This is a genomic window from Kitasatospora sp. NPDC005751 (assembly GCF_040630835.1).
Lineage (GTDB): Bacteria > Actinomycetota > Actinomycetes > Streptomycetales > Streptomycetaceae > Kitasatospora.
This window is the reverse complement of the sequence record NZ_JBEXYC010000011.1, coordinates 1-54,818: the sequence shown is the minus strand read 5'-3', so window position 1 is coordinate 54,818 and position 54,818 is coordinate 1. Positions and strand designations below refer to the sequence as shown.

Here is a 54,818-nt window from a genome sequence, read left to right as displayed (position 1 = left end):
GCACGGGGGTGCTGGAGGGCACCCGGGTGTTCGAGACGGCGGACGGTCCGGCGGTGTTCCGGCTGCCCGAGCACCTGCGCCGGCTGGACCGCAGTGCGCGGATGCTGCGGATGGAACTCCCCTACAGTGTGGAGGATTTGACCAAGGCGACGGTGGAGCTGGTCCGGGCGAACGGCCACCGGTCCTGCTATCTGCGGCACTTCGCGTTCCTGGGGTACGGCTCGATGGGCCTGGACATGCGCTTCTCGCCCACCACCACGGCGATCGCCAGTTGGCAGTGGCAGTCCCAACTGCCGGACGGCGGTGGTGGGATCAGGGTGAAGACGAGCAGTTGGCGGCGGAACGACCCGAACGCGGTGCCGCCTGCGGCGAAGGCGACCGGGCCGTACCTGAACTCGGTGCTGGCCCGCCGGGAGGCGAGCGACGCGGGGTACGACGAGGCGCTGCTGCTGGGGTCGGACGGTTCGGTGAGCGAGTGCACCGGCGAGAACGTGTTCCTGGTGCGTGACGGGGTGCTGCGGACGCCGCCGTCGAGCGCGGGCGCGTTGGAGGGGATCACCCAGGACACGGTGCTGGAGCTGGCCGCCGGTCTGGGGGTGCCGGTGCGGGTGGAGGGTCTGCTGCGCTCGGACCTGTACGCGGCGGACGAGGTGTTCCTGTGCGGGACGGCGGCCGGGGTGGTGCCGGTGCGGTCACTGGACGACCGCGAGCTGCCGTCCTCCCCCGGCCCGGTCACGGAGCGGCTGCGCGAGGCGTACGAGGCGGCGGTCTCCGGCGAGGACCCGCGCTACCGGCGCTGGCTGACGCCGGTGGGGTGAGCGTTCAGAGGTCGTAGACGGCGCCGGCTCTCGCGATGTCGACCGGTCCGGCGAAGGCGGCGGCGGCGTCCCGGCGGTTGTGTTCGGCGTCGGTCCACGGCGGGATGTGGGTGAGGACGAGCCGGCGGGCGCGGGCGGCGGTGGCGTGTTCGCCGGCCTCGCGGCCGTTGAGGTGGACGGCCCGGTAGGTGTCGCGGCCGTCGATGTAGGCGGCTTCGCAGAGGAAGAGGTCGCTGTCGCGGGCGAGTTCGACGAGGGCGGCGCTCTCGCCGGTGTCGCCGGAGTAGACGAGGGTGCGGCCGGCGTGTTCGAGCCGGAAGGCGAACGCGTCGACGGGGTGGTTGACCTGGGCGACCTCGATCCGGAACGGGCCGAGGTCGAAGGCGCCGGGGGTGAGGGTCCGGAAGTCGAAGACCCCCTTCATGCCGGGGTTCTCGGGCATGTCGTAGGCGCGGGCCATCCGCTCGGCGGTGCCGGCCGGGCCGTAGACGGGCAGCGGGTCGGGGCAGCCCTCGGCCCGGTAGTTGCGGGCGACCCAGTAGGCGCAGAGGTCGACGCAGTGGTCGGCGTGCAGGTGGCTGAGCAGGACGGCGTCGACCTCGTAGAGGCTGACGTACTTCTGCAGGGCGCCGAGCGCGCCGTTGCCGAGGTCGAGCACGACGCGGTAGCCGTCGGCCTCCACGAGGTAGCTGGAGCACGGCGAGTCGGCGGACGGGAAGCTCCCCGAGCACCCCACCACGGTCAGTTTCATCCGAGCCCCTCCGCCCCGACACGTTTCGGCTGCTGCTGGTCATTGGCAGTACCGGCCGGTGAACCGGCGGGTAGCACTGCGTTCGCGTGTCGAGAGTAAGGGCGGAGGGGCACTTTGCCCCCGTCTCCGTGCCGGGCTGTGGCTGGAATCACCAGAACGCCGGGGGCCGCTCGGTGCGGTGGTTCAGCGGTGGCCGGGGCGCCGGCGGGCCCAGGCCTTGATCGTGTCGGGGTGCCAGCGGGGGTGTCCGTTGCCGTCGACGGCATCGGGGTCGGGGAGCAGGCCGTGCCGGCGGTAGTTGCGGACGGTCTCCGGCTGGACGTTGATGTGGCGGGCGATCTCGGCGTACGACCACAGGTCGGTGCTGCGGCTCACGGGTCACCTCGGGGTGCAGGGCGGACGTGCGTGATCAGCTTTCCGGGCTCCGGGAGCGGCATCCCGCGCACAACGGACTCCGTGGTCATTCCGTGACGAACCGGGAGCAGGGAACGGATAAATGCCCGACTGTCACAGCCGTCGTGGTGGTGGGGCCGGCCGGGTGCCGGGTACGGTCTGGCGCATGACTGGCTTCTGGGTGCTGCTGGCCGTGGCGGGTGCCGCGCTGCTGGCCGTTGTCGTGTCGGTGCTGGTCCGGCGGGCCCGCGGCGGGCCCGCGCCGACCCGGCCGGCGCCGCGGCCGCGCCCGGCGAAGGGGCGCCCGGGCCCGGCGCCGCAGGAGATCTGGTGGGCGGAGGTGCCGTTCGAGGACGGCCCGGGGGCGAAGGACCGCCCCTGCCTGGTGCTGCGGGTCGGCGGCCGGACCGCGACCGTCGCGAAGATCACCAGCAAGCACCACGCGGAGCGGCCGGGCGTGCTGGCGCTGCCGCCCGGCTCGGTGGGCGACCGCCAGGGGCGGACCAGCTGGCTGGAGACCGACGAGCTGCGCGAGGTGCCGCTCTCGGCCTTCCGCCGCCGGGCCGGTGTGGTCGACGGGCGGATCTGGGCCCGGGCCCGGCAGGCGGTCTCGGGCTAGGGGCGTCCGGCCGGGCCGGGCCGCGGGGACGGGCCCGGAGGCTCCGTCAGGCCCAGAGCTGGCCCTGCAGGGCCTCGACCGCGGCCTCGGTCGACTCGGCGGTGTAGATGCCGGTGGAGAGGTACTTCCAGCCGCCGTCCGCGACGACGAAGACGATGTCGGCGCGCTCCGCGGCGGTGGCGGCCTTGCGGCCGACGCCGATCGCGGCGTGCAGGATGGCGCCGGTGGAGACGCCCGCGAAGATGCCCTCCTGCTGGAGGAGTTCACGGGTGCGGCGGACGGCGTCGGCGGAGCCGACCGAGAAGCGGGTGGTGAGCACCTCGGCGTCGTACAGCTCGGGGACGAAGCCCTCGTCGAGGTTGCGCAGGCCGTAGACCAGGTCGTCGTAGCGGGGCTCGGCGGCGACGATCCGCACCCCGGGCACCTTCTCGCGCAGGAACCGGCCGACGCCCATCAGGGTGCCGGTGGTGCCCAGGCCGGCCACGAAGTGGGTGACGGAGGGCAGGTCGGCGAGGATCTCGGGGCCGGTGGTGGCGTAGTGGGCGCCGGCGTTGTCGGGGTTGCCGTACTGGTAGAGCATTACCCAGTCGGGGTGCTCGGCGGCGATCTCCTTGGCGATCCGCACCGCGGTGTTGGAGCCGCCGGCGGCCGGTGAGGGGATGATCTCCGCGCCCCACATGCGCAGCAGCTCGCGGCGCTCCTCGCTGGTGTTCTCCGGCATCACGCAGACCATCCGGTAGCCCTTGAGCTTGGCGGCCATGGCGAGCGAGATGCCGGTGTTGCCGCTGGTGGGCTCCAGGATGGTGCACCCGGGGGTGAGCAGCCCGGCGGCCTCGGCGCGCTCGATCATGTGCAGCGCGGGGCGGTCCTTGATGGAGCCGGTGGGGTTGCGGTCCTCCAGCTTGGCCCAGAGCGTCACCAGGCCGTCGGTGTTGCCGGGGACGGCGGCGGAGAGTCGGGGCAGGCGGACCAGCGGGGTGTTGCCGACGGCTTCGAGCGGGCTGTCGTAACGCAAGGGGTGCCTCCGGCAACGGCGGTGAGGATCGGGTGCGGCGGTCCTCCCGCCCGCGCGGCCGGCGGGCGGGAGGACCGGAGGTCAGCGGGCGCCGCCGGCCACGGCGGGCAGGATGGTGACGCTGTCGCCGTCGGCGAGGGCGGTGGAGATGCCCTCCAGGAAGCGGACGTCCTCGTCGTTGAGGTAGACGTTGACGAAGCGGCGCAGCTCGCCGCCGTCCAGCAGGCGGGCGGCGATGCCCGGGTGGCGGGCGTCGAGGTCCTGGAAGAGTTCCCCGAGGTTGCTGCCGGTGCCCTCGACGGCCTTGGCGCCGTCGGTGTAGGTGCGGAGGATGGTCGGGATGCGGACCTCGATGGCCATGGGTGCGCTCCTGTGCGAGTCGTGAGGTGGGTGGGCCGCAGCGGGCGCGGCAGGTCGGGTCCGGCCCGGTGCGCAGGGCGTGCGGCGGGCCTGGGCGGGCGGCTCAGCGCGAGCGCGCCGGCGTGCCGGGACAGATCGCGCTGGCGAGCCGGCACAGGTCGACGTGCAGGCGCGCCACGAGGCGGGTGCCCGGGGCCTGAGTGCTCACATCGACGGAACGCATGGGCTCATCGTATAGATTCCCGGGCTCGCTCCGACATGCCCGTCTCGGAATCCGGATGTTTCCGTTTCTTTGGCTGAGACGGCAGGGCCCGCCGCCGTCGCTCGGACGGTCGGCGGGCCGCGCCCAGGGGGGTGCCGGTCAGGGCTGGTAGGCCTCGACGACCTGGACGTCTTCCTCCGTGATCGCGCCGTCCACGATGCGGAACGACCGGAACTGGTACGGGTCGTCCGGGCCGTTGCCGTCGGCGGTGGAGACCAGGACGTAGTGGGCGAACGGCTCGGAGGCGTAGCTCACGTCGGTGCGCGAGGGGTAGGCCTCGGTGGCGGTGTGCGAGTGGTAGACGATCACGGGCTCCTCGTCCCGGTCGTCCATCTCGCGGTAGAGCTTCAGCAGGTCGCCCGAGTCGAACTCGTAGAAGGTGGGCGACCGGGCGGCGTTGAGCATCGGGACGAACCGCTCGGGCCGTCCGCTGCCGGCCGGTCCGGCGACCACGCCACAGGCCTCGTCCGGGTGGTCGGCGCGGGCGTGGGCGACGATGGCGTCGCGCAGTTCTCGGGTGATGGTCAGCATGCGGTCAGGATAGCCACGCCCCGGCGGGTGTCCGCCGGAGCGTCCGGGGCGTGGTCGGCGCCGGTCCGGGAGGCGGACGGCGGGCGGCTCAGTGGCCGCCGCCGTTGCCGTTGCGGGCGTGCAGGTGGTCGTGGGCGACGGCGTGGACGGCCTGCGGGCGGCGGCGCTTGAGCACCTGGTAGCCGACCACGAGCAGGACGGCCCAGCCGGGGAAGACGTACAGCGAGATGCGGTTGTCCTTGTCGAGGGCGATCAGGACGATCACCAGGGCGAGGAAGCCGAGGGCGGCCCAGCTGCTCCAGAGGCCGCCGGGCGCCTTGAAGCCGGGGGGCGGCAGGTGGCCGCCCTTCCAGGCCTTCCGGTAGCGGATCTGGGAGACCAGGATGACCGCCCAGGTCCAGAGGCCGCAGACGGTGGCCACCGAGGTGATGTACTCGAACGCCTTGGCCGGGACGAGGTAGTTGAGCACCACGCCGGCGCCCATCAGCAGCGAGGAGAGGGTGATCGCGACGGCGGGGCTGCGGTGGGAGTTGAGCTTGGTGAGCCGGCCGGGGGCCTGGCCGCGCAGGGCGAGGTCGCGCAGCATCCGGCCGGTGGAGTACATGCCGGAGTTGCAGGAGGAGAGCGCCGCGGTGAGCACCACGAAGTTGATGATGCCGGCCGCGGCGGGGATGCCGATCTTGCCGAAGGCGGCGACGAACGGGCTGACGCCGGGCTGGAATTCGGTCCACGGCACCAGCGACAGGATGATCACCAGGGCGCCGATGTAGAAGAGCGCGATCCGCCAGGGCAGCGTGTTGATGGCGCGCGGCAGGGTCTTCTGCGGGTTCTCGCTCTCGCCGGCGGTGACGCCGACCAGCTCGACGCCGAGGTAGGCGAACATGACGATCTGCAGGGTCATCACGGTGGCGCCGATCCCCTTGGGGAAGAAGCCGCCGTTGTCCCAGAGGTGGGTGACCGACGCGGTGTCACCGGCGTCGCTGAAGCCGAGGGTCAGCACGCCGATGCCGATCAGGATCATGCCGATGATGGCGGTGACCTTGACCATCGAGAACCAGAACTCGATCTCGCCGAACAGCTTCACCGAGATCAGGTTGGCCCCGTAGAGGATGACCAGGAAGGTGAGCGCGCTGAGCCACTGCGGGATGCCGGGCACCCAGAACTTCACGTAGACGGCGGCGGCGGTGGTCTCGGCCATGCCGGTGACCACCCAGAACAGCCAGTACGTCCAGCCGGTCACGAAGCCGGCGAAGGGGCCGAGGAACTCCCGGGCGTACTCGGCGAAGCTGCCGGCGACCGGGCGGTAGGTGAGCAGCTCGCCGAGGGCCCGCATGATCACGAAGATCACCACGCCGGCCACGGCGTAGGAGAGGATCAGGCTCGGTCCGGACTTGGAGATCGCGGTGCCGGCGCCGAGGAAGAGTCCGGTGCCGATGGCGCCGCCGATGGCGATCATCTGGATCTGGCGACTGCCCAGACCCCGCTCGTAGCCCTCCTCGTCCGGTTTGGAGTCGACGACCTCGTCGTAGATCTGTTCGGCCATGGTGCACCGTCCTGGGTGGGTCTCGTGGGGTGGAGCAGTCGTACCACGCAGGTTCCGGATAGCGGTGTTCATCTGAGCGATATTTGAGCATGTCGTCATATGATTCCGCCCGTTTTGAGCGGAAAAGCCGTGACCCCCCGTCCAGCATGCGGACGGGGGGTCACGGCGGCCCGGCGGCGGGGCGGGATCAGTCCGCGATCGCCTCCAGCAGCGACTCCTGCAGCGCCCCCAGCCACAGGTAGGCCATCACCAGCGGCTTGCGCTCGTCGCCGTCCGGCAGGTCGTACAGGCCCTGCTCGTCCTCCTCCTCGACCTCCAGCCGCACCCCCAGGGTGAGCCGCAGGTCGTTGAGCGCGCCCAGCCAGCGCAGGCAGTCGGCGGCGGCCAGCTTGAGCACGCCGCCCTCGCCGCCGAGACCGTCCAGCGCGCGGACCACCTGCAGCGCGTCCTCGCGCTTGCGGGCCCGCAGGTCCAGCTCGGTGTAGCGGCGGAACTCCCGGGCGGCTTCCCTGGCCTCGGCGTCGTCCGGCTTCTCGGGGTCGCCGTAGGCGTCGGGGAAGAGCCGGGCCAGCGCCGGGTCGGCGGGGGCCTCGGTCGGCCCGTCGGCGAACAGCGCGGCGAGCGGGTCGTCCGAGTCCCCGCCCGGGCCCGGTCCGATCAGCTCCAGCATCTGCACCTCCAGCGAGCGCAGGATGGAGGCCTCCAGCTCGTCCAGCGCGATCGCCGCGCTCCCGCCGCCGGCACTCTCGAACAACCCAGCCATCTGTATCGGTCAGCCCGTCTTCGTCGTCTTCGGTGGGGTGCGGGGACGCGGTCCGCGGGTCAGTCGTGCTGCAGCGTGGCCCACAGCCCGTAGCCGTGCATCGCCTGCACGTCGCGCTCCATCTCCTCGCGGGATCCGCTGGAGACCACCGCCCGGCCCTTGCTGTGCACCTCCATCATCAGCTTCCGGGCCTTGTCCTTCGGGTAGCCGAAGTAGGCCTGGAACACGTACTGGACGTAGCTCATCAGGTTGACCGGGTCGTTGTGCACGATGGTCACCCAGGGCGTGTCCGGCTCCGCCACCGGCAGGCCTTCGACCTCCGGGCGCTCGATCTCCACGGGCGCGACACTCACCGCTGGGTCCTCCTCGCCGTTCTTCCCGCACATACCCCTTCAGCCCCCATGCTGCCATCCGGGGAACCTCCGGGCGATTCCGGCCCGGGGTCCGCGAACACCCCCGACGAGAAATCGTCAATCTGACGCTAAGTGGTAGTAGCATCATCCCCATGGACGCCACTTCAGTGCGCGCGGCCGGTTCGACCGCGCTCCTCACCGACCGCTACGAGCTCACCATGTTGCAGGCCGCCCTGCGCAGCGGAGCCGCGCACCGCCGCTCCGTCTTCGAGGTGTTCACCCGCCGCCTGCCGGCCGGCCGCCGCTACGGCGTGATGGCCGGCACCGGGCGGGTGCTCGACGCCGTCGAGAACTTCCGCTTCACCAGCGCGCAGCTCGACTGGCTGGCCGGCCAGGGCGTGGTCGAGGAGGACACCCTGCGCTTCCTGGCCGACTACCGGTTCACCGGCGACATCCACGGCTACCCGGAGGGCGAGGTCTACTTCCCCGGATCGCCGCTGCTCACCGTCGAGGGCAGCTTCGCCGAGGCGGTGATCCTGGAGACGGTGATCCTCTCGATCCTCAACCACGACTCGGCGATCGCGGCCGCCGCCGCCCGGATGACCGCCGCCGCCGGCGGCCGCCCGTGCATCGAGATGGGCGCCCGGCGCGCCCACGAGCAGGCCGCCGTGGCCGCCGCCCGCGCCGCGTACGTGGCCGGCTTCGCGGCCACCTCCGACCTGGAGGCCGGCTTCACCTACGACATCCCGACCACCGGCACCGCCGCGCACGCCTTCACCCTGGTGCACGACGACGAGCGGGGCGCGTTCCGGGCGCAGATCGCCTCGATGGGCCGGGGCACCACCCTGCTGGTCGACACCTTCGACCTGCTCGAGGCCGTGCGCACCGCCGTCGAGGTGGCCGGCCCCGAGCTCGGCGCGGTGCGGATCGACTCCGGCGACCTCACCCTGCTGGCCCACCGGGTCCGCCGTCAGCTGGACGAGCTCGGCGCCGAGAAGACCCGGATCATCGTCACCTCCGACCTGGACGAGTACGCGATCGCCGCGCTGGCCGCCGCCCCGGTCGACGGCTACGGCGTCGGCACCAGCCTGGTCACCGGCAGCGGCCACCCGACCTGCGCGATGGTCTACAAGCTGGTCGCCCGCGCCCAGGTGCCGGACGGACCGCTGCTGCCGGTCGCCAAGCGCTCGGCGGGCGCCAAGAGCAGTGTCGGCGGCCGCAAGTGGGCGGCCCGCCGGCCCGACCAGGACGGCGTCGCCGAGGCCGAGGTGGTCGGCACCGGGCCGATCCCGGCCGAGCTGGAGCCGCACCTCCTTCAGGTACCGCTGGTGCGGGCCGGCGAGGTGGTCGGCCGGGAGCCGCTCGGCGCGGCGCGCGAGCGGCTCGGCCGGGCCCTGGCCGGGCTGCCGCTGTCGGCGACCCAGTTGTCCAAGGGCGACCCGGTGCTGCCGACCGAACTGATCGTCTGACCGCCGGTCGGCGCGGGCCGCACGGCCGGCGGCGGAGGGCCCGGGCGCTCCCCGGGCCTTCCGCCACCGGGTGCCACTGCCTACAGTCGACCGTAGAGTTCAACCGGAAGCGCGGAGAACCAGCGCACCGCCCCCACCACACCACCGAGGATGCAAGCCATGCACCGGGCACTGATCGTCGTCGACGTGCAGAACGACTTCTGCGAGGGCGGCAGCCTGGCCGTCGCCGGCGGGGCCGAGGTGGCCGCCGCGATCACCGACCTGATCGCCGAGTCCCCCGCCGGCTACCAGCACGTCCTCGCGACCCGCGACAACCACATCGATCCGGGCGACCACTTCTCCGACACCCCGGACTACGTCAACAGCTGGCCGGTGCACTGCGTGGCGGGCACCGAGGGCGTCGGCTTCCACCCCAACTTCGCGCCCTCCGTCACCTCCGGCGCGATCGAGGCGGTCTTCGACAAGGGCGCCTACGCGGCGGCGTACAGCGGATTCGAGGGCGTCGACGAGAACAACCGCGGCCCGATCGAGTGGCTGCGCGAGCGTCAGGTCAGCGAGGTCGACGTGGTCGGGCTCGCCACCGACCACTGCGTCAAGGCCACCGCGCTGGACGCCGTCCGGGCGGGCTTCGCGACCCGGATCCTGCTCGACCTCACGGCCGGCGTGTCGCCGCGGACCACCGCCGCCGCGCTGGAGGAGCTGCGGGCGGCCGGCGTCGAACTGGTCGGGACGCCGACGGTTCGGGGCTGAGCCCCGGAGCGGCGCCGGCTCACCGCTCGGTGACCAGCAGCTCCACCACGTCGGTGCCGCCCTGCCGGAAGGCCTCGCGCAGCTCGGCGCCGACGGCCTCCGGCTCGTCGGCCAGCCGCGCACCGGAGAGGTAGACCACCCGGACCCCGAGGTACTCCATCCGGTGCTGGCCGGCGCGCACCCAGGCGGCCTCCCCCTCGCTGACGCAGCGCAGCTCGGAGTCGACCTCCACCGCCACCCCCGACCGCGGCCAGTAGAGGTCCGGGACGGCGATGTAGGTGCCGCCGCGCATCCGCAGCTCGGGACCGGTCAGCGGGGCGGGCAGCAGCCACTCGTCCAGCAGGGCGCCGACCCGCTCCAGCACCGCCTCCCGCTCGGCGGCCAGCAGTTCGTCCAGCGCGGCCCGCACCCGCAGGTCGGCGGCCAGCCCGGACTCGGTCAGCTCCGCGACCAACTCCCGGACGGTGCACCGGATGCCGGGGCGCGCCACGGCCTCCCGCAGCACCGCGCGGACCGGCAGCGCGACGCCCTCGCCGAACTCCGGCGCGGCGCCGTCCGCCGTCCACTCGCGCAGCGCGTCGGCGACCGCCCGGGCGACCGGCGCGCAGGCCAGACCGTGCACCGAGCTGGCGACCAACTCCCGCTCGGTGCGCCGGATCCGCACCCCGCCGGCGTCCTTCAGGCGGCGCTGGCGGGGCACCAGGACGTCCACCCCGGTGACGGCGGGCAGCCGGGGCACGGCGGCGAAGCCGTAGAGCGCCAGCGCGGCCGTCCCGGTGATCACGGCGCCCTCCCGGCGGCCCTCCTCGCGCCCGTTCTGCGCGGCGTAGAGCAGGGCCGCCCACATCCGCTGCTCCGGGGTCGGCTCGGCGGACTGCAGGAGGTAGACCCTGGGCAGCAGCCGCTGCCAGGGGCCGCCGCGGCGGCAGTGCTCGGTGACCACCCGGGCCGGCACGCCCCGGGCGCGCAGCTGGCTGGCGGTGATGACGTTCTGCTGACGCTTCGCCAGTTCCTCCAGGGAGGGCGGCGGCGAGGGGATCCGGTAGCTCATGCCGACACCATCCCCAACCGCCCGCACCGACCATCGGCCACCTGACGCACTGTTACCCAACCGTCGCGAAACCGGGACCAGCCCGCACTAAAGTCCTCATACCCTCACTCATTCGGCGTAATAGGCGTTCATATACTTGTCATCATTGATCGATGCCGATCGACCACCAGGGTGTCTGACCGTGCGTGACCAAGGGCATACGATGAAGCGCGTCCGGACGTCACCCCCACTCCCCGGATTGCCTACTCTTGGTGCATGTCACGTGACGAGACCGCCGGCCTCCGCGCGGCCCAGCTCCGCCTTGGCCGCCTGCCCGGATACGTCCGCCGGCCGGACCCGGCCCGCCGCAGCGGCGAACAGGGCCATACGTACAAAAAGGGCTGGGAGGTTCGCTTCACCGCCCGCAGCGAGGCGGAGATAGCCGAGATCCGCGACCTGGTGGTCGCCGCCGGATTCGCCCCGGCCAGGCCCTTCTTCAAGGGCCACCAGCTGATCCAGCCCGTCTACGGGATGGCCGCCGTCCAGGCCTACCTGGCCGCGAGACAGGCGGCCGAGGACCAGGCCGCCCGCACCGCGGTCGGCCGCGAACGACGGACCGACGACCCCACCGGGCCGGACCCGGCCGCCAGCGCGAGCACCGCCGGAGCCGCCGCGGCGGCGGCCGCGGCAGCGGCCGCAGCAGCAGCCGAACTGGCCCGGCGGCGGGCCGTCGAGGCGTTTCCCGCCCAGCTCGGACGGGCCGCCGCGGCGAACGGCCGGATCACCACTTCGGAGGCCGGGCGCACCGGCTGACGTTCGCTCGGACGAGCGACCCGCGTCACGCGCCCGCGCACCGGGCGCCGGAGCGCCACCGACACGGACAGGGCGGCCGGAGGGGGCCGGACCGCCCGCCCCGCCGCCTCGACCGCACCGACCCGGCGGCACCGCCCGACGGACCGCTCGGAGGGCCGCTCCGGACGCCGCAGCACCGACCGCACCGCTTCGACCCGCTCCCGGCCCCGGTCCACCCGTCCCCACCGTCTCCGCACAGCGCCACCCAGCACCGCACGGCCCCACCCCAGCACGCACGGCCCCACAGGGCTGCACCGGGGACTCCGTCAGGCCCCATCCGGCCCCACGCGACCCCTCCCCGGCCGGCCGGCTCCCACCCGGCACCGCCCCCCGGCGGCGCGAGCGCACCACCCCTTCGCCGACCCGCCCCGGGGACCGTCCGAACACCTGCCCAGGCCCGCCACGCGCGCGACCGGTTGCGCGCGTGCGGCTTCACGCCGATGGCGTGGACGTGAGCCGCCGAACCGCCTACGGTGGCTCATCAACCGCCCCGCGACTCCGTCGCCCCACCCCCCTGACCGGCCACGACGCACTCAGATCCGCGCCTGCCGCACCACTGCGCCCCACTCCACCACCGGCCCCGCGCCACCTTGCCGTCCGCTCGCCCGCATCCGGCCACCGCCGGAACCGGCCGAGCGGCGGTGCGTTCCGGGCATTCAATCCGATTGGTCACCCAGCGCACCGAGCGCCTACCGTAGAGTGAGCACAGATGATCGACCGTCAGAAGCCCATCTCACTTGCCGAGAAGCCGAGATGACCAACCGTCATGACAGCACCGCCGAGCCTCCCCCGGGGCTCGACGAACCGCCTGCCGTACCGCTGGAGTTCGCGGCCTTCTGCGAGCTGCACCGACCGCGGTACCTCAGCTACGCCCGGGTATGGCTGCCGGACCAGACCGAGGCGGCCGGCGCGGTCCAACAGGCCTTCGCTGAAATCGCCGTCCACTGGCGGGAATTGCTGGGCAGCTCCAACCCCACGGCGCACGCCTGGCAGATCCTGCGCGGTACGGTCGGCGACCACACCCGCCGGCCCGGCCCCGACCACCCGGCCGCCGACGACGACCTGGCGATCCTGCACTACGTGGTCGGCCTCGCCGCACCCGAGATCGCCGATGTCATCGGCACCGACACCGCCAGCGTGGCCGGCCGACTCCGCCGCACCATGCTGCGTGAGGCCTCCGGCTGGTGACCCCGGCCGAGCCCTCGCGCCGGGCCGCCGCGCCGCGTACCGGCGCCCGGACCCGCGACCGGTGGATCAGACCCGCTCGCCCGTCACGTCGTAGAGGTGGTGGACCGGGTCGTGGACCAGGTAGCGGGCGAACGACTCCACCGTGAAGCGCGCGCCGTCGCTGCGGTTGCCGGTGCGCCGCCACTGCTCGTCCGTGACCCGCTCGAAGGCGTCCGCCAGGATCCGCGCCGCCGCGGCCAGATCCGCCGCGACGGCGTCCGGCCGCTGCTCCCCGTAGCGTTCGGCGACGGCCGTCTCGTCCTGGTCCCAGTTCGGGAAGTCCGGGCCCTCCCGGTCGAGCATGAGGTTCAGCCGGACGTGGAACAGCCGGAAGACGTCGCGCACGTGGCAGGCGTACTCCAGGTCCGACCAGGTCTCCGGGCGGGGCCGCCGGCGCAGCGCCTCCCCGTCGCCGGCCAGGACCGCCACCCAGGCGTCCGCGTTGGCCCGGATCAGCCCGGGGACGGCCTCGCGGGCCACGGCCCCGGAGTCCAGGCCGCAGTCCGGGCAGGCCCGCTCCAGCACCCAGGTCCAGTCCTTGGTGTCCGGGACGACGGCGTCGGGAGTGTCGACGGTTCCGGGGGCGGCGGCCGGAGCCTGTGGGGCGGGGGCGTTCTCAGGGCTGGTCATGCGTCCAGGATGGCCGCGGGGAACGGCCCGCCACCAGCGGCCCGACCGCCAGCGACCGCCGACATCCTGCCAGCGCCGCACGGCCGCGCCGCACCGCTCAGCCGTCCCGCCCGGCCCCGTCCCGCTCGTACGCCTCCCGCGCCTCCAGCAGGCCGGCCAGGTTCCGGCGGCTCCAGTCGCAGAGCGCGTCCATCGGCTCCAGCAGCGTGCGGCCGAGCGGCGTCAGCGCGTACTCCACCCGGGGCGGGTTCTCGTCGTACTCGGTGCGGCTCACGGCGCCGTCCTGCTCCATCGCGCGCAAGGACTCGGCCAGCACCTTCGAGGTGATGCCGACCAGCGGCACCCGCAGCTCGGAGAAGCGGCGCGGGCCGCCCTCCAGACAGCGCATGATCCTCCAGGACCACTTCCTGCCGCCCAGCACCGGGATCGTCGGCACCGGGCAGTCCGGGTCGAAGAAGTCCGGGGGCAGCGGTTCGAGTACGGGCCGGGTCATGCCCCGAAGGTAGCCGACGCGGCGTCCGGCCGGCCCCGCGCCGGTACCGTTGAAGTAACCGGCACCCCCCGGTCTACCGTCCCGGCAACGGCGGGCGACAGCGCCCCCGGCGAGCGGACGGAGACCGCCATGAGCAGCACCGGCAAGCAGGTCGGAACAGACGTCATCGTGTTCGGCGCGGGCGGGCAGGTCGGGCGCGCCGTGGTCGCCGAGGCCCGGCGGCGCGGGCTGACCGTCACCGCCGCCGTGCGCGACCCCGAGCGCCACCGCGACCTCGCGGACACCGGCGCCGCCCTGGTCCGCTGCGACGTCACCGACGAGGCCGCCGTCGCCGCCGCGGCCCTCGGGCACACCGCCGCCGTCAGCACCGTGTACACCCCCGACGTGCCCTCCGTCCGGTTCTACCGGGCCGCCACCGACGCCCTGGTGGCCGGCCTCGCCACGGCCGGGGTCCACCGCCTGGTCCACGTGGGCGTCGCCACCACACTGGAGACCGCGCCCGGCACCGCCGTCCACGACGACCCCGCGTTCCCCGAGGCCTACCGCGCCTTCTCGCTCGGCCACTCCGGCGCACTGGACCGGCTGCGCACGTCCGCCCCCGCGCTGGACTGGGTCGTCGTCACCCCGCCCCTCGACCTCGACCGCACCGCGCCCGGCACCGGCCGCTACCGGGTCGGCGGCCCGCGGGTCCTCGGCGAACGGATCGCCCAGGCCGACCTCGCGGTGGCCGTGGTCGACGAGGCCGCCGCACCGGCGCACCACCGTGAGCAGATCGCCGTCGCGGCGTAGCCGGGGCCGCACGACGGGGTGGCGGCGCGACCGGGCGCCGGGGCGTCGGGGCGGCCAGGCGTCGGGGGGCTGGGTGTCGGGGGACTGGGCGTCGGGGGACTGGGCGTCGGGGGGCCGGGCGTCGCGCGGCGAAACCCCCTGGTCGGGCGGGGGTGCCCCGGTCCATGCTGGGCACCATGCTCATCCGCGAAGCCACCCCCGCCGACTGGCCGGCCATCTGGGCCTTCCTCCGCGAGATCGTCGCCGCCGGCGAGACCTACAGCTGGGACCGCGACACCACCCAGGACCGGGCCCGCGCGCTCTGGTGCAAACCCGCCCCCGGCCGCACCTTCGTCGCCGTCGACGAGGACGGCACCGTCCTGGGCACCGCCGAGAGCCACCCCAACCAGGCTGGCGGCGGCGCCCACGTCGCCAACGCGGGCTTCATGGTCGACCCTTGCCACTCCGGCCGGGGCGTCGCCCGCGCCCTCGGCACCCACGTCCTCGACCAGGCCCGCGCCGACGGCTACCGCGCGATGCAGTTCAACGCCGTCGTGGAGACCAACACCCGTGCGGTGGCCCTCTGGGAGTCCCTGGGCTTCGAGATCCTCACCACCGTCCCCGAAGCCTTCCACCACCCCAGGAAGGGCTACGTCGGCCTGCACATCATGCACCGCCGGCTCTGAGGACGGCGCCCGCGCACACCCGGCTCACCACTGCGGCGGCTGCTGCGGCTGGTACGGGTAGGCGCTCGCCGCGACGGCCCGCCGCCGCTTCCGCGCCCGCGCCGCCACCCCCGCCGCCACCCCGGCGACCACCAGCACCAGCAGCCCACCGGCCCCGAGCAGCGTGTACGTGACCCCCGCGTTCCCGCCCGCCCCCGCCACCGGCGCCGCCATCGGCGGCCCGGAGGCACCGTCGCCGGGCACCGCCCCGGAATCCGGCGGAGCCCCCTGCGACTCCGCCCGCCCGAGCAACGGATTGGCCCTGGGCCCGCCGTCCACCGCGGGATTCGCCTCCAGCGCCTTGGCCGGATCGACGATCCCGTACCCGTAATGCGCGTTCGGCACCGCCGACCCGTCCCCCGGCGCCGTCGCACTCTTGATCATCCGATTGATGACCTGCCCCGCCGAGAGCCCGGGATACTTCGACCTGATCAGCGCGGCGGTGGCGGAGACGTAGGCGGTGGCGTCGGAGGTGCCGTTGCCGATGCCATAGCTCGACGCGGACTTGGCTGTGGCCTGATAGACCTCCACCCCCGGCGCGGCCAGGGTGACCTCGGGCCCCGAGGTGGACCTCTCCCAGACCCGTCCTCCGTCGTCGACGGCTCCGACCGCGACGACTCCGGGAAACGCGGCCGGGTACGAGACTGCCTTCAGATCCCCTCCGGTATTCCCGGCGGCGGCTACCAGCAGGACGTCCTTGGAAGCGGCATAGCCGATGGCCTCGCGCACCTCGGAGTCGAATCGGGACGCTCCGCCGATGGACATATTGACCACCTTCGCGCCGTGGTCCACCGCGAACCGAACGGCCGACGCAAGGCTGTTCTGTTGAAGCCCTGTCGCTTCGCCGTTCGCCGTCAGTCTGACGGGGAGGACTTTTGCCTTGGGCGCCAGCCCCATGATTCCGTCCTGGGCGCCGTGTCCGTGCCCCACGATCAGACTTGCCATCGACGTTCCATGGCCGTCGCTGTCGACACGCCCATCCGAGTTCGCCCCGGAGAAGTCGGCGCCGGGGAGGACCTGCCCTGCCAAGTCCTGGTGTTCCTGGCTGACTCCACTGTCCAACAGCCCGACAATCACGCCTTCGCCCTGGCTGACGGGCCAGACCTTCTTCTCGGCTTCGAAGGCCTTCAGAGCCCACTGCTTGTCGCGGATCTGATCTGCCGCTGCCGGCGTGGCGCAGGTGGCCCAGAGCAAGCCCCCAGCGGCGATAGCCGCTGCACTGCGCGCCAGTCGGTTGCTCGTCAAATCTGGTCACTCCACTCAGCGATGTGCCCCGCAGATCACCGATCTGCGGGGCACCGGATCAGATCAACCCGTCCTCCCCGAGGACAGGCTCATTCCACCACGTTCGGATTGGTCGGTTTGTCCGACGCCCAGGTCTCCTCGTCCTCCACCAGATAGTCCGGGCGCTTGGCGCTCTTCTCCTCGTTCTTCTTGCGCTGCCTGGCTTCGCCGACCGGCACTCCCGGTGCCACGCCGCTCGTACCTCCGACCCCCAGGTCGGCCTTCGCCCGGGCTCGGGCGCCCAGGCCCGAGCCTCCCTCGGTGAATGCGTACCTACCGCCCCCGCCGGTGCTGGAACGGCCGCCCTCACCGATGACACCGCCGGTACGCCCCGGTGTCCTGCTGCCACCCGTGGTCGCACCTGCGCCACGGCCACCGGCTCCGCTCCCGCTCCCGCTCCCGAACACCTCACCGGCGCCGACGGCTCGACCGCTGCGGTTCACAGACTTCTCAGCGACGCTCGGCCGGCCCATCGGGTCCTTACCCAAGGCGGCGCCCTTGCCCTGGACGCTTCCGGAGGCACTCTTCGCACCCGTGGTCGTCCCGCCCGGGTCGACGGACGGCCCGCCTCCGGGGACGGCCCCGGTGGGCCTCGGAAGCCCTCCGGGCGCGCTACCCGGATTGCCACCGGACGACTGTGTTCCGGCTGTCACGACGTTGTTGCTGGTGGCGTTGTTGGGAGCGTTCACCACCGCGGCATCGATACCCACTCCCGGGCCGTAGTTCGTCGTTCCGGGCGGCTTGGGAAGCGTCTGCGCGGTGCCGCCCTTGATCCCCGCATCGGTGGGCGCGGGAGGAGCGGCCGAGACGGGGCGCTTGACCAGGGGCGGCTCGGACGTCCTCCGAGGCTGCGCCTGCTGCTCCCCGACCTGGGTCGGAGTCATCGTGGGACCGCCGAGGCCGGTACCCGCCATCATCGCGCTGGCGACCGCTGCCGAGCCGCTTGAATCGTCCTGAGGACCGATGTCGCGATTGTCGCCCAGCTTTCCGAGCGGCTGGTAAGGCGGTGGTGGCTTCAGCATCGGGGTGGCGACGCGGTAGTGCATGGCGAGGGTCTGCATCACCGCGGCGGCTTCGAGTTTGCGCTGTTCGGCGATGGCCGTTCTGCTGTCCTCGTCGTCGTCGCCGAAGAGGGACGAGACGGTGTCGCCGATGCCGTCCTTGACCTGGTCCCAGCCGCTGGGTTCCTCGGGCATGTCGTGCTTGGCCTTGGCGATGGCCTCGGACATCGCCTTGAGGGTGTTGGCGGCGTCGTTGGCGTAGGAGGCCGCGTTGTTGATGGTGGCGGCGAGGTTGAGCATGCGGGTGTGGAAGGCGTCGCTGGTGGTGCCCTCCCAGCTGACGGCGGCCTCGGTGCTGGCCCGGGTGAGGGTGGCGCGGATGGCTTTGAGGGTGTCGGCGGCGCGGCGCCAGGGGTCGCCGGCGGCCATCACCTCTCCGGGGTTGAGGGCCTGGGCCATCTTCCGGAGTTCGGCGTGGCTGTAGTCGTTGAAGTTGGTGTACGTCATCGGCGGCCGCCTCCGTTCCCGCGGGGCTGTGCCCGGTCGGCGCTCATCGTTCGGACTTCCCGCCGTCGTGCCGGGGCGGCGCCACCGTGCGGGTGTAGGCGGCGGTGCTGGTGGCGGACGGTGCCGCCACCGACCAGCCGTCGTCGCCGAGTTTCAGCTTGCCGGCGGTGCGGTGCTCCTGCTCCTGGTAGTTGGTGGCGGTGAGTTCGGCCTTCTTCTGGGCCTCGTCGACGGCCTCCTGGAGCTGGTTGAGCACGTCGCGCAGGCCGTCGCGCATCGTCTGGTACCGGCCGTGCAGTTCGGTGGCCTCGGCGAAGGTGCCGAAGGAGGTCTTGCCGACGGCGCTCTGTCCGTGGGTTCGGGTGCCGTCGGCATGGCGTTCGAACTCGGCCAGCAGGAGCCGCACCTGGGCGGCGAAGGCCCGTAGTTGCTCGACTTCGACGCGGTAGCCGCCGCCGGCCCCGCCCGTCGATCCGGTCCCCGTTGACACGTCCGGCGCCTCCCCCGTGCGTCCGCCCCGCGCTGTCGTGCACAGCTCCGGGAGACACATGTCTAACACATGGGCGGGGCAAGCTGAACGGTGCTCGCGGCGAAGCGGCCGACGTCCTGGCGGACCGTCAGTTCACGGATGTTCCACGCTGTCGGCCCGTGAGGGCGCGGCGGCAGAGCGAGTCGGCGCGGCGGGTGGTCTCGGGCAGCCGGTAGTGCGGGGCGAGGGCCAGAGTGGTGGCGACCGCCTCGGACAGGCCGATCCGGTGGCCGACGGAGACGAACACCGGTTTGACGCCGGCCCTGGTCCGGACGGCGCGGCCGACCTCCTCCCCGGTGGCCGGGTCGGTGAGCGGGGTCCAGGCGCCGCGGGCGGCCCCGGGCTCGTGGTGGTCGAAGACGAACGGGGTCTTGGCGACGCCGAGTGTGCGCAGGCCGGTGAGCACGCCGAGGTGGCTGGCCAGGCCGAGGCGGCGCGGGTGGGCGAGGCCGTAGCCGTCGCAGACCACGGTGCCGGGGGTGCGGCGGAGGGCGGCCAGGGCGTCCAGCACGGCCGGGAGTTCACGGAAGGCGAGCAGGCCGGGCACGTAGGGGAAGGCGATCCGGCCGACGGCGGTCGACTCGTCGACGACGGCCAGGGTCTCGCGGTCCAGGACCACGGCGGCGGCGACCACGAGGTCCCGTTCGTCGTCGTAGGCGACGTCCACACCGGCGATCAGCGTGTCGTCGGCCTCGGTGCCGGCCCCCGGGCCGGGGCCGTACGGCTGGACGAGCGGTCGCAGCCGTTCCTGTTCGGCGAGCGCCTCGGCCTCGTTGGCGGGCCAGTCTGCGGGGATGGGCACGGAGGGTCTCCCCCTGGGGCGTCGGGTGTCAAGGAATGTGTCCCGGTCACCGTACCGAGTGGGGTGGACGACCCCGCAGTGAGCCTGTGCGCCCCCCGTGCCCCGGATCCGGCGGCTTAGGCTGCACTTACCGAACTGCCGTACTGGGTAGGAGTTGTGGAGAGGTTTCCAGCACCGGCACCGCTCCACCCCGCTTCCCGCCCGTTCCCCCGACGTGCGAAGGACCGATCGCCATGCCGCGCCCGACCACCGCTCAGTTCTGCCTCGGCACCTGCACCGTCGTCGCCGCCGCCGTGGCCCTGCTGGCCGTCTCCGGCGCCACGGGCGTCCTGGAGATCGCCGTGCTGGTGGGCTTCGCCCTCGCGCTCGGGACGCTGGTGACGCTGCTGTCGCTGTCCACCGCCGCGCAGCGCCGCACCACCGCCACGCCCGGCGCGGCACCCCTCCAAGCCGACGCCCCGGCCCCGGCCGGGCACGCGTACGCCCGGCAGCGCTGAGGCGGCACCACCGGGCGGTCCGGACACGCGGACGGGATCAGACCGTGGAGACCACCACGGTCTTCGCGGCCTTGTCGTGGAGGCACTGGCGGTACGGCTTGTCGAAGACGCCGAACAGCCCGTCGATCAGCCACCAGAGCGCCGCGCAGCAGATGACCGCAGGGAGGATGAAGACGGCGGCTCTGGTCCAGGCGGCGGCCGGTGGCGGCGTGCTGCCGTCGATCAGCATCGCGACCCTGATCTTCATGGCCTTCTTGCCGAGGGTCTGGCCGTCCCGGCTGAGCATCACGCCGTCGTAGATCAGGTAGAGACCGCAGGCCAGCCAGAACGCGCCGGCCTCGCCAGAGCGGTCGCTGAGCGTGGCGAAGGGCAGCACCAGGACGATCGCCACGATCTGCACCAGGACGTAGTCGATCACCTGCGCGAGGATCCGGTTCGGCCAGGTGCCGAGCGGCGGCATCCCGGGGACGGGCCCGGCGCCGGGCGTGCCGTGCCCCGCAGGCCCGTATCCGGACGGTGGCTGGTCGGACGGCGGCCCGCCGTACGGGTCCTGCCCGTACGGCGGTCGCCCGTACGGCGAACCGCCGGGAGTGCCCCCGTAGTCGCCCCCGTACGCGCCGGGCCGGTCGCCGTAGGGACTGCCGGGCGGCGGGGTCGAGGACGGTGGCGGGTTTCCGGACGGGTCCGACGGCGCACCTTCCGGCGTGCCGCCACCCGGGGACGGGGGCTGCTTGTCGAAGGAGGGCTGACCGCCCCCCTCCGGCTCGGAGCCTGAGGGGTTCTGGGTGCTCATTCACCGAGTAGAACATTGCAGATTGGCTAAGTTTCGGATATTTAGTCCGTTTCGCCCGGCAACCTCCGGCGGACCGCGGTCAGCCCCGGACCACCCGGGTGCCCGCCATCCGGTCGTGCCACCCGCGCCGGGCGGGGCGGTCGAACAGCGGCCAGACCAGGCCGAGCAGCAGCACCGCCGAGGCGTTCCGGGCCAGCCAGCGGGCCAGCGACCGGGCGAGGCTCAGCCGGCCCCGGGCGGCCGACGGGGCCGCGTCGACCACCCGGATCCGGACCAGGCGCTTGCCGAAGGTCTGCCCGGTGCGGGCGGTCGGCAGGACTTCGTAGAGCACCCCGACGAAGGCGAGGACGGCGAACAGGACGGCCACCTTGCCCAGCACCACCCCGTCCACCAGCCAGACGTCCACCTGGCGGCGGGTCAGCGCGCTGGCCATCCTGGCCTGGTCGAGCTTCTGCTGGACGTGGGACACCACGGAGTTGCCGAGCGGGATGGCGGTCGCGGTGGCGACCACGGCGAGGACGGCGGTGTCCACCAGCCGGGCGGCCAGCCGGCGTCCGAGCCCGGCGGGCAGCGGGGCGGGGGGACGACGGCGAGCCGGCCGGGGCGCGGCGGCCCCGGCCTTCGCCGGGTCGGCGAGCGCGCCCGGGGCGGGGGCTCCGACCAGCCTCGCGACCGGTGCGGGGGCCGCAACGGACGAGGCGGTGGGGGCGGACGAGGTGGTGAGGGTGCGGGGGACCGTGACGGCGGGCACCACCGCGACGGCCGAGGCGGCCGAAGCGTCCGGCTGCGACCCCGAAGCCTGCCCCGACACCGGCTGCGACTCCGGCTCCGGCTCCGGCTCCGAGGCAGGCGCAGGCACCGACGCGGGCACCGGCACCGCCTCGGGAGCACGCCCGGCCACCGGCGCGGCGACGGGCTCCGCCCGCTCGCCGGATGCCTCGCCGGACAGCCGCGCCGCACCCACCGCCCGATCCTCCGCCGGCCCGTCCGCGCCGGAGTCCGGCTCCGCCCCCGGCAGCACGCCCCAGGAGACCCAGCGCGGCGCACCGCCGGTCTCCATCAGGCCACGCTGCGCCCGCGGGTCGACCTGCCAGCCGACGGCCCCCGGCTCGCCCGCACGCTGCTCCTCGACCTCCTCCGCCTCCTCGACCGTGCCGCCGCGCTCCCGCCCGGCGGCCCCGTCGCGGATCTCTCCGACGCGCGCCGCCTCCCCACCGGCGGCCGGTTGCGCCACCGCCGGACGCAGCGCCGCACGGGCCGCCAGATGCGGCCCGACGCTGAACGACGCCCCACCCGCCGTCTGGTCCAGGTACACCGGCCCGGTCTCCCCGGACACCCCGGCGATCGCCGGCACCGCGGGCGAGGGCACCGCACGCGCAGGCGCGACGGACGAAGGCGCGACGGACGAAGGCGCGACGGACGAAGGCGCAGCGGACGACGGCGCAGCGGACGACGGCGGATGGGCCTCCGGCGACGCCGGCGGCGGCACGAAGCGCGCCCCCGCCCCGGGCCCGGCCCCCGCGCCGGCCCCCGCGCCACCCGCCACGCCGCCGCGGCGGGCCGCGAACCGGGGCGGCTGCAGCGCCTCGCCCGCGGCCGGGGCCGGGCGGCTGGTGCCCGGCACCCACGCGGTACCGCCCCAGTAGCGGACGAAGCCGGGCACCGAGGGGTCGGGGTAGTACCCCGGGGTGGGGCCGACGGCCGTCTCCGCGCCGCCGGCGAAGGGCCGGTCCGTCATGGGGTCTTCTTTCTGGCAGGGCCGTTGCGGCGCACCCGGCGGGCGGACCACGCGACGGCGACTCGGGCGGCGGAGGTCGCTTCGCCCGTCGGCGCGCGCGAGGACACCGCCTCATGGGCGGACAGTCGCGGGGCAGTCACAAAGGGTAGTACCTCGGCGGCGCGAAGGTGGCAAGTTGCGCGATCGCCGGACAGGCCGGGTCCGCCCGGGATAAGGAGTACGGCGCGCGTCAGCGGTCCCGCGCCCGGTCCCCCCACGGTCTCCACGGCCCGCCCACGCCCGCGGGAAGTCCGCCAAGAAATCTCGGAAACATGTGTAAGAGCGCCCGCGACCCGCGCTCTCCAAGGTCAGAGGGCCCGGAACCGGGCACGAACCGGAGTCAGAGAGGAACCCGATCATGGAGCGCGCGACGAGCGTGGTCGAGCACGAGCTGGAACTCAACCTGGTGCTCTCCCCCGAGCACAGCGTCCCCGTCCCGGCCCGGCTGTCCTACGGCAGCCACGACCCCTACGCGGTGCACATCACCTTCCACCTGGACACCGGCTCGCCGGTCACCTGGGTGTTCGCCCGCGAGCTGCTGGTGGAGGGCACCTTCCGGCCCTGCGGCCAGGGGGACGTGCGGATCTGGCCGACCCGCTCGGGCCGGCGCAGCGTGCTCTGCATGGCCCTGAGTTCGCCCGCCGGGGACGCCCTGCTGGAGGCCCCGCTGCCGGTGGTGGCCGCCTGGCTGGAGCGGGCGCACCGGCTGGTGCCGCCGGGCAGCGAACTGGCCGCGCTGGACATGGACGGGTCGCTCGCCGAGCTGCTCGCGTGAGCGACCGCGCCGCACGGCGCCGCCCGACCCCGGCCGCCCCGGCACCGGGCACCCCCGGGCGGGACAGCCCCGGACACGGAACCCCCGGAAGCGGGACCCCCGCCCACGGCGGCCCCGGGCGGAGCACCCCCGGGCCGGTGGGCCCGGGAGTCCCCGGCGACTCAGCGGGCCGCGGGGGCCTGCTGACGGTCGTGCGCGGTGCCCGGGCGGCCGCCGCCGCTGCGCTGCCCGGGCAGCGGGACGAGCGGGGCGCCGGCGGCCCGCCGCCGCGCCCTTATCCGTAGCGCCGCGGCCAGCAGGAAGCAGATCCCGACGAGCGGGTAGACCGAGGCCGGGATCTGGCTGACCGCCGACAGGTGCAGGTCGAGGTCGCCGTGGTGCGGCACGACCCACATCCCGAACGAGAAGAAGGCGATCAGCGTCGCCCCGAAGGCCGCGCGCCAGCGCAGTCGGCGGACGGCGGCCGGGCGGGCCTGCTCGACCGCGGCTTCGCAGGCGAGCAGCGCGAGCACGGGCACGCACCAGATCCAGTGGTGGGTCCAGCTGATCGGCGAGATCAGCACCGCGGTGACGGCGGCGCAGCAGACGCCCCACGCCTCGGCGCGCGGCAGCCAGCGGGAGCTGGAGGCCGCCCAGGCGGCGATGGCGAGGCCGAGCACCGCGATCACGGCGCCGGCCAGCGTCGCGACGGTCCCGGGCTCGGCGGTGTGCAGCAGCCGGGCCACGGCGCCGCGTACCGACTGGTTGTCGACGATCTCGGTCTTGCCGACCCGCGAGGAGTCGTACAGGTACTTGGTCCAGAAGCCCCAGGTGGCGTCGGGCAGGACGAGCGCGCCGAGCAGGAAGGTCCCGAGGAAGGTGAAGCCGGCCACGAAGGCGGCCCGGATCCGGCCGGTGAGCAGCAGGTAGACGGCGAAGAGGCCGGGGGTGAGCTTGATGCCCGCGGCGATGCCGATCGCGACGCCCTTGCTGCGGCGGCCGTCGGGGCGGGTGAGGTCCCAGAGGATCAGGCAGGCCAGCGCGAGGTTGATCTGGCCGTAGCGCAGCGTGGTGAAGACCGGTTCGAGCCAGACGCCGCCGCCGGTGACCAGGATCACGCCGAGCGGGCGCAGTTCGCGGCGCGGCCAGCCGACCAGCTTGAACGACAGGTGGGTGAGCAGCGCGAGCAGCCCGAGGTTGCCGAGCGTGATCGCCACCCGCAGGAACGGCACCGGGAACCAGGTCGTCGGCACGAACAGCATCGCGGCGAACGGCGGGTAGGTGGCGGGCAGGTTCCATTCGGTGACCCGCAGCGCGTAGAGGTCGGTCCCGTCGGCGACGGCGCCGCCCTCCGCCCGGTAGACGATCATGTCGACCATCGAGGTGTGGACGAAGTGCCGCACCACGGCGTAGACCACCAGGGAGAGCAGCGCCACGGCGGAGACGGCCAGCAGCGGGCGGCGGGGTGCCTCCCGCAGGGCCCGCACGGGCGCGCCGAGGGCGTCCTTGAGGCGGTCCGACAGGGGTCCGGGCGCCGGGTCCGGTGCCGTCGGCACCACGCTGCGCTCGTCTTGCACCGCTGTCACTGTTCGCTCCGTCCACCGTTCGGCCAACCAGCGACGATACCGGATGCCCGGCGACCGGGCCCGGTCGAGCCGACTACCGAGCGTGATCGCCCGGGTGGAAGTGCACCCCGGCCGGCCGTACTCCGTTGCGGGCGGAGCACGGACGGCCGGGGTCCCGGGGAGGGATCGCGGGGCTCAGCCGGCGTAGGCGCCGAGGGCCCGGGTGAAGTCCAGCGGCTGCTGGACGATGCTGCTGCAGCTGGCGTCGGCGTACGCCTTGGCACCGCCCGCGCACGCCTTGTCGCGGGTGCCGGACCACATCGCCAGCCAGGCCAGGTGCTTGGTCCCGGCGAACTCGGCGAGCTGCTTGGCGTCGGCGACCGTGAAGACCTCGCTGGCCACGTCGTTGACCCCGATCATCGGGGTGACCGCGACCTTGCGCCAGGCGGCCGCGTCGTCCAGCCCGAGCACGCTCTTGACCTGGGCCTGGGTGGCGGTGGCCGCGGCGATGGCGTACTTGCCCATCTGGCCCTGCGGGTTCGGGGCGACGCCGTCCCCGAAGTCCATCGCCATGATGTTGACCGCGCCGATCGCGACGCCGTTGCGCTTGGCGTCGGCCACCAGGTCGACGCCTTCCTGGGTCAGGCCGGAGGGCAGCGCGGGGAGGGTGAAGGAGACGTCCAGGGCCTTGCCCTTGGCGGCCGCGTTCTTCTGCAGCTGGGCGACGGCCTGGGCACGGCGGGTGTTGGCGGCGGTGTTGGCGATCGCGCCGCCCTCGACGTCGAAGTCGACCTTGGTCAGCCCGAAGGCGTCGACGGCCTGCTGGTACACGGCGGTCAGGTCGGCCGTGGTGGCGCAGGCGAGGGCCAGCTCGCTGCCGTTGGCGCCGCCGAAGGAGACCCGGACGTCGCCGCCGATCGCCCGCAGCGCGCCGATCTGGGCGGCCACCGCGTCGGCGGACAGCTCGCTGACGCCGCCCCACTTCGGGGTGCAGCCGCCGCCGGAGACCACGAAGGCGAGGGTGAAGTTCTTCACGCCGGTGGCCTTCGCGGTGGCGACCAGGTCGTACGGCGGGTACAGCGAGGTGTCCACGTACGGCGCGAAGCCGGCGCCGGTGGCCGGGGCGGGCGTGCCGGTCGCGGTGGCGGTGGGCGCGGGGGTGGCGCTGGTGGTCGGCGCCGGGGTGGTCGGCCTGGTCGTGGCGGTGGGGCTCGGGGACGCGGTGGTCGGCCGGGCGGTGGCGGTGGCCGTCGCGGTCGGCGTCACGACGGGCGTGCCGGTCGGGGTCGGCGAGGTGCCGGGGGTGCCCGTCGGGCGGCCCGAGGGGGTCGGCACGGTGTCGCCGGCCTTGCAGGAGGCGTTGTTGATCAGGCAGTTGCCGGGCTCCGCCTGCGCGGCGCCGGCGCCCTGGGCGACGAAGCCGACCACCAGGCTCCGGCCGGGCTCCAGCCGCTTGCTCCAGGCCTCGGGCTTGACGGTGACGTGCTGCCCGTCGGCGCTGAAGGTGGCGTTCCAGAGCGAGTCGATCTTCGCTCCGGCCGGCAGGTCGAAGGACAGCGTCCAGTCCTCGATCGCGCTGCCGGCCGGGTTGGTGACCAGGTACTGGCCGGTGTAGCCGGCGTCCCAGGCGCTGGTGCGGGTGTAGACGGCGCCGAGCGAGGCGGCGCTGGCCGAGGAGGCGAGGGTCACGACCGCGCCCGCGACCAGCGCGGCGGCGACGGCCGAGGAGGCGAGGACGACTCCCTTGCGGCTGCGTCGGCGGCGGCCCCGGCGGCGTTCGGGCTGGGTCGTCATGGGCGTACCTCCGTAGGGGGCGCCTCCCGCCCGGAGGGCGCGGGGGACGGCTGGGCCGGACGGGGTCGCGGCGGCCGGGCGCGGGTGGATGGACCCGTCGCGGGCGGCGTGACCCGGCTCGGTCGGGTGACCGGCGCGGATGACGCTAGTGGGGCGGGAGGGCCGGAACGGGCCTGCTGAGCGAGGGGTACAGCTCTCTTAGGGCCCGCTTAAGGAAGAGGGGCGACACCGGTGCGCGGCACCGGCGCGCGGGGCCGCCCGGCGCGGGGACCGCTCAGCGCTGGAACAGCGTGCCGCGGCTGCGCCGGCGGCTGGCGCGGGCGGGGGCGCCGTCGGGGCGGGCCTGCAGCCGCAGCCGGATCTCGGCGCCGCCGAGCCCGGCGGAGCGACCGAGCGCGAGGTCGCCGCCGGTGACCTCGGCGAGCTTGCGGGCGATGTCCAGGCCGAGGCCGGTGGAGCCCTCGCCGCCGTCGCCCTGCCCGCGCTCCAGGGCGGCCTCGGGGTCGGTGAAGCCCGGTCCGGCGTCGCCGACCAGCACGATCACCGAGCTGTCGGTGGCGAGCACGTCGACCGAGAACGCGGTGCCGACGGCGGTGTGGCGGAAGACGTTGCCGAGCAGGGCGTCGACGGCGGCGGCGAGGTCGCCGCGTTGGACGGACACGCCGGCGGGTTGGTCGGCGCCGGCCAGCTGCCAGCGGCGCCCCTCGTCCTCGGCGAGCGCGGACCAGAAGCCGACCCGCTCCCGGATCACCTCGGCGGCGTCGCAGCCGACGGTGACGGCGGGCGCGTCCTCGGGCGCGCGCCGGGCCGAACGGATGATCTGGTCGACCTCGCGCTCCAGTTGGGAGACGGCGTGCCGGGTGGCGTCGGCCGCGTCGCCCTCGCCCAGCGAGGCGGCGTTGAGCCGCAGCACGGTGAGCGGGGTGCGCAGCCGGTGCGACAGGTCGGCGGCCAACTCCCGTTCGGCGGCGAGCAACTGGACGACCCGGTCGGCCATCGTGTTGAACGCGTGGGCGGCTTCGCGCAGCTCCTCCGGGCTCCCGGCGGTCTGCCGGTCGTCGACGGGCACCCGGACGGCGAGGTTGCCGCCACCGAGCGAGCGGGCCGCGGCGGCCAGCCGGCGGGCCGAGCCGACGATCCGGGTGCCCATCCGGTCGGCCACCAGCACCGAGATGGCGACCAGGGCGAGCGCGACCGCGGACAGCACCAGCCAGGCGGTGGAGACCCCGCGGGTCAGGTCGCCGTCGGCCACGAACACCTCGACCACGGCCGTCCGGCCGGTGTCGACGGCCACCGGCTGCAGGAGGGCGAAGCCGCCGGGCACCTCGACGGTGAACGAGCGGCCCTGGCCGCCGGCGGTGCCCACGTCGGCGGCCAGCGCACGGGCCTCGCCGATGGTCGCCCCGCCGTCCGGCCCGATCATCGGCGCCCCGGCGGAGGACGGTTCGGAGGGCAGCGAGGAGGGCACCGAGGAGGGCGGCGATGACGGCAGCGGGTTCGGCGGCGCCGAGGGCGGCGAGGGCGAGTCCGCGGCCGGCACCGGGCCCGGGGCCGGCAGATGGACCGCCATCCGCCCCTGCGCACCGGCGTCGGTACTGGCCACCGCACGGGCGATGGCGCCCTGGTCGGTGGTGATGGCGAGGGCCGGGCCGAGCGCCGCCGCCTGCCGTTCGGCCGCGGTGAACGCCCGGTCCCGCGCGGTCTGTTGGACCATCAGCCCGAGCGGGATGAGGAAGGCCAGCGCGACCATGGTGGTCCCGGCCACCGCGGCCTTGATCAGGGCCCAGCGCAACGAGTGCCCGAACCGCCTCACGCCCGGCCCTCCGTGGGGGCGGGGCCGGGGCCCGCCGGGTGCCCGGTCGCCTCCAGCCGGACGCCGACGCCGCGCACGGTGTGCAGGTAGCGGGGGTTGGAGGCGGTCTCGCCGAGCTTGCGGCGCAGCCAGGAGAGGTGGACGTCGATGGTCTGGTCGCCGCCGTAGGTCTGGCGCCACACCTCGGCCAGGATCTCCTTGCGCGGCACGACCACGCCGGGGCGGGCGGCGAGGAAGGCCAGCAGGTCGAACTCGCGGCGGGTCAGGTCGAGCGCCCGGCCGTCCAGGGTGGCCTCGCGGCGCTGGAGGTCGATGGCGAGCCCGCCGACCCGGAGCACCTGGGTGACCGGGGCCGTCCCGCCGCCGAGGCGGCGCAGTACGGCGGCCATCCGGGCGCTGAGGTGTTCCCCGGAGAAAGGTTTCACCAGATAGTCGTCGGCACCGTCGTTGAGCAGCCGGACGATCTCGGCCTCGTCGTCCCGGGCGGTGGAGATGATCACCGGCACGTTGGTCAGGCCACGGATCATCTTGAGCGCCTCGCTGCCGTCCAGATCGGGCAGGCCGAGATCGAGGATCACCAGGTCGCAGCCGACCTGGGCCACCTCGCGCAACGCCTCAAGTGCCGTGCCCACACTGCGGACCGCGTGACCGGTGTCGGCCAGATGCCGGATGAGGGCGGAGCGTACGAAGGGGTCGTCCTCGACCACGAGCACTGTTGCCATGGGGCTGCACGGTACGCCATCGGCGTGCGGTGGTCTGTACCTCGGGGTGGGTCCGGGAGGGGCCGCCGGACGGCTCCGGACCGATTCGCTCCGTCCCCTGGTGTTTTGTGCAAGTTGCCTGCTGAATAGCAGGGCTGCCCACCTGCGGCGGCCCCGAATACGGCAGGATGTGCGCACGATGCGGAACGGACTGGTACAGCTCGGCGCCTGGGCGGCGGCCACCGGGGCGGCGGTGGCGCTGTCCTGGTTCGGCGTGCACGCGGTGCTGACCGGCGCCGCGTTCGAGCAGCCGACGGCGCTGCCGCTGCCGTCCCCGGCCGCCGGCGGAGCCCGCTCCCCGGTCGCGTCGGCGCCGGTTCCGACGCCGCCCCAGGAGCCGTCCGCGCCTCGGCCGGAGAGCTCCGGCCCGACGCCCGCGCCGGCCTCGGCGACCACCCAGCGCAGTGCGGCGGCGCCCGGCACCCCGCCCGCGTCACGCCGTCCCGCGCCCACCACCGCCACGACGACCGCGGCCGCCGCCCCGACCGCCACGTCCACCGTGCGCAGTTACCCCGTCCCCGGCGGCAAGGTGGCCCTGGACATCCGGCCGGACAACGCCTCGCTGGTCTCCGCCACCCCGGACCCGGGCTGGCAGATGCAGGTCTGGAACGGCCCGCAGTGGATGCGGGTGGACTTCACCAAGGGCGACCAGGCCAACTCGGTCTTCGTCGCCTGGAACGGCCACCCGCCGACGGTGGAGACGGTCGTCCGCTGACCGCCGTCCGCCCGGCGGTCCCCCCGGCCGGTCACCACCGGTCGAAGGGGACGTACCCGGGCAGGTACGGGCCCCGGTAGCGGGAGCGGTCGACCAGGGTGTGCCGGGTGCCGCCGGGCACCCCGATCGCGGCCAGCACCACCACCCCGTACCGGTCGTGCGCCTCGTAGGGCTCGGCGAGCGAGCTGGCGCCCCGGTCCACCGCGTAGTCGTAGGCGTAGTGGACGTCCGGTACGCCTACGGCGAGGTCGAGCACCCCGTCGCCGTGCCGGGCCAGGTGGCCGGCCAGCTCCCGGCCGCGCGGCCCGATCACCTGGACCAGCGAGGTCAGCACGAACCTGGTCCCGGGTGCGCGCAGCACGTAGGAGACGGTCTCCGGCTCACCGGTGTCGGGCCCGGCGTAGGCGGTACAGCGCAGGCCGAGCGCCGTGGCGTAGCGGCGTGCCGCACGCTCCGCGTCGGCGACGGCGAAGACCACCGCGTCGGCGTGCCCCATCGGGACGAGGTCGGGCTCCTCCAGGCCCGCGGTGAACAGCAGGGGTTCGGCGGCGGTGTCGGTCATGACGGCCCTCCCGGTGGGCGTGCGCAACCACGGTCTGCCCCGCGGGCCGGTGTGGGGACCGGCTCACGGGGTTGTGGCTGGAGGGTGGCGCCGGGCCGACCGGCGCGCAACTGTTCCGTTTCCTCCTGGTCAAGGTGTGCGCCGGGGCGGGAGAATCGGCCGCACCGCTGTACAGAATGCCCACCGGAGGACGGAGCCCCGCGATGCCCCCCGCCCACTCCCCGAGTTCCCCGAACTCCACCGGATCGCCCAACTCCACTCCTGGGCAAGCGTCTTCGGCCGCCGCGCCGGGTACCGCCAACGACGCGATCGACGTCCTGGACGGCCGGCTGATCCGGCTGCTGGCGGAGGAGCCGCGGATCGGCGTGCTGGAGTGCTCGCGCCGCCTCCAGGTGGCCCGGGGCACCGTTCAGGCGCGGCTGGACCGGCTCCAGGCCAAGGGAGTGATCGGCGGCTTCGGGCCCGAGGTGGACCCGGCCGCGCTCGGCTACCCGGTGACGGCCTTCGCCACGCTGGAGATCTCCCAGGGCCAGGGCGCCGACGTGCGGGCCCACCTGGCGGCGGTGCCGGAGGTCCTGGAGCTGCACACGATCACCGGGCACGGGGACATGATGGTGCGGATCGTGGCCCGGTCCAACGCCGATCTGCAGCGCGTGATCGACCGGGTGGTGGGGTTCGACGGGATCGTCCGCTCCTCGACGGCCATCGCGCTGGAGAACCCGGTGCCGTACCGGATCCTGCCGCTGGTGGACCAGGCCGCGGCCGAGTAGCCCGTCCGGTCCGGCTCCGGCGGTGCCCGCCGGGACCTCAGCAGGTGGGGACGGTCCCGCCGCCGCGCAGCGCGTCCAGCGCGGAGATCGACTCGCTCAGCGTGCCCACCGGCACCAACCGCAGACCGTCGGGCAGGTTGACCTTGGCGTCCGCGCACTCGTCCTTGGGCAGCAGGAACACCGTCGCGCCGTCCCGGGCCGCCGCCTGGGTCTTCAGCGGCACGCCGCCGACCGGGCCGATGACGCCCTGGTCGTCGATGGTGCCGGTCCCCGCGACCGTCAGCCCGCCGGTGAGGTCGCCGCCCTTGCCGTCGCCGGCCAGCTTGTCGACGATGCCCAGCGCCAGCATCTGGCCCGCGCTCGGGCCGCCGATGTCACCGAGGTCGACCTTCACCTTCACCTGGGCGGGCGAGAGGTGGAGGTAGGAGAGCGCGGCCGTGGTGGCGCTGTCCTGCGACTCGGTCATCTGCTGGGCCGTCACCTCCTGCGCCTCGGCCGGATCGCCCTGCGGGTAGACCGTCTCGGTCGGACGCACCGCCTCGTCCTGGTCGAACCAGGCCCGCAGCGACCGCCAGAAGGTGGTGCGGTCCCCCGGATTGGTCGCCGAGATGGTCACCATCCGCAGCTCCCCGTCGGTGGTGCGCACCGGCGCTCCGGTGACGGTCAGCACCGGCTTGTCCTGGTAGCTGCCGAGGGTGTCCGCGGTGACCCCCGGCCAGGTGAGCGTGTACGGCAGCGGGACGAAGGCCGCCACGCCGAACAGCGCGGCGACCAGCACCCCGCACAGCGCCAGCGCGCGGGTGCGGGGGGCGGTCAGGGCCTTGGGCAGCTTGGTGTCGGACACAGAGGCATCCAAACACACCCGGCGCTATCGCAGGGCGTCGGCGACCTCGGTCGCCGCCTCCACCACCCGGGGGCCGACCCGCTCGGGGACGAGCCCGTTCAGCATCACCACGCCGACGCTGCCCTCGATCCCGCTCAGCCCGACCAGTGCGGCGGCCGCGCCGCTCGCACCCGACTGCTCCTCCGCACGGGTGATGACGAAACCTGACTCCGGACGGCGCTGGCTGGGGAAGCCGCGCGCCTCCAGGATCGCCCGCCCGGCGGCGCTCTCCCCCAGCGGGTGGCGCAGCCCGGTCCGGTAGGCGACGTGGAAGTCCGTCCAGCTGGGCTCGACCACGGCGACGGCCAGCGCCTCGTTGCCGTCGACCAGGGTGAGGTGGGCGGTGGCGCCGAGGTCCTCGGCCAGGCTGCGCAGGGCCGGCAGCGCCGCCTCGCGCAGCAGCGGGTGCACCCGGTGGGCCAGCCGCAGCACGCCCAGGCCCACCCGGGCCCGGCCGCCGATGTCGCGGCGGACCAGCCCGTGCTGCTCCAGCGTGGCCAGCAGCCGGTAGACGACGGTCCGGTTGACCGCGAGGCGGGCGGCGAGCTCGGTGACGGTGAGCCCGCGTTCCGAGTCGGCGAGGAGTTTGAGGACCCGGACGCCCCGGTCCAGGGTCTGGGAGGTCTCTGCAGTCACGACGCGCATGTCCTTTCCGCGGCGGCCGCCGGAGCGGCGGCGCCGGTCCGGGACTCAGGTGTCGCGCGCAGGTGGGTGGCCGCGCTCGGGCCGCGGTGTGTCGTCCTTGACGTCCTGGCGGTCCTGCAGCGCCCGTCCCGACGGGGGTTACCCGACGGGGGAGCGTGTGGGAAAGGTAGTGAAGGAATTGTCGCGGCGGAAGTGGTTGTCCAAAATTCGGGCATGATCGATTTCGTCACGCATGACGAACCCGGACAAAGACCCAGATTTCACAGCTCTGGACTGGGCACAAGTTCGACCACAGTCCGAAGTTCGGACAGCCCCGCCGCGGCGGGGGCCGCTCGCCGGGCGCGGCTCGGAGCAGGTGGCGGCTCGGAGCAGATCGCGCCTCAGAGCAGGTTGCGCAGCACCGTCCAGGCCACCGCGGTGCCCAGCACCACGGCCGTGCCGCCCCGGCCGAGCGTCGGCCGCCAGCTCCGGCCGGCCAGGCCGTGCCGCAGCCAGGTGAGGTAGAGCAGCGCGACCAGCGGCAGCGAGAGCAACAGCGCCGCGTTGTCGTGCCAGGCCGCCGCGAGGTCGCCGTGCAGCAGGTCGTACGTCATCCGGGTGCCGCCGCAGCCGGGGCAGTCCAGTCCGGTGACCTTGTGCCAGGGGCAGAACGGCAGCAGCTGCCCGGGCAGGTGCGGGTCGCGCGACCACAGGTAGGCGCAGCCGGCCAGGCCGCCGCCGAGCACCGCCAGCGGCGGTCCCGCGGTGCGCAGCCGGGCCGGGAGGGGCAGCCGGGCGAGGAACGGCAGCCGGGGGGCGGGGCCGTCGGCCCCGGGCGCGGCGAAGCCGCCCCGGCCGGAGCCGGGGCGGCGCGCCGCGAATGGCCTGGGCAAGATCAGCTGCGCAGCAGACGGCCCTGGGCGTCCGTGCGGTCGTTGCTGGTGAGGAACAGGATGCCGTCGATCAGCGACCAGACACCGAGACCACCGCAGGTCAGCAGCTGGGCGATGCCCATGCCGATGTGGCCGGTGTAGAAGCGGCCGACGCCCAGGCTGCCGAGCAGGATCGTCAGGATGCCGGCGACGACCTTGGACTTGTCGGAGAGCTCGGGCTGGGCGTGGGGCGGGTACGACACGTTCGGTGTGCTCCTTGTGACGGCATGTTCGAGCTCGCGACGGGACGGTCGCTGCCTCGACTGGTGAGGTTGCCGGCCCGGCTCACCGGGGGCTGCGGCCACCGTCCGGACGGGGCGGGGCGCAACCACGACAGTCCCGGAGGCGGCGCGGCACGCGGAACACTAGCCGATCATCACACCGGCTGTCTCCACAGATTCTTCGCGTTCGCCTGACCGTCACATGACCTTCGGGTGTTGCCGGACAATTCGCCGACGTCCGTTACTTCGCCCACTCCCGGATCCGCTCGATCCGGGCCTTCAGCTGATTGACCGTCGCCTGGGCGGTGAGCGGACCGCCGCACTGGCGCCGCAGCTCGTTGTGGATGGTGCCGTGCGGCTGGCTCGTCCGGTGGTGCCAGGCCGCCACCAGCGCGTTCAACTCCTTGCGCAGCTCGCGCAGTTCCTGGTGGGTGACCACCGGCCGCTGCTCGGCCGGCAGCTCCAGCAGGTCGGCCTCCTCGGCGGGCTTGGCCTTGCTGCGCTGGATCTGGCGGTGCTGGCGCTTCTGCAGCAGCATCTGCACCTGGTCCGGCTCCAGCAGGCCCGGGATGCCGAGGTACTCCTCCTCCTCCTCGCTGCCCGGGTGCGCCTGCATGCCGAATTCCATGGCGTTGTACAGCACCCGGTCGAAGACCGCGTCGGAGCCGATCGCCTCGTAGGAGAACTCCTCGCCGCCCGCGCCGTCCGGCCCGTCGTTGGCCCGCTCGGCCTCGGCGAGCAGCCGGTCCTCCTCGTCGAAGAGGCCCTCGCCCTCCTTCTTCGGCCGGTCCAGCACGTGGTCGCGCTGGAGCTCCATCTCGTTGGCGAAGCCCAGCAGCGTCGGGATGGTCGGCAGGAAGACGGACGCGGTCTCGCCGCGCTTGCGGGCCCGCACGAAGCGGCCGACGGCCTGCGCGAAGAACAGCGGGGTGGAGATCGAGGTGGCGTACACCCCGACGGCCAGCCGCGGCACGTCGACGCCCTCGGACACCATCCGGACCGCGACCATCCAACGCGCGTCGCCCGCCGAGAAGTCGGAGATCCGCTGGGACGCCTCCGCCTCGTCGGAGAGCACCACGGTGGCCTTCTCGCCGCTGATCTCCCGGAGGATCTTGGCGTAGGCGCGGGCGGTGTTCTGGTCGGTGGCGATCACCAGGCCGCCGGCGTCCGGGATCGCCTTGCGGACCTCGCTCAGCCGCCGGTCGGCGGCCTGGAGCACGCTGGGGATCCACTCGCCCTGCGGCGCCAGCGCGGTGCGCCAGGCCTGGGCGATCAGGTCCTTGGTCATCGGCTCGCCGAGCCGCGCCTCCAGCTCGTCGCCGGACTTGGTGCGCCAGCGCATGTTGCCGCTGTAGCTCAGGAAGATCACCGGACGCACGACGTGGTCGGCGAGCGCGTGCCCGTAGCCGTAGGTGTAGTCGGCGACCGACTTGCGGATGCCGTCGCCGCCCGCCTCGTACTGGACGAACGGGATCGGGTTGGTGTCCGAACGGAACGGCGTACCGGTCAGCGCCAGCCGGCGGGAGGCCGGCTCGAAGGCCTCGAAGCAGGCCTCGCCCCACGACTTCGAGTCACCGGCGTGGTGGATCTCGTCCATGATGACCAGCGTCTTGCGGGCCTCGGTCCGGTTGCGGTGCAGCATCGGGTTGACCCCGACGCCCGCGTAGGTGACCACGATGCCGTGGTACTCGCGGGAGAGCGGGCCCGAGGAGTAGGCCGGATCGAGCTTGATGCCTATCCGGGCGGCGGCCTCGGCCCACTGCTTCTTCAGGTGCTCGGTCGGCGCGACGACGGTGATCTGCTGCACCAGGTGGTTGTGCAGCAGGTAGGAGGCCAGCGTCAGGGCGAAGGTGGTCTTACCGGCGCCCGGGGTCGCGACCGCGAGGAAGTCGCGCGGCTGGTTCTCGATGTACCTGTCCAGCGCACCCTGCTGCCAGGCCCGGAGCTTGCCGGCGGTGCCCCAGGGGGCCCGGCCGGGGAAGGCCGGCGACAGGTGGTGCGAAGCGGCCGACGCGCCTTGGCCTGCGGCCCGGGCGGGCGCGTGCGGCTCCTGCGCGTCGGAGAAGAGGGGCATCGAGGAGGCGGCGGCAGTACTCACGGTCTCCGAGGGGGATCATCGCAGGTCAGAGGCCGTTTAGCGGCCCCCGGCCGCGGTCGGGCGGCAATCGGACAACCGGTCCAGCGTACCGGTCCGGCGCCGTTCGAGCGGCCAGGCTCGACCTCCGGTACGTCCGGACGGCCGGAAACCGATGTGACCCGGATCACGGAAATCACCCACCGGAACCGCGTAAGCGCGACCGCCCCGCCCGACTCTCTCCAGTGAGGCCGCCCCACCCTCCACAGCCGCCACCCCGGCCTCATGCCACCGCGAAGACCTCACTCCCCCAGAAAGGGCGCGCCGTGCACGCCACCGTCGAAGAGACCGTCCAGGCCCGTCTGATCCTGTCCGCCCACCGGTCGGTCCGGCTGCGGGTCGCCCTCGGCTACCGCCGGGAGGACCCGCTTGCCGTCCGGATGGGCTTCCCCGCCGAGTTCTCGCTGGACGAACCGGGCGACGGCGCCGGGCCGGGCTCCGGCCGGGACGCCGGCCCGGACATCGAGTGGGTCTTCGCCCGGCAGCTGCTGTCGGCCGGCCTGGAGCTGGCCGCCGGCGACGGCGACGTCCACGTCCGGCCGGCCCCCGGCCGGCGCACCATGGTCGAGCTGCGCGCGGCCGAGGGCACCGCGCTGGTCCGGTTCGACACCGCCGACCTGCGGCGCTTCCTCTGGCACAGCCGGCTGGTCGTTCCCGAGGGCGAGGAGCACCGCCACCTGGACGCCGACCGCGCCCTCGCCGAGCTCCTGGGCTGACCGGCGCCGGCGGGGGCGGTGGCGCGCCCGCCGGCGCCCGCCCGGGGCCGAGGCCCGGGCGGGCGTCCCGGCGGGCCGGGAGCGGAGCGGTTCAGGAGGAGAGCCGGCGCATCAGCCGGACGCCCTGCGCCGCCGTCAGGTGCGGCAGGTAGGCCTTCCCTATCGCCCGGGTGATGCTGGGCAGCGCCGCCGGATCGGGGTACGCCATGTACAGCGGCCGGTACTCCGGCTGGAACTTCGCCTTGAAGGCCAGCAGGGAGCGGAACCCGTAGACCGGCTCCAGGACCCGGCCCATCCAGTCCAGCGTGCGCTGCAGCCCGGTGGGCGGCGCGTCCTGCCCGGAGCGGGCCAGGGGCGCGCCGGAGAGCGAGACGAAGCGCGCGCCCTCCTCCTTGAAGCCGAGCGCGGCCGAGGCGATCAGGAACTCCGTGACCCCCCGGAAGCCGTCCGAGCGGCGGCGCATGAAGTCCAGCGTCCAGCCGACCGGCACCCCGTCCTCGTAGACCGGCATCCAGCTGGTCAGCCCGTGCACGACGCGGTCGCCGTCGACGGCGACCAGCAGCCGGACCGCCGGGTCGTCCAGCTCCTCCAGGCCGCCGAGGGTGAAGCCCATCTCGGGCAGGCCCTTCTCGGAGACCCACTCCTCCGAGATCGAGCGGATCTGGTCGCGCAGGGCGAGCGGCGCGTCGTGGTAGGCCCACCACTCGGCGGTGATGCCCTGCTTGCCCGCCTTGTTGAGGGCGGTCCGGATGTCCTGCCACTTGCGGCCGGTGAAGGCCAGTCCGGGCAGGGCGACCACGGTGTCCTCCGCCACCTGGAGCGAGCGCCAGCCGAGCTGCCCGGCGGCGTCGCTGGTCTCCGGGGTGACGCTGTAGAAGCAGGGCGTCCAGCCGCGGGTGTCGCAGTACCGGGCGAAGCCGGCCACCGCCCGTCGTCGGGCCTCCGGCTCGCCGAACGGGTCGCCGGTGGTCAGCGCCACGGTGGAGAGCACCCGGTAGGCGACGGCGGCCCGGCCCTCCTCGTCGAACCAGTAGTGGTTGCCGTCCCAGGTGGTGATGAAGGACAGCGTGCCGCCGCCGTGCGCGGTGAGCAGCGCGCGGGCGCGGGCGGCGTCCTCGGCGTCGGCGTGCACCACCGGGCGGCGGAAGGCGACCAGCAGGGTGGTCAGCGCGACCACCCAGAACGCCAGGCCGCAGTACGTCTCCAGGAGGCGGGCCGGCGGGCCGACCGCTATCGGGTAGTCGGGCAGCAGGTCGTTGTAGGCGGGCGGCAGGAACTGCGCCGGCAGTCCGGCGACCAGGCCGCCCACCCCGGCGCGGGGGTCGAACTCGCCGGCCACCAGCCGGCCGAACCCCACGTACGCGGCCGCCGCGGCCAGCGCCGCCCCGCCGGTGACGAGGGCGAGCCGGCGCAGCACCGCGGCCGGCAGCCGCAGCCCGAACCGGTGCCGGGTGGCCAGCAGCAGGCCGGTGGTGAGCAGCGGCAGCAGCAGCGCCTCGACGAAGTACTGCACCACGTCGCCGGCGCCGGTGCCGGTGCCGGCGAACAGCCAGAGCAGCAGCGCCGCCCAGAGCAGTTCGGTGGCGACGGTGATCCGCCAGGCCAGCCGCAGGCCGCGGCGCAGGCCCTCGGCGAGGACCAGCAGCAGGGCCGGGAAGAGCGCGGCCATCAGCCGCGCCGGGGTGTCGAATATCCGCTCGACGGCGTGCGCGCGGGCGCAGTCGTGGGCGGACATCGCGCAGAAGTCGGCGACCTCGTCCGGGGAGAGCCGGTGCGAGAAGTACAGCTCGGAGAAGGTGTTGAAGGGCCCCGCCGCGTTGTCGTACAGCGAGGCGACCAGCGGCCCGAGGGCGGCGGCCACCAGGCAGAGCGCGACCAGCACCCGGGTCTCGGTGTGCGAGGAGCGGTGCGGGCGCAGCTGCCATCGGCGCCGGGCGAGCAGCGCGCCGATGCCGAGGCCGAGCAGCGCGCCGGCGCTGCGCTGCACGCTCTGCAGGTGGCCGACGTACAGCGTCATCACCAGCGGGACGAGCACCACCAGCAGGTGCAGCCGGCGGCGCCAGAGCACGGTGAGCCGGTAGCCGAGCACGCCGGCCAGCGCGAACAGGCCGACGACCGGGCCGGTCGCGGTCTGGTCGTCGACGGCGAGGGTCCACTGCTCGCCGGCCCGTGCGCCGAAGGCGACCAGTCCGGTGCCGAGCAGGGTGCCCAGCACCTGCCCGCCGACCAGCACCAGGAGGGTCCGGCGCCGGCCGAGCCGGCTCTCGGCGGCCGGGCCGACCAGGAGCAGCAGCAGGCTGGTGAAGACGTACGAGCCCGCGCTGGAGCACCAGAGCAGCGAGGTGAACGGCGTCCACCAGCGGCCCTCGCCGAGGGTGGGCAGGCCGACGCCGATCTGGGCCAGCAGGCCCCGGGAGGGGCCGCCGGCCAGGCTGCCGGTGGCGGCGCCGACCGTCCAGAGCAGGCCGAGCAGCGCCAGGGTCAGCGGCGCGGCGCGCAGCCGGTCGGCGATCCCGGTGACGGCCTGCCGCCCGGGCTGGGGGGCCGGCTCGGGGGCGGTCGCCACCGGTACCGGCCCGGGGCCGTGGTCGTGCGCGCGTTCACGCTCGCGCTCGCGTTCGCGGGCGGCGACGACCGCCGGAGCCGCGCTGAGCCGGATCACCGGATCAATCCCGTCTGTTGGGCCAGCCACGGCAGTTGGTCGACGATTCCGGGCCGGAACACCACCCAGCCGTGCCCACCCGGCATCAGATCGAACCTCGCCTTCATCCCGGCGTCGAGCGCCGCCTGGTAGACCTTCTCCTGCTGCGGGCGGAACTCGCCGTCGGTGCGGCCGACGACGATCGCCGCCGCCGTGTCCGGGAACCGCTTGCGCCGCATCACCTGCAGCGGGTCGATCGCGTCGAACTTGGCGTGGTCACCGCCGAAGGCGGCGGCGACGGTCTGCTCCCGGGTACCCAGGGTGGGTTCCTCCTGCCCGGACATGTCGAGGAACGAGCCGTAGACGTCGGGGGCGTTGACGGCCATCTGGAGCGCGCAGGTGCCGCCCATCGAGGCGCCGCCGATGGACCAGGAGCCCCGGCCCTTGGCGGCCTGGAGGTGCTGGTGCACCCAGTTCGGCACGTCCTCGGCCAGGTAGGTCTGCACGTTGCCGAGCTTGGAGTCCATGCAGAGCGTGTTGTTCCAGATCGACCCGAGCTGGTCGGGCATCACCACGATCGGGGCCAGGCCGTCGTGCTCGGCGGCGAAGGCGTCCAGCGCCTCGTTCACCTGGCCGCCGAGCACCCAGTCGCCCGGGTTGCCGGGCTGGCCGGTGACCAGGACCACCACCGGCAGCAGCGGGCGCGGGCTGGCCTGGTAGGCGGGCGGCAGGTAGATGTACGCGTCGCGGGCCTTGAAGCCGGACTTGCCGCCCGGTATCGGCTCGATCGAGACGGTGCCCTTGGCGGGCAGCCCGGGCGGCGCCTGCCAGACGTCGGCGAGCACCTTGCCGGGGGGCGGGCTCACCGTCCGGGCGTCGAAGCCGGTGGTGAGGCCCTGGGTCTTGGAGAGCCAGGGCGCGAGCATGACGCGGCCGCTGGGGTACTGGCCGAACCCGCGGTTGACCTGGGAGGAGGCCATCAGCAGCACCAGCGCTCCGGCGGCGACCGCCAGCAGCTTGCCGCGCCGGCCGAGCCGGGGCATCCGGAAGCCGGCCAGGCAGAGTCCGAGGAGCGCGACGGCGATCCACCAGGTGACGTAGCGGGGCAGGCCCTCCGGGAAGGGGTGCCACCAGTCGTCCACGACGACGTCCAGCACCAGGCTGAGCGCGGCGGCGCTGAACAGCGCGGCGGGCAGCCGGCGGTTCCACCAGCTTCGGCCGCGGGCCAGCGCGAGCAGGAGCAGCGAGCCCCAGCCGGCGACGAGCACGGCGAGCGGGATCGGGCCGTGCGTCAGCGGCCAGTCGATCGGATTCCATTGGACGGCGAGCGTGGCGGTGGTCATGTACGTGTCCCCGGCCGGGTGGTGTCGGCCAGGAATCCGTAGGCGACCACGTTTCCCTGGTAGCCGTGTTCCTCGCTGTACCCGCCGCCGCACGTGATCACCCGGAGCTGGGCGTCGGCGGCCTGGCGGTACACCCGGTCGTCCGGGAAGTCCTTTCGGTCGTGCACTTCGATGGCGTAGAGCTGGTAGACGGCGGTCGCGCCGTCCTCGCGGGCGATCTCGATCCGGTCGCCGCGGTGCAGCGCGCCCAGATGATAGAAGACGGCGGGCCCGCTCTGGTTGTCGACGTGCCCCGCGAGGATCGCGGTGCCGCGCTGACCGGGGGTGGCGCCGCCGCGGTACCAGCCGGCGAGGTTGCGGTCGGCCGCCGGGGGCGTCTGGAGGCGGCCGTCGCCGTCCAGTCCGAGTCCGGTGACGGGGGCGTCGAGCTTGACGGCGGGGATCCTGATCCGGGTCGGGGCGGAGGGGCCGAGCGGGGGGACGACGGAGACCGGGGCGAAGCCGGAGAGGGACTGTCCCGCACCGGGGGCCGGAGGCAGTGCGGCGTGGCCCCCGTCGTTCAGCAGCCAGGCCCCGAGGACGATCGCGGCGCCGACCGCCAGGGTACCCGGCCACGGGCTCCTGCTCTGCTGGGCGCCCACCCGGCGCTCCCCTCTGCTGACAGCTCGATCGTTCCTGAGAGTTTCCTGGGAACAATTCAACCGGATTGGACCTTAAGGCACGTCCATACGATGGTCCTATCGACACCCCCCGATCGGCAGGGCTACCGGCCCGATCCGTGCTCCGGGTAGGGGGGCGAACACGGGGAGAGACCGGATCCCGCCGGACGGACCACTCCCGAGTCCACCTGCATGACCATCGACAATCTCGGACACCTGTCCGGTTGCACCAATCGGGCGATCAGTTGCGACCGTTCGTGGTGGATCACCGACCGATCGTGTCCGCATGCCATGCTGACCCCGTTCACAGGCCTATCACCGCACTTGTCCGACCGGGCGCCTCCGGTCCGCCGCACGCCCCACGAACGGAGTGACCATGGACGCTCTCTCCCGCCGCACCCTACTGGCCGCCGGAGCCGCGACCGCAGCCGCCCTCACGGCCGGCTGCGGCACCAAGGGCGGCGCCGGCGGAGCGCAGGCGGCGACCCCGGAACCGGCCCCGGCCAGCCCCGCGGCGGACCACGCCGGCCCGGGCTCCGCACCCCCGAAGGCCCCCGTCACGCTGATCGGCGACGGCTCCACCTCGGACACCGGTGCGCAGCCGAACCAGCCCGCCGTCGAGCCGCTGAAGCTCGGCGAGCGCCCGCCGCAGTTCGTGGTCTTCTCCTGGGACGGCGCCGGCGAACTGGACAACGGCCTGTTCCGCCGGTTCCGCCGGCTGGCGCAGGAGCACAACGCGTCGATGACCTTCTTCCTGAGCGGCCTCTACCTGCTGCCCGAGGCCAAGAAGGACCTCTACCGTCCGCCGCAGCACAAGGTCGGCGCCTCCGACATCGGCTACCTGTCGGACCAGCACATCCACGACACCCTGGAGAACCTGCACGCGGCCTGGCTGGAGGGGCACGAGATCGGCACCCACTTCAACGGGCACTTCTGCGGCGCCACCGGCGTCGGGCAGTGGTCGCCGCAGGAGTGGGACAGCGAGATCCAGCAGGCGATGGACTTCGTCACCAACTGGAAGACCACCACCGGCTTCACCGACCTGCCGGCGCTGCCCTTCGACTACCGCAAGGAGCTGATCGGCAGCCGCACCCCGTGCCTGGAGGGCCAGCGCAACCTGCTGCCGACCGCCGTCAAGCGCGGCTGGCGCTACGACAGCAGCGGCAACGGGACGCAGGTCTGGCCGCAGAAGATCCAGGGCGGGGCGCTCTGGGACCTCCCGCTGCAGTCCATCCCCTTCCCCGGGCACACCTTCCAGGTGCTGTCGATGGACTACAACATCATGTTCAACCAGTCCGGCAGCAACACCAAGGCCGACCCCTCGCTGCACGCCGCGTACCAGACCCAGGCCAGGGACTCCTACCTGATGGGCTTCGAGCGCGCCTACAACGGCAACCGGGCGCCGTTCGTCATCGGCAACCACTTCGAGCAGTGGAACGGCGGCATCTACATGAACGCCGTCGAGGACGCGCTCAAGGAGATCGCCGGCAAGCCCGGGGTGCGGCTGGTCTCGTTCCGCCAGCTGGTCGACTGGCTGGACGCCCAGGACCCGGCGGTGCTCCGCAAGCTGCAGGGCCTCGCCGTCGGCCAGGCGCCGACCGGCGGCTGGGAGACCTTCCTCGGCTCCCCCGCGCCGGCCGGTGCCGCCGCCGGCTGACGCTACGCCGTCTTCCGGACCCGGCCGCCGAGCAGCGCGCCCACCAGCGCCACGCCCGTCATGGTCAGGAAGATCACGGTGAACGCGCCGACCGAACCGGAGCCCTCGGCGCCCCCGTGGGCGGCGGCCACCGAGCCGCCGCCCAGCGCCGAGAAGAGCACCCCGGACAGCCCCACCAGCAGGACGTTGCCGAGCGCGTCGCTCATCTGCAGCGAGGCGGAGTTGGCCCCGGCGTCCTCGGGCGTCGACAGCTTCATCATCAGCACGCTGACACTCGCCACCGTCAGCCCCATCCCGATCCCGCCGACACCCCAGGCCGCCGCCGCCACCCAGGCCGGCACCGCCGGGACCAGCACCAGCGCCGCCCCCGCGATCGCCACCGCCGTCAGCAGGAAGCCCCAGCGGATCATCGCCTCCCGGTACGGCTCCGCGCCCGGCCGGCCCTGCAGCCAGGAGCCGAGCGCCCAGGAGAGACCGCCGCTGGTCAGGGTCAGACCGGCCAGCGTCGGCGACAGGCCGCGCTGGGTCACCATCATCAGCGGGATGAACGCCTCCGCCGCGAAGAACGCCCCGGCGGCCACGCCGCGCAGCAGGATCACCGTCGGCAGCCCGCGCGCGGCCCGCAGCGTCCCGGCCGGCAGCAGCCCCAGGACGGCGGGCACCAGCAGCGCCACCCCCGCGAACGCCGGGAGCAGCCCGATCAGGTCCAACCGCTGGCCGGCGTACTGCAGCAGACCGGCGCCCAGGGCCGCCATCGCGGCCATCCTGCTCCGGCGGCGGTCGAACTCCGCGCCCTTCAGCACCGGCTGCTCGCGCTCGGAGCGGCGCAGCGCCGGCCCCATCACCGCGAGCGGCAGCAGGATCAGCACCGGGACGGCGAGGAACACCCAGCGCCAGCCCAGGTGGTCGGTGACGGCGCCGGAGACCACCGGGCCGACGATCGAGGGCAGCACCCAGGCCGAGGAGAAGGCCGCGAACACCGACGGCCGCAGCCGCTCCGGGTAGGCCCGGCCGACCACCACGTACAGCGCGACGATCACCAGCCCGCCGCCCAGGCCCTGGATCGCCCGGCCGGCCACGAAGACCCACATGCCGGGCGCCGCCCCGGCCACCACCAGACCGGCCCCGAACACCGCGATGCCGGTGAACAGGGGTCGCAGCGGACCCCGCCGGTCGCACCACTGGCCGGAGACCACCAGGGCGAACAGCGTCGTGGTGAAGTACCCGGAGAAGGCGAAGGCGTACAGCGGGAGCCCGTCCAGCTGGCGGGCCGCCACCGGCATCGCGGTGTTGACGGCGGTCGCCTCGAAGGCGAGCAGCAGGACCACCGAGACGATCCCCAGGGTCAGCGCCCGGTAGCGGCCGGTGAGCACGCCGCCACCGGGGTCGGTCTCGTCGGGGGGTGTCGGGCCGGAGTCGACCGAGGTGGCGGAGGCTGTGGTCATGGGTCATATCGTAAGGCCCGTAGGGCACCATGACCCCTGACCGGTGGACCGGTTCCGCGTGGTCCGCAGGGCCTGGGACCGGGGCCCCGGCCCGTGGGGCGACCCGCTCAGTGCAGCACCTTGAGTCCCACCACGCCGGAGACGATCAGCAGCAGGCAGCCGATCCGCGCCGCGGTGACCGCGTCCCCCAGGACGGCCATGCCGTAGAGCGCCGTACCGACCGCGCCGATGCCGACCCAGACCGCGTAGCCGGTGCCGATCGGGATGGAGCGCATCGCGTACGCCAGACCGCCCATGCTGAGCGCCAGCGCGACGGCGAAGACCACGGTGGGGACGAGCCGGGAGAAGCCCTTGGACGAGTCCAGGGCCACCGCCCAGACGGTCTCCAGGACACCGGAGACGATGAGAACGAGCCATGCCATGACGAGGGACCTCCGCAGTCAGCAGCGGCCGGGTTGCCGCTGTGCTGCGCCGTCTTGTCGTCACCGGGTACGACGCGCTCGTCCGGAGTGGCCGGAGTCCGGCCACCTGCTTTCGACGGTAGCACGACCCGCCACACAGAATTTACACAAGGACATTGACGGGCCGCCCGCCATTCCGCCAAGATGAATTCACCAACACGGCGAACGACGACAGGAGTCGGCAATGAACAGGAAGACGGTGGCCCTTCTCGCGCCCCGCGCCTGTGCCGCGGCTCCCCGGTGTTGTCGCGCCTGTCGCTGTTGCCGCCACGCCTGAGCGCATCTGCGAAACAGCTCCTCCCACGGCCGTGTGCCCGAGTGGTTTAGGGAACCGCCTGCAAAGCGGTTTACACGGGTTCGATTCCCGTCATGGCCTCCACCGAAATGAATGCGCCGGTCCGCGAAGAATTCGCGGACCGGCTGTTCGGCGTTCTCCCGGCCGGATATTCCGGGCCCCCGGAGTACCGCCGGGAATTCACCCCGGGGGCGGGGCGGGTGCCCCGCCCCGCGGTCAGCCGGCGACGGCGTCCTCGGGCCGGATCGGCAGCCGCCCGACGGGCAGGCCGGTCGCGGCCCGGACGGCGGCGGCCACGGCGGCCGGGGCGACCACCGCGGGGGCCGCGCTGACCGCCTTGGCACCGAAGGTGGCGACCACGTCGCGCTCCTCGACCAGGGCGGCGATGCGGACCTCCGGGGTGTCCAGGGCGGTCGGCAGCCGGTAGCCGGTGAGCGAGGGGTTCAGCAGCAGGCCGCCCTCGGTGCGCAGGTCCTCCAGCAGCGCCAGCCCCACGCCCTGGGCCACGCCCGCCTCGATCCGGTCCTCGATCTGACGCGGGTTGAGCGCCCGGCCGACGTCCTGGGCCACCGTCACGTCCACCACCCGGACCGCGCCCAGCTCGATGTCCACGTCCACCACCGCGCGCATCGCGCAGAACGCGATGGAGACGAAGGCGTCACCGTGCCCGGCCTCGTCCAGCGGCTCGGTCGGGTGCGGGCGGCACTGCGCGGTCGCCCAGAGCTCCTTGCCCTCCAGCGCCTCGGCGACCGGCATACCGAGCACGCCGTCGTAGGAGGTGATCTTTCCGTCGGAGATCTGCAGCAGCTCGACCGACATCCCGAAGTCGGCGGCGATCGGCTGGAGCAACTGGTGGCGGACCATCAGCGCGGCCCGCTCGACCGCGCCGCCGGAGACCCAGGTGTGCCGACCCCGGGCGGCGGGCCCGGCGATCGACTGGTCGCTGTCGGCCGGTGCGATGTAGACCTCGTTGATCCCCAGCACCGACTGCACGATCTGCCGCGCCAGGGTGGCGAAGCCCTGCCCGGAGTCGACGGCGGCGCAGATCACCGTGGCGTGGTCGCCGCTGACCCGCACCGTCGCGGTGGAGACCTCGTCCTCGCCCTCGGCGCCCAGCATGTGCACCATGCCGACCGCGTAGCCGATGCCGCGGCGCACCGCCGCCGGGTCGCCGGCTCCGCCGGGCCCGCCCGGCAGCAGCCACTCGGCGTCCGGGTCGTCCACCGGCAGCGGGGGCAGCGGCTCCTCGGCGACCGCGTCCAGCAGCGCGGCCACCGGCGCGGGGCAGGTGACGGCCTGTCCGGTGGGCATCGGGTCTCCGGTCGCCATCGCGTTGCGCCGGCGGATCTCCACCGGGTCCACGCCGACCCGGGCCGCCAGCTGGTCCAGCTGCGACTCGTAGGCGAAGCAGGCCTGCAGGGCGCCCTCGCCGCGCATCCGGCCGGCCGGCGGGTTGTTGGTGCGCACCGCCCAGGCGTCCACGAAGACGTTCGGGCAGACGTAGGGCCCGACCGAGAAGGCGGTGGCGGCGGCCAGCGCCTCGGCCGAGACGTCCGCGTAGGCGCCGCCGTCCAGCAGGATCTGCGCCTCCACCTTGACCAGCTTGCCCTCGGCGTCGGCGTGGTGGCGGTAGCGCAGCAGCGCCGGGTGGCGGGAGGTGTGGGTGTGGAACGACTCCTCGCGGGTGAGGGTCATCTTCACCGGGCGGCCGGTGCGCAGCGCCAGCAGCGCCAGGGTCACCTGGAAGGAGAGGTCCTCGCGGTCCGAGGTGGCGCCGGGCACGCCGGTGACCACCAGTCGGACCCGGTCCGGCTCCAGGCCGAGGCAGGCGGCGGTGCGGTCGCGGTCGCCGTGCGGGTCGGTGGACGACAGGTGCAGTTCGACGCCGCCGTCCGGGCGCGGCACGGCCAGACCGGCCTCCGCGCCGAGCGGCGCCGGGTCCTGGCGGCCGACCTGGTAGAGACCCTCGACGATGACCTCGCCGGCCGCGTCCGGGTCCCCGGTGCGCAGCGGCAGGTGCCGGAAGAGGTTGCCGTCCGGGTGCAGCGGGCCGGCGGTGAAGGCCTGCTCGGGATCGGTCACCGCCTCCAGCGGCTCGTACTCGACGGTGATCAGACCGACCGCCAGCCGGGCGGTGTCCGGGTGGTCGGCGGCGACCGCGGCGACCGGCTCGCCGTGGTGGCGCACCACACCGGCGGCCAGCACCGGCCGGTCCGCGACGATCGGCCCGGCCGGGGCGCCGTCGGGGGTGCCGTCCGGCCCGGGCGGCAGGTCGGCGGAGGTGACCACCGCGTGCACGCCCGGCAGCGCGAGCGCGGCCGAGGTGTCGATGCCCCTGATCCGGGCGTGCGGGTGCGGGGAGCGCAGCACCGCGCCCCAGAGCAGGCCCTCGGCCCAGAGGTCGGCGGCGTACGGGTAGATGCCGAGCGCCTTCGGCAGGGCGTCGCTGCGCAGCGGGGAGCTGCCCAGCCCGAACGGCTCCCGTGCGCCGCCCTCGTCGCCGTCCTGCTGGGGTGCTGCGCCGATGTCGGTAGGCGACGTCATGATGCGTGGTCGTCCTCGGGGAGCCGGATGCCGTGGGCGGGGGTGGCACCGTACGGGACGCCGGCGGGGGCGACGCCCTCGACCGGGACCCCGTGCGGGGGCGTGTGCGCGTACGGCGTGCCGTGGGCGGGCGTGCCGTCGTACCCGGCCCCGTTCGGGGCCGTGCCGTCGAACCCGCCGCCGGGGGCCGGGATGCCGTGCGCCGGGGTCTGCTCGTAGACCGGGCCGTCGTACGGGGAGGCGTCGTAGCCGGACTGCTGCGGGTAGCCCCCGTCCGGGTAGCCGCCGGGCAGGTAGCCACCGGGTGCGGGGGCGCCCTGGTAGGGCTGCTGCTCGGGGTAGCCCTGCGGCGGGTAGTAGCCCTGCCCCTCGCCGGCCGCCTGGGCGGGGATGCCGGTGACGGGGGTGAGCACCGCGGTGTCGTACACGCCGGTGTCGTAGCCGCCGTGGCCCTCGGGGGCGCCGTAGGGCACGCCCGGGCCCGCCCCGCCGGTGGCCGGGGCCTCCTCGACGGGCGGCTGCGGGGCGTGCGGTTGCGAGCCGTGCGACTGCGGGACGTGCTCGATCCAGGCGTCGGCGTCGGTGTAGACCGGCAGGTCGGCGACCCGGGCGGCCGGCTCGGGCGCCGGTGCCCCGCCCGCGGGGGCGTCGCCGGCGGGCGCGGCCGCCCCGGCGGCCGCCGCGTGGGCCTCCTCCGCCTCCTCGGCCTCCAGGGCGCGGGCGTCGGCGACGGACTGCACCGCGGCCAGCACGCCCCGGTAGCCGGTGCAGCGGCAGAGGTTGCCGCAGAGCGCCTGGCGGGCCTCGACCTCGGTGGGCCGGTGGTTGCGCTGGAGCAGGTCGTGCACGGCCATCGCCATGCCGGGCGTGCAGTAGCCGCACTGCACCGCGCCGGACTCGGCCAGCGCCTGCTGGACCTCGCTGGCGCCGCCGCCGGCCGAGAGGCCCTCGACGGTGTTGATCTCGCTGTCCGCGGCCAGCGCGGCGGGCACCAGGCAGCCGGCCACCAGCTGGCCGTCCACCTGGACCGAGCAGGCGCCGCACTCGCCCTGCTCGCAGCCGTCCTTGGCGCCGGCCAGCCCGAGCCGCTCGCGCAGCACGTACAGCAGGCTCTCGCCGATCCAGGCGTCGGTGACGGGCCGTTCGAAACCGTTGACCCGCAGGGTGTACGAGGCGCAGGGGCGCAGCTCGCGGCTGACCTGCGGCGCGTGGTCGAACGGGCCGGCGTCGAGGGTTCCGATGGGGTCAGTGGTCACTTCAGCGCCCTTCCCAGTGCCCGGCGGGCCAGCACCGATACGGTACGCCGCAGCCGAACGGCGGCCGCGCTCGGCCCCTCGGTCACGGCCTCCCAGGCGCCCTCGGCGCCGTAGCTGTCGGGTACGCACGCGGCGGCCACGTACTCGCCGAAGGCGGCCGTCGCGGTGGGGTCGATCTCGCGGCTGCCGTCCCAGTCGATGCAGCCGGCCACCCAGGCCTCGGCCTCCAGCGGGCGCAGCGGCACCGGGGCGACGGCTCCGACGGCGCAGCGCACGGCGCGCCGGGCGGGGTCGAGGACGAGCGCGACGGAGGCGGTGGCGCGGGCCGGGCCGCTGCGGCCGGTGGCCTTGAGGAAGACCTGCGGGGCGTGCAGCAGCGGGACGCGCACCCAGGTGAGCAGCTCACCGGGGCGCAGCGGGTCGAGGCCGGTGAGCAGGTGGCTGACCGGGACCTCGCGGGTGGCGCCGGCCCGGGCGAGGGTCGCGGTGGCCTCCAGCGCGGCCAGCACCGGGAGGGTGTCGCCGGCCGGCGCGGCGGTGACGATGTTGCCGCCGAGGGTGCCGACGTTGCGCACCTGCGGGGGGCCCGCGGTCCGGGCCGCGTCGGCCAGGGCGGGGATGAGGGCCGCGAAGTCGGGGCGGTCCATCCGGGCGTGGGTGAGCCCGGCGCCGAGCACGGCGGTGCCGCCGTCCTCGTAGCGCCAGCCGCGCAGCTCGGTGATCCGGCCGAGGCCGATCAGGGCCGCGGGGCGCAACCGCCCGGCGTTGACGGCCTCCATCAGGTCGGTGGCGCCGGCCACCGGCACCGCGGCCGGGGTGGCGGCCAGCGCGTCGACGGCCTCGTCGAGGGAGGCCGGCAGCATGATCGTCCGGTTCACCTGGGTCCCACCGTGCTCCACTTGCTCATCGATCGCCTGCCGCCCGCGGCCCTCGGCCGGGGTGTCCGCGTCGGCAGCCCGGCCTGGCCCGTAGGGTACGGGCGATCGGGCCGGGTTGGGCAACTCTGGCACACAATGCTCGATGATCATTTCGGGGCGGGCGAACGGAACTGCCCGATTGAGACGCATACCGGGCGGTATCTGCTCCGGCCCGAAACCGGACCGGAGCAGATGTTCATCTGTTCTTGACGTCGGATGACCACTCAAAAGTTCCCGGTCGCCATGGAGCCCGGTGGCCGATCGTGGTCAGACCGCCGGCGGCGCACCCTCGATCGGACGGCCCGCCACCCCGGGCCGGCGCTGCCAGGGGTGCGGCCCGTCGACCGGGCGGTACTCGACGCCGAGCGCGTCCAGCACGGCCCGGTGCGACTCCATCCGCCGCTCGAAGCCCGCGTAGTCGCGCTCGGCCGGGTCGGCGGGCAGCGCGGACCAGGCCACCTCCGAGAAGGCCGCGAGCCGGGGGAAGGCCCGGTAGTCGACGTCCCGGGCGCTGTCCATGAACTCGCTCCACAGGTTGGCCTGGGTGCCGATCACCCGGCGGGCCGCGGCTTCGTCGAGCTGCGCCGGCACCGGCTCGAAGCGGTACACGTCCTCCAGGGTGCGGACGAAGCCGACCGGGACCGGCTCGTCCTCGCCCGGGGCCTGCCGGTGGTCCAGGTACACGTGCTGCTCGGGGCACATCACCACGTCGTGCCCGGCCTGCGCGGCGGCGATCCCGCCCCCGTAGCCGCGCCAGGAGGAGACCGCCGCACCGGGTGCCAGCCCGCCCTCCAGGATCTCGTCCCAGCCGATCAGCCGGCGCCCGCGCTCGGCCAGCCAGCGGTCGAAGTGCCGGATCACCCAGCTCTGCAGCTCGTCCTCGTTGCTCAGCCCGAGCTCCTGGATCCGCTCCTGGGCCGCGGCACTGTCCTTCCACTGCTCCTTCGGGCACTCGTCGCCGCCCAGGTGGACGAACTCCGACGGGAAGAGCTCCAGGACCTCCTCCAGCACCCCCTCGAAGAAGCGGACGGTGGCCTCGGAGGGGTTGAGCACGTTGTGACTCACGCCCCAGTCCGTCCACACCCCGAGGGCGGCGGTGTCCACCACGTCGGTGTTGCCCAGTTCGGGGTAGGCGGAGATCGCGGCCTGGGAGTGACCCGGAAGGTCGATCTCCGGGACGACGGTGATCGCCCGTTCGGCGGCGTACGCGACGATCTCGCGCAGGTCGTCCTGGGTGTAGAAGCCGCCGTGCGGGCGGTCGTCGCGGCGCTGGGCGGAGCGGTAGCCGACCATCGAGCGCTCCCGCCAGGAGGCCAGCTCGGTGAGCTTCGGGTAGCGCTTGATCTCCACCCGCCAGCCCTGGTCGTCGGTCAGGTGCAGGTGGAGCACGTTGAGCTTGTGCGCGGAGAGCTGGTCGATGAAGCGCAGCACGTCGGACTTGGGCAGGAAGTGGCGGGCGACGTCCAGCAGCGCGCCGCGCCAGCCGAAGCGGGGGGCGTCCTCGATGTCGACGCCGGGCAGCACCCAGCCGGTGTCGCGCAGCGGCGCCCGGCGGTAGGCGTCCGGGCCGAGCAGGCGGCGCAGGGTCTGCGCGCCCCAGAGCGCGCCGGCCGGGCCGCCGGCGGTGACCACGGCGCGGCCGGGGCGCACCGAGAGCCGGTACGCCTCACCGGCCAGTGCCGCGTCGTGGACCAGTTCGATGCCCTCGCCGGGCCGCCCGGGACCGAGCGGCAGTCCGGTGGCGGCGGTCAGCGCGGTGCGCAGCCACCGCTCGGCCCCGGACAGCTCCGGCGGCGCGGTCAGGGTGGTGGAGCGGTCGAGGGGGAAGTCCTGGTCCTGGAGGCGGACGGAACTCAAGGGGGCGGGAATGAGGTCCATTCCGCCATCCTGCCCCCGGCCCGGTCAATTGGCATAGACCACTTTGCACAATGCCGCACAGTGCAAAACGGCACCGTGCAGAACAGCGCAGTGCAGAACGGCGCAGTGCAGAACAGCGACGTGCGGAACGGTGCCGTGTGCGGACGGGTCGGCGCCGTCCCGGGCCGGGCGGCCGGGCTACTTGTCGTCGCCGCCCTTGCCGTCCTGGGGCTTGCCGATGCCGTCGTAGATCTCCTTGCACATCGGGCAGACCGGGTACTTCTTCGGGTCGCGCCCGGGCACCCAGACCTTGCCGCAGAGCGCCACCACGGGAGACCCGGAGAGCGCACTCTCCATGATCTTGTCCTTCTGGACGTAGTGCGCGAAGCGCTCGTGGTCGCCGTCCCCGTGGGACACCTGGGGGACGGGCTCGACCAGGGTGCCGGTGCCGAGGCCGCGCTCGGGCTCAAGAGTGCTCATAGGTGCCAAGTCTATGGGCGCCCCGGGAAACCGGGCCAGTGTCGCGCCGGCGGCCGCGCCCGCGGGGCCGCCGCGGGCGGCGCGGACCGGCCCGCCGGCCGGCCCTCGGGTCAGTTCAGCGTGGGGTCGTCCGGGTACGTCGCGAGCAGCGCCAACGGGCCGCGCTGGCGGCGCAGCACGGCGCGCCACAGCCGCTCCGGCTCGGGGCTGGAGATGTCCCCCGGCTCGCAGTCGACCAGGTACCAGGCCCCGGTGCCCAGCTCCGCCTCCAGCTGCCCCGGCGACCAGCCCGCGTACCCGGCGAAGATCCGCAGGCCGCCGAGCTCACCGGCCAGCACCTCGGGCGGCGCCTCCAGGTCCACCAGGCCGATCGCCCCGTGCACCCGGCGCCAGCCGAGCGGCTCCACGGTCTCCGGCTCCCCCGGCGCCACCGCCAGGCCGAGCGCGGAGTCCAGCGCCACCGGCCCGCCCTGGAACACCACGGCGGGGTGCCCGACGAGACCGCCCCAGCCGTCCAGCACGCTGCCCACCTCGACCGGCGTCGGCCGGTTGAGGACCACACCGAGCGCCCCCTCGGCGTCGTGGTCGAGGAGGAGCACCACCGCCCGGGCGAAGTTCGGATCGGTGAGCACGGGCGTAGCGACGAGCAATCGGCCGGTGTGCGACCGGCCTCCGTGCGTATGGGCCGCCGTCATGTCTCACATGATCCCGCAGAACCACCGGGGCCGGACACCTCGACGCGAAGCCGGCCGGCGAGGGGCCGCCACCCGCCGCGGACGGCGGCGCGAACACCCGTACGGACGCACCGGCGGGCGCGACACCCCCGGACGGGAGCACCATCACGGGAGAGGCAGACGGGAACCACCGATACGCCTACTACCATCTACTGATGGTGGACGCCCTTATGCGGTGCCGACTCGGTCACGCCGGGGGCCCGAGCGCGCCCGTACGACCGGTCCACCGCCCGGCTCCCACCCGGAGCCGCACCCACTCCTCTGGCACCCCGGATTGCGAGAACGATGACCGACGACGTCCTGCTGGTCCACGGCGGAAACCCGCTCGAAGGCGAGATCCGCGTCCGCGGTGCGAAGAACCTGGTCCCCAAGGCCATGGTCGCCGCCCTCCTCGGGCAGGGCCCCAGCAGACTGCGCAACGTCCCGGACATCCGCGACGTCAAGGTGGTCCGCGGCCTGCTCCAGCTGCACGGGGTCACCGTGCGCACCGGTGACGAGGACGGCGAGCTGATCCTCGACCCCTCCCACGTGGAGAGCGCCAACGTCGCCGACATCGACGCGCACGCCGGCTCCTCGCGCATCCCGATCCTCTTCTGCGGCCCGCTGCTGCACCGCCTCGGCCACGCCTTCATCCCCGGCCTCGGCGGCTGCGACATCGGCGGCCGCCCGGTCGACTTCCACTTCGAGGTGCTGCGCCAGTTCGGCGCCAGCATCGAGAAGCACCCGCAGGGCACCTACCTGGTGGCCCCGCAGCGCCTGCGCGGCACCCGGATCGAGCTGCCCTACCCCTCGGTCGGCGCGACCGAGCAGGTGCTGCTCACCGCCGTCCTCTGCGAGGGCGTCACCGAGCTGCGCAACGCGGCCGTGGAGCCCGAGATCGTCGACCTCATCTGCGTGCTGCAGAAGATGGGCGCGATCATCACCATGGGCACCGACCGGACGATCCTGATCACCGGTGTGGACGAGCTCTCCGGCTACAACCACCGCGCCCTGCCGGACCGCCTGGAGTCCGCCTCCTGGGCCTGCGCGGCGCTGGCCACCAAGGGCGACATCTACGTCCGCGGCGCCCGCCAGCTGGAGATGATGACCTTCCTCAACACCTTCCGTAAGGTCGGTGGCGCCTTCGAGGTGGACGACGAGGGCATCCGGTTCTGGCACCCGGGCGGCGAGCTCAAGGCGATCGCCCTGGAGACCGACGTGCACCCCGGCTTCCAGACCGACTGGCAGCAGCCGCTGGTCGTCGCGCTGACCCAGGCGACCGGCCTGTCCATCGTGCACGAGACGGTGTACGAGTCGCGGCTGGGCTTCACCGGGGCGCTGAACCAGATGGGCGCGCACATCCAGCTCTACCGCGAGTGCCTGGGCGCCACCCCGTGCCGCTTCGGCGCCCGCAACTTCCTGCACTCCGCGGTCGTCTCCGGCCCGTCCAAGCTGATGGGCTCCGAGCTGGTCATCCCGGACCTGCGCGGCGGCTTCTCGTACCTGATCGCGGCGCTGGCGGCCGAGGGCACCTCGACCGTCCACGGCATCGACCTGATCAACCGCGGCTACGAGAACTTCATGGAGAAGCTGCGCGACCTGGGCGCCCACGTCGAGCTGCCCAACGAGCGGCTGGTCACCGCCTGACCCGGCGGCCGGGTTCCCTTCGGGGAGCCCTCCGGCACTTCCACTACACGGACTCCGACGTACCCGACGGTGAGGACCTCGCCACCCTGGTCCGCCTGGTGGGGGAGGGGCGGCTGA

At 74.0% G+C, this 54,818-nt stretch carries 53 protein-coding genes, 1 tRNA gene, 1 pseudogene and 1 riboswitch (1 of these 56 running past the window's edge); of the genes and pseudogenes, 16 read left to right on the top strand and 39 right to left on the bottom strand.

The window, feature by feature from the left end; all coding sequences use genetic code 11:
- Nucleotides 1–818, top strand: partial view of a branched-chain amino acid transaminase gene (locus ABZ497_RS13735; protein ID WP_359804947.1) — the 3' portion only. It extends 97 nt beyond the left edge of the window; 818 of the gene's 915 nt are visible here — the last part of the coding sequence; the start codon falls outside the window, past its left edge; its stop codon occupies nt 816–818.
- Between the two features lie 4 nt (nt 819–822).
- Here ABZ497_RS13735 and ABZ497_RS13730 read toward each other — a convergent pair whose 3' ends face one another.
- Both ABZ497_RS13730 and ABZ497_RS13725 read right to left on the bottom strand, forming a co-directional pair.
- Entirely contained in the window at nt 823–1,569 is a 747-nt protein-coding gene (locus ABZ497_RS13730) for an MBL fold metallo-hydrolase (protein ID WP_359804945.1), read from the bottom strand.
- Nucleotides 1,570–1,752: 183 nt separating this feature from the next.
- Complete coding sequence (locus ABZ497_RS13725; protein ID WP_329487833.1) at nt 1,753–1,944, bottom strand: MerR family transcriptional regulator; 192 nt, start codon at nt 1,942–1,944, stop codon at nt 1,753–1,755.
- A 184-nt stretch (nt 1,945–2,128) separates the two neighbouring features.
- Here ABZ497_RS13725 and ABZ497_RS13720 point away from each other — a divergent pair, with 184 nt between their 5' ends.
- A complete protein-coding gene (locus tag ABZ497_RS13720) occupies nt 2,129–2,581 on the top strand; it encodes a type II toxin-antitoxin system PemK/MazF family toxin (RefSeq protein ID WP_329487834.1) in 453 nt (150 codons plus the stop codon).
- A gap of 46 nt (nt 2,582–2,627) precedes the next feature.
- On the opposite strand, the gene ABZ497_RS13715 is transcribed toward ABZ497_RS13720, so the two are convergent.
- The 7 genes from ABZ497_RS13715 to clpS form a co-directional block, all read right to left on the bottom strand.
- On the bottom strand, nt 2,628–3,596 hold the full coding sequence (locus tag ABZ497_RS13715) for a cysteine synthase (RefSeq protein WP_329487836.1): 969 nt from the start codon (nt 3,594–3,596) through the stop codon (nt 2,628–2,630).
- A gap of 81 nt (nt 3,597–3,677) precedes the next feature.
- Entirely contained in the window at nt 3,678–3,956 is a 279-nt protein-coding gene (locus ABZ497_RS13710) for a MoaD/ThiS family protein (protein ID WP_030394231.1), read from the bottom strand.
- A gap of 103 nt (nt 3,957–4,059) precedes the next feature.
- Nucleotides 4,060–4,179 (bottom strand): putative leader peptide, encoded by a 120-nt coding sequence (locus ABZ497_RS13705; protein WP_327677307.1) that lies wholly within the window; start codon nt 4,177–4,179, stop codon nt 4,060–4,062.
- 138 nt (nt 4,180–4,317) lie between these two features.
- Complete coding sequence (locus tag ABZ497_RS13700) at nt 4,318–4,749, bottom strand: M67 family metallopeptidase (protein ID WP_329487837.1); 432 nt, start codon at nt 4,747–4,749, stop codon at nt 4,318–4,320.
- Between the two features lie 88 nt (nt 4,750–4,837).
- Nucleotides 4,838–6,292: an amino acid permease gene (locus ABZ497_RS13695; RefSeq protein ID WP_359804942.1), complete on the bottom strand. Its 1,455-nt coding sequence runs from the start codon at nt 6,290–6,292 to the stop codon at nt 4,838–4,840.
- A 187-nt stretch (nt 6,293–6,479) separates the two neighbouring features.
- Nucleotides 6,480–7,055 carry a DUF2017 domain-containing protein gene (locus ABZ497_RS13690; RefSeq protein WP_359804940.1) on the bottom strand — a complete coding sequence of 192 codons (576 nt, stop codon included), beginning with the start codon at nt 7,053–7,055 and terminating at the stop codon, nt 6,480–6,482.
- A gap of 59 nt (nt 7,056–7,114) precedes the next feature.
- Entirely contained in the window at nt 7,115–7,408 is a 294-nt protein-coding gene (clpS, locus tag ABZ497_RS13685; RefSeq protein WP_329487840.1) for an ATP-dependent Clp protease adapter ClpS, read from the bottom strand.
- A 152-nt stretch (nt 7,409–7,560) separates the two neighbouring features.
- Between clpS and ABZ497_RS13680 the strand changes: the two genes are divergently transcribed.
- Nucleotides 7,561–8,877 (top strand): nicotinate phosphoribosyltransferase, encoded by a 1,317-nt coding sequence (locus tag ABZ497_RS13680; protein ID WP_359804938.1) that lies wholly within the window; start codon nt 7,561–7,563, stop codon nt 8,875–8,877.
- Nucleotides 8,878–9,036: 159 nt separating this feature from the next.
- On the top strand, nt 9,037–9,627 hold the full coding sequence (locus ABZ497_RS13675; RefSeq protein WP_359804936.1) for an isochorismatase family protein: 591 nt from the start codon (nt 9,037–9,039) through the stop codon (nt 9,625–9,627).
- A 19-nt stretch (nt 9,628–9,646) separates the two neighbouring features.
- Here the strand turns inward: ABZ497_RS13675 and ABZ497_RS13670 are convergent, their stop codons facing one another.
- Nucleotides 9,647–10,678, bottom strand: coding sequence for a hypothetical protein (locus ABZ497_RS13670; RefSeq protein WP_329487843.1), 1,032 nt, complete (start codon nt 10,676–10,678; stop codon nt 9,647–9,649).
- Between the two features lie 255 nt (nt 10,679–10,933).
- Here ABZ497_RS13670 and ABZ497_RS13665 point away from each other — a divergent pair, with 255 nt between their 5' ends.
- Both ABZ497_RS13665 and ABZ497_RS13660 read left to right on the top strand, forming a co-directional pair.
- Nucleotides 10,934–11,470 (top strand): hypothetical protein, encoded by a 537-nt coding sequence (locus ABZ497_RS13665; protein ID WP_359804934.1) that lies wholly within the window; start codon nt 10,934–10,936, stop codon nt 11,468–11,470.
- 792 nt (nt 11,471–12,262) lie between these two features.
- A complete protein-coding gene (locus ABZ497_RS13660) occupies nt 12,263–12,697 on the top strand; it encodes a sigma factor (RefSeq protein WP_352293205.1) in 435 nt (144 codons plus the stop codon).
- A gap of 66 nt (nt 12,698–12,763) precedes the next feature.
- Here ABZ497_RS13660 and ABZ497_RS13655 read toward each other — a convergent pair whose 3' ends face one another.
- Together ABZ497_RS13655 and ABZ497_RS13650 are read right to left on the bottom strand one after the other, a co-directional pair.
- Entirely contained in the window at nt 12,764–13,366 is a 603-nt protein-coding gene (locus ABZ497_RS13655; protein WP_359804932.1) for a DinB family protein, read from the bottom strand.
- A 97-nt stretch (nt 13,367–13,463) separates the two neighbouring features.
- Nucleotides 13,464–13,859: a helix-turn-helix domain-containing protein gene (locus ABZ497_RS13650; RefSeq protein ID WP_359804930.1), complete on the bottom strand. Its 396-nt coding sequence runs from the start codon at nt 13,857–13,859 to the stop codon at nt 13,464–13,466.
- Between the two features lie 129 nt (nt 13,860–13,988).
- Between ABZ497_RS13650 and ABZ497_RS13645 the strand changes: the two genes are divergently transcribed.
- Both ABZ497_RS13645 and ABZ497_RS13640 read left to right on the top strand, forming a co-directional pair.
- Nucleotides 13,989–14,648: an NAD(P)H-binding protein gene (locus tag ABZ497_RS13645; RefSeq protein WP_359804928.1), complete on the top strand. Its 660-nt coding sequence runs from the start codon at nt 13,989–13,991 to the stop codon at nt 14,646–14,648.
- A gap of 176 nt (nt 14,649–14,824) precedes the next feature.
- Nucleotides 14,825–15,313: a GNAT family N-acetyltransferase gene (locus ABZ497_RS13640; protein ID WP_359804926.1), complete on the top strand. Its 489-nt coding sequence runs from the start codon at nt 14,825–14,827 to the stop codon at nt 15,311–15,313.
- Between the two features lie 24 nt (nt 15,314–15,337).
- Here ABZ497_RS13640 and mycP read toward each other — a convergent pair whose 3' ends face one another.
- The 4 genes from mycP to ABZ497_RS13620 form a co-directional block, all read right to left on the bottom strand.
- A complete protein-coding gene (mycP, locus tag ABZ497_RS13635) occupies nt 15,338–16,597 on the bottom strand; it encodes a type VII secretion-associated serine protease mycosin (protein WP_359804924.1) in 1,260 nt (419 codons plus the stop codon).
- An 89-nt stretch (nt 16,598–16,686) separates the two neighbouring features.
- Nucleotides 16,687–18,144, bottom strand: a complete 1,458-nt coding sequence (locus tag ABZ497_RS13630) for a hypothetical protein (protein WP_359804922.1) — start codon at nt 18,142–18,144, stop codon at nt 16,687–16,689.
- 43 nt (nt 18,145–18,187) lie between these two features.
- A complete protein-coding gene (locus ABZ497_RS13625) occupies nt 18,188–18,634 on the bottom strand; it encodes a hypothetical protein (protein WP_329487850.1) in 447 nt (148 codons plus the stop codon).
- Nucleotides 18,635–18,761: 127 nt separating this feature from the next.
- Nucleotides 18,762–19,475: an endonuclease V gene (locus tag ABZ497_RS13620; protein ID WP_359804920.1), complete on the bottom strand. Its 714-nt coding sequence runs from the start codon at nt 19,473–19,475 to the stop codon at nt 18,762–18,764.
- 233 nt (nt 19,476–19,708) lie between these two features.
- Between ABZ497_RS13620 and ABZ497_RS13615 the strand changes: the two genes are divergently transcribed.
- The gene (locus ABZ497_RS13615) at nt 19,709–19,972 is read left to right on the top strand and encodes a hypothetical protein (protein WP_359804918.1); all 264 of its coding nucleotides are present in this window, start codon (nt 19,709–19,711) and stop codon (nt 19,970–19,972) included.
- A gap of 37 nt (nt 19,973–20,009) precedes the next feature.
- Here the strand turns inward: ABZ497_RS13615 and ABZ497_RS13610 are convergent, their stop codons facing one another.
- Both ABZ497_RS13610 and ABZ497_RS13605 read right to left on the bottom strand, forming a co-directional pair.
- Nucleotides 20,010–20,765 (bottom strand): RDD family protein, encoded by a 756-nt coding sequence (locus ABZ497_RS13610; protein WP_359804916.1) that lies wholly within the window; start codon nt 20,763–20,765, stop codon nt 20,010–20,012.
- 79 nt (nt 20,766–20,844) lie between these two features.
- Complete coding sequence (locus tag ABZ497_RS13605) at nt 20,845–22,503, bottom strand: RDD family protein (protein ID WP_359804914.1); 1,659 nt, start codon at nt 22,501–22,503, stop codon at nt 20,845–20,847.
- Nucleotides 22,504–22,900: 397 nt separating this feature from the next.
- On the opposite strand from ABZ497_RS13605, the gene ABZ497_RS13600 reads away from it, so the two are divergent.
- Nucleotides 22,901–23,317, top strand: coding sequence for an SsgA family sporulation/cell division regulator (locus ABZ497_RS13600; RefSeq protein ID WP_352293229.1), 417 nt, complete (start codon nt 22,901–22,903; stop codon nt 23,315–23,317).
- A gap of 161 nt (nt 23,318–23,478) precedes the next feature.
- Here ABZ497_RS13600 and ABZ497_RS13595 read toward each other — a convergent pair whose 3' ends face one another.
- The 4 genes from ABZ497_RS13595 to ABZ497_RS13580 form a co-directional block, all read right to left on the bottom strand.
- Nucleotides 23,479–24,882, bottom strand: a complete 1,404-nt coding sequence (locus tag ABZ497_RS13595) for a glycosyltransferase 87 family protein (protein WP_359804912.1) — start codon at nt 24,880–24,882, stop codon at nt 23,479–23,481.
- Between the two features lie 174 nt (nt 24,883–25,056).
- The gene (locus tag ABZ497_RS13590) at nt 25,057–26,655 is read right to left on the bottom strand and encodes a cellulose binding domain-containing protein (protein ID WP_359804910.1); all 1,599 of its coding nucleotides are present in this window, start codon (nt 26,653–26,655) and stop codon (nt 25,057–25,059) included.
- A gap of 274 nt (nt 26,656–26,929) precedes the next feature.
- Entirely contained in the window at nt 26,930–28,447 is a 1,518-nt protein-coding gene (locus tag ABZ497_RS13585) for a HAMP domain-containing sensor histidine kinase (protein WP_359805072.1), read from the bottom strand.
- Between the two features lie 17 nt (nt 28,448–28,464).
- The gene (locus tag ABZ497_RS13580) at nt 28,465–29,190 is read right to left on the bottom strand and encodes a response regulator transcription factor (protein WP_329487858.1); all 726 of its coding nucleotides are present in this window, start codon (nt 29,188–29,190) and stop codon (nt 28,465–28,467) included.
- A 178-nt stretch (nt 29,191–29,368) separates the two neighbouring features.
- Here ABZ497_RS13580 and ABZ497_RS13575 point away from each other — a divergent pair, with 178 nt between their 5' ends.
- Entirely contained in the window at nt 29,369–29,944 is a 576-nt protein-coding gene (locus ABZ497_RS13575; protein ID WP_359804908.1) for a hypothetical protein, read from the top strand.
- A gap of 31 nt (nt 29,945–29,975) precedes the next feature.
- On the opposite strand, the gene ABZ497_RS13570 is transcribed toward ABZ497_RS13575, so the two are convergent.
- Entirely contained in the window at nt 29,976–30,506 is a 531-nt protein-coding gene (locus ABZ497_RS13570) for a VOC family protein (RefSeq protein ID WP_329487860.1), read from the bottom strand.
- A gap of 203 nt (nt 30,507–30,709) precedes the next feature.
- Here ABZ497_RS13570 and ABZ497_RS13565 point away from each other — a divergent pair, with 203 nt between their 5' ends.
- Entirely contained in the window at nt 30,710–31,276 is a 567-nt protein-coding gene (locus tag ABZ497_RS13565; RefSeq protein WP_359804906.1) for an Lrp/AsnC family transcriptional regulator, read from the top strand.
- Between the two features lie 37 nt (nt 31,277–31,313).
- Here ABZ497_RS13565 and ABZ497_RS13560 read toward each other — a convergent pair whose 3' ends face one another.
- From ABZ497_RS13560 to ABZ497_RS13540, 5 genes are all read right to left on the bottom strand, one after another.
- Nucleotides 31,314–32,120 (bottom strand): S16 family serine protease, encoded by an 807-nt coding sequence (locus ABZ497_RS13560; protein ID WP_359804904.1) that lies wholly within the window; start codon nt 32,118–32,120, stop codon nt 31,314–31,316.
- A 24-nt stretch (nt 32,121–32,144) separates the two neighbouring features.
- Nucleotides 32,145–32,795 (bottom strand): helix-turn-helix domain-containing protein, encoded by a 651-nt coding sequence (locus tag ABZ497_RS13555; protein ID WP_329487863.1) that lies wholly within the window; start codon nt 32,793–32,795, stop codon nt 32,145–32,147.
- Between the two features lie 389 nt (nt 32,796–33,184).
- Complete coding sequence (locus tag ABZ497_RS13550; protein ID WP_359804902.1) at nt 33,185–33,676, bottom strand: DUF2752 domain-containing protein; 492 nt, start codon at nt 33,674–33,676, stop codon at nt 33,185–33,187.
- 2 nt (nt 33,677–33,678) lie between these two features.
- Nucleotides 33,679–33,918: a TM2 domain-containing protein gene (locus tag ABZ497_RS13545; RefSeq protein ID WP_329487865.1), complete on the bottom strand. Its 240-nt coding sequence runs from the start codon at nt 33,916–33,918 to the stop codon at nt 33,679–33,681.
- Nucleotides 33,919–34,177: 259 nt separating this feature from the next.
- Nucleotides 34,178–36,010 carry a DEAD/DEAH box helicase gene (locus ABZ497_RS13540; RefSeq protein WP_329492114.1) on the bottom strand — a complete coding sequence of 611 codons (1,833 nt, stop codon included), beginning with the start codon at nt 36,008–36,010 and terminating at the stop codon, nt 34,178–34,180.
- A gap of 326 nt (nt 36,011–36,336) precedes the next feature.
- Here ABZ497_RS13540 and ABZ497_RS13535 point away from each other — a divergent pair, with 326 nt between their 5' ends.
- Nucleotides 36,337–36,786, top strand: coding sequence for an SsgA family sporulation/cell division regulator (locus ABZ497_RS13535; protein WP_329487866.1), 450 nt, complete (start codon nt 36,337–36,339; stop codon nt 36,784–36,786).
- Nucleotides 36,787–36,877: 91 nt separating this feature from the next.
- Here ABZ497_RS13535 and ABZ497_RS13530 read toward each other — a convergent pair whose 3' ends face one another.
- The 3 genes from ABZ497_RS13530 to ABZ497_RS13520 are packed head-to-tail and all read right to left on the bottom strand — an operon-like array spanning nt 36,878 to nt 41,411.
- Nucleotides 36,878–39,448: a DUF2156 domain-containing protein gene (locus ABZ497_RS13530; RefSeq protein ID WP_359804899.1), complete on the bottom strand. Its 2,571-nt coding sequence runs from the start codon at nt 39,446–39,448 to the stop codon at nt 36,878–36,880.
- Entirely contained in the window at nt 39,445–40,770 is a 1,326-nt protein-coding gene (locus tag ABZ497_RS13525) for an alpha/beta hydrolase-fold protein (RefSeq protein WP_359804897.1), read from the bottom strand. The genes ABZ497_RS13530 and ABZ497_RS13525 overlap by 4 nt, the downstream gene beginning before the upstream one ends.
- Complete coding sequence (locus ABZ497_RS13520; protein ID WP_329487869.1) at nt 40,767–41,411, bottom strand: class F sortase; 645 nt, start codon at nt 41,409–41,411, stop codon at nt 40,767–40,769. The genes ABZ497_RS13525 and ABZ497_RS13520 overlap by 4 nt, the downstream gene beginning before the upstream one ends.
- A 394-nt stretch (nt 41,412–41,805) precedes the next feature.
- Between ABZ497_RS13520 and ABZ497_RS13515 the strand changes: the two genes are divergently transcribed.
- Nucleotides 41,806–43,086: a hypothetical protein gene (locus tag ABZ497_RS13515; RefSeq protein WP_329487870.1), complete on the top strand. Its 1,281-nt coding sequence runs from the start codon at nt 41,806–41,808 to the stop codon at nt 43,084–43,086.
- Nucleotides 43,087–43,088: 2 nt separating this feature from the next.
- Here the strand turns inward: ABZ497_RS13515 and ABZ497_RS13510 are convergent, their stop codons facing one another.
- Complete coding sequence (locus tag ABZ497_RS13510) at nt 43,089–44,531, bottom strand: MFS transporter (RefSeq protein WP_359804895.1); 1,443 nt, start codon at nt 44,529–44,531, stop codon at nt 43,089–43,091.
- Between the two features lie 107 nt (nt 44,532–44,638).
- On the bottom strand, nt 44,639–44,953 hold the full coding sequence (locus ABZ497_RS13505; protein WP_329487872.1) for an SMR family transporter: 315 nt from the start codon (nt 44,951–44,953) through the stop codon (nt 44,639–44,641).
- 43 nt (nt 44,954–44,996) lie between these two features.
- Nucleotides 44,997–45,062, bottom strand: a riboswitch (guanidine-III (ykkC-III) riboswitch).
- Between the two features lie 234 nt (nt 45,063–45,296).
- Here ABZ497_RS13505 and ABZ497_RS13500 point away from each other — a divergent pair.
- A tRNA-Cys gene (locus ABZ497_RS13500) sits at nt 45,297–45,371 on the top strand.
- A gap of 132 nt (nt 45,372–45,503) precedes the next feature.
- On the opposite strand, the gene ABZ497_RS13495 is transcribed toward ABZ497_RS13500, so the two are convergent.
- The 6 genes and pseudogenes from ABZ497_RS13495 to ABZ497_RS13470 all read right to left on the bottom strand — a co-directional run bounded on the left by ABZ497_RS13495 (nt 45,504) and on the right by ABZ497_RS13470 (nt 53,036).
- Entirely contained in the window at nt 45,504–47,831 is a 2,328-nt protein-coding gene (locus tag ABZ497_RS13495; RefSeq protein WP_329487873.1) for a xanthine dehydrogenase family protein molybdopterin-binding subunit, read from the bottom strand.
- 728 nt (nt 47,832–48,559) lie between these two features.
- Nucleotides 48,560–49,006 (bottom strand): annotated as a pseudogene (locus ABZ497_RS13490) ((2Fe-2S)-binding protein); the annotation flags it as partial.
- A 77-nt stretch (nt 49,007–49,083) separates the two neighbouring features.
- The gene (locus tag ABZ497_RS13485) at nt 49,084–49,950 is read right to left on the bottom strand and encodes an FAD binding domain-containing protein (RefSeq protein ID WP_329492115.1); all 867 of its coding nucleotides are present in this window, start codon (nt 49,948–49,950) and stop codon (nt 49,084–49,086) included.
- A 321-nt stretch (nt 49,951–50,271) separates the two neighbouring features.
- Nucleotides 50,272–51,882: a beta-N-acetylhexosaminidase gene (locus tag ABZ497_RS13480; protein WP_329487874.1), complete on the bottom strand. Its 1,611-nt coding sequence runs from the start codon at nt 51,880–51,882 to the stop codon at nt 50,272–50,274.
- Between the two features lie 177 nt (nt 51,883–52,059).
- A complete protein-coding gene (locus tag ABZ497_RS13475) occupies nt 52,060–52,341 on the bottom strand; it encodes a DUF3039 domain-containing protein (protein ID WP_329487875.1) in 282 nt (93 codons plus the stop codon).
- A gap of 110 nt (nt 52,342–52,451) precedes the next feature.
- Entirely contained in the window at nt 52,452–53,036 is a 585-nt protein-coding gene (locus ABZ497_RS13470) for a YqgE/AlgH family protein (RefSeq protein ID WP_329487876.1), read from the bottom strand.
- Nucleotides 53,037–53,360: 324 nt separating this feature from the next.
- On the opposite strand from ABZ497_RS13470, the gene murA reads away from it, so the two are divergent.
- Entirely contained in the window at nt 53,361–54,701 is a 1,341-nt protein-coding gene (gene murA / locus ABZ497_RS13465) for a UDP-N-acetylglucosamine 1-carboxyvinyltransferase (protein ID WP_329487877.1), read from the top strand.
- Nucleotides 54,702–54,818 lie beyond the last annotated feature (117 nt).

Coding starts and splice junctions, on each gene's coding strand:
- ABZ497_RS13730 (WP_359804945.1), bottom strand. CDS start 1,569: ATGAAACTGACCGTGGTGGGGTGCTCGGGGAGCTTCCCGTCCGCCGAC.
- ABZ497_RS13720 (WP_329487834.1), top strand. CDS start 2,129: ATGACTGGCTTCTGGGTGCTGCTGGCCGTGGCGGGTGCCGCGCTGCTG.
- ABZ497_RS13710 (WP_030394231.1), bottom strand. CDS start 3,956: ATGGCCATCGAGGTCCGCATCCCGACCATCCTCCGCACCTACACCGAC.
- ABZ497_RS13705 (WP_327677307.1), bottom strand. CDS start 4,179: ATGCGTTCCGTCGATGTGAGCACTCAGGCCCCGGGCACCCGCCTCGTG.
- ABZ497_RS13700 (WP_329487837.1), bottom strand. CDS start 4,749: ATGCTGACCATCACCCGAGAACTGCGCGACGCCATCGTCGCCCACGCC.
- ABZ497_RS13695 (WP_359804942.1), bottom strand. CDS start 6,292: ATGGCCGAACAGATCTACGACGAGGTCGTCGACTCCAAACCGGACGAG.
- ABZ497_RS13690 (WP_359804940.1), bottom strand. CDS start 7,055: ATGGCTGGGTTGTTCGAGAGTGCCGGCGGCGGGAGCGCGGCGATCGCG.
- ABZ497_RS13680 (WP_359804938.1), top strand. CDS start 7,561: ATGGACGCCACTTCAGTGCGCGCGGCCGGTTCGACCGCGCTCCTCACC.
- ABZ497_RS13675 (WP_359804936.1), top strand. CDS start 9,037: ATGCACCGGGCACTGATCGTCGTCGACGTGCAGAACGACTTCTGCGAG.
- ABZ497_RS13670 (WP_329487843.1), bottom strand. CDS start 10,678: ATGAGCTACCGGATCCCCTCGCCGCCGCCCTCCCTGGAGGAACTGGCG.
- ABZ497_RS13665 (WP_359804934.1), top strand. CDS start 10,934: ATGTCACGTGACGAGACCGCCGGCCTCCGCGCGGCCCAGCTCCGCCTT.
- ABZ497_RS13660 (WP_352293205.1), top strand. CDS start 12,263: ATGACCAACCGTCATGACAGCACCGCCGAGCCTCCCCCGGGGCTCGAC.
- ABZ497_RS13655 (WP_359804932.1), bottom strand. CDS start 13,366: ATGACCAGCCCTGAGAACGCCCCCGCCCCACAGGCTCCGGCCGCCGCC.
- ABZ497_RS13650 (WP_359804930.1), bottom strand. CDS start 13,859: ATGACCCGGCCCGTACTCGAACCGCTGCCCCCGGACTTCTTCGACCCG.
- ABZ497_RS13645 (WP_359804928.1), top strand. CDS start 13,989: ATGAGCAGCACCGGCAAGCAGGTCGGAACAGACGTCATCGTGTTCGGC.
- ABZ497_RS13640 (WP_359804926.1), top strand. CDS start 14,825: ATGCTCATCCGCGAAGCCACCCCCGCCGACTGGCCGGCCATCTGGGCC.
- ABZ497_RS13630 (WP_359804922.1), bottom strand. CDS start 18,144: ATGACGTACACCAACTTCAACGACTACAGCCACGCCGAACTCCGGAAG.
- ABZ497_RS13615 (WP_359804918.1), top strand. CDS start 19,709: ATGCCGCGCCCGACCACCGCTCAGTTCTGCCTCGGCACCTGCACCGTC.
- ABZ497_RS13610 (WP_359804916.1), bottom strand. CDS start 20,765: ATGAGCACCCAGAACCCCTCAGGCTCCGAGCCGGAGGGGGGCGGTCAG.
- ABZ497_RS13605 (WP_359804914.1), bottom strand. CDS start 22,503: ATGACGGACCGGCCCTTCGCCGGCGGCGCGGAGACGGCCGTCGGCCCC.
- ABZ497_RS13600 (WP_352293229.1), top strand. CDS start 22,901: ATGGAGCGCGCGACGAGCGTGGTCGAGCACGAGCTGGAACTCAACCTG.
- ABZ497_RS13590 (WP_359804910.1), bottom strand. CDS start 26,655: ATGACGACCCAGCCCGAACGCCGCCGGGGCCGCCGCCGACGCAGCCGC.
- ABZ497_RS13580 (WP_329487858.1), bottom strand. CDS start 29,190: ATGGCAACAGTGCTCGTGGTCGAGGACGACCCCTTCGTACGCTCCGCC.
- ABZ497_RS13575 (WP_359804908.1), top strand. CDS start 29,369: ATGCGGAACGGACTGGTACAGCTCGGCGCCTGGGCGGCGGCCACCGGG.
- ABZ497_RS13570 (WP_329487860.1), bottom strand. CDS start 30,506: ATGACCGACACCGCCGCCGAACCCCTGCTGTTCACCGCGGGCCTGGAG.
- ABZ497_RS13565 (WP_359804906.1), top strand. CDS start 30,710: ATGCCCCCCGCCCACTCCCCGAGTTCCCCGAACTCCACCGGATCGCCC.
- ABZ497_RS13540 (WP_329492114.1), bottom strand. CDS start 36,010: ATGCCCCTCTTCTCCGACGCGCAGGAGCCGCACGCGCCCGCCCGGGCC.
- ABZ497_RS13525 (WP_359804897.1), bottom strand. CDS start 40,770: ATGACCACCGCCACGCTCGCCGTCCAATGGAATCCGATCGACTGGCCG.
- ABZ497_RS13515 (WP_329487870.1), top strand. CDS start 41,806: ATGGACGCTCTCTCCCGCCGCACCCTACTGGCCGCCGGAGCCGCGACC.
- ABZ497_RS13510 (WP_359804895.1), bottom strand. CDS start 44,531: ATGACCACAGCCTCCGCCACCTCGGTCGACTCCGGCCCGACACCCCCC.
- ABZ497_RS13505 (WP_329487872.1), bottom strand. CDS start 44,953: ATGGCATGGCTCGTTCTCATCGTCTCCGGTGTCCTGGAGACCGTCTGG.
- ABZ497_RS13495 (WP_329487873.1), bottom strand. CDS start 47,831: ATGACGTCGCCTACCGACATCGGCGCAGCACCCCAGCAGGACGGCGAC.
- ABZ497_RS13485 (WP_329492115.1), bottom strand. CDS start 49,950: ATGCTGCCGGCCTCCCTCGACGAGGCCGTCGACGCGCTGGCCGCCACC.
- ABZ497_RS13480 (WP_329487874.1), bottom strand. CDS start 51,882: ATGGACCTCATTCCCGCCCCCTTGAGTTCCGTCCGCCTCCAGGACCAG.
- ABZ497_RS13475 (WP_329487875.1), bottom strand. CDS start 52,341: ATGAGCACTCTTGAGCCCGAGCGCGGCCTCGGCACCGGCACCCTGGTC.
- ABZ497_RS13470 (WP_329487876.1), bottom strand. CDS start 53,036: ATGACGGCGGCCCATACGCACGGAGGCCGGTCGCACACCGGCCGATTG.
- murA (WP_329487877.1), top strand. CDS start 53,361: ATGACCGACGACGTCCTGCTGGTCCACGGCGGAAACCCGCTCGAAGGC.